We start from the raw sequence: 57,519 nt of genomic DNA, 5'->3' as shown, positions 1-57,519 counted from the left end.
GCCAGGGTCCGTGTCACAACCTCCCGGCGCGTGCCGATCATCGCGGCGAGCTCATGGTGCGGCCGCGGCGGCGAGACGATCAGGCCCGAGTCCTCCCGAGGCCGCGCCAGTCGCAAGAGCAGCGCGATCAACCGCGGCCGGGTCGCCAGAACGCTGAGCTCGAAGATCCTCTTGTCCTTCTCGCGCACCAGCGCGGCGAGGGTCTTCATCAGGTGCAGGGTCGCGTCCCTCGTCGAGAGCGCGAACTCCAGGAATGGGCCCGCCGCGATCACGCAGAGCTGGGTCTTGGTAACGGCCACGATCCCGGCGGAGCGCTTCGCGCCATCGATCGCCGCGATCTCGCCGAACAGGGCGCCGGGACCGATCTCGTTCAGGATGATCTCATGCCCGCCGATGCTGCGCGTGGCGACCCGCAGCGTCCCCTGGACGACGAAATAGACGTCCGGCGCATCGTCGCCAGCCTCGATCACCGTCTGGCCGGCCTCGCAACTGCGCCAGCGCGCCTGCGCCGAGAGCGGCGCCACGGCCTGCGGCGTGAACGGTCGGAAAAACGGCAGGCTCAGAAGGTCGGGCATAGCCATCGGACTCGATGACGGAGTCTGTCGGCACCCCTGCCCGGACGCAACCCGGACTGTGCCGTTTGGCACCACGCGACCGGTGCGGGACGGCCATCGTCGGCGCACCGCAAGCATGGCCGAGGCCTCTTGATGGTCCGAAATGGCATCGCCGCCGCGTCAGTCAGGATCCGAGGGACCTCGTCCACGGAGACCCCCGCCTTCGCAGCGGCCGGCGCAGCACCGTGCGGCGAGGTTCCACCGGCAGATCGACCGATGGCTCGCTCGCCTCGTGACGGCGCGCCTGCCCTCGGAGCATCAGCCCACGCCGGCCTCCATCACGTGATTCCGCCCACCGCCCGAGCAGGAGGATGACCATGCGTAGGACCCTGATTGCCACCGCACTCCTCGCCGGCCTCTCCGGGCCCGCCGTGGCCGACGAATACGCCACCTATCTCTCGCTGTTCGTGACGCCTGCCGGCGCATCGAGCGCGACCGGCTGCCAAACGACGGCACTGCTGAATCTGCCCGCGAGCTGGCAGGCGGGTGACGCCGTCGTCGTCCTTCTGACCACCGAGCCGGAGTACAGCCAGCAGCGCGACTCCCTGATCGCGGAGATCCTCGCCGAGCAGGCCGGCGTGCTGGAGGTCCCGTCCGCCTCGCCTGCCGCATGCCACCAGGGCGGTGCCGATGCCCTTGGGTCCGCGGCCCAGGCCGCATCTCTCGATCTCCTGTACGGCGGGCTTCTCGCTGCCCGGCAGCAAGGCGCCGGCGGGCTCGTCGTCGCCATCGGCCACGGGCGAGAGGGCCGGTTGGCGCTGGCGGCGGCGGACGAAGCGGAGGCCTCTGCCAGGCTCGGCTCCCATGGCCCCCGCTTTGCCGCCGCCCTCGCGCTCGGCGACGAAAGACCGAGGCTCCGCCTCGGCGCCGCGGTGGCTGCGCCGGAGCGAGCCGAAGCGCGGCTCGGCCTCCTGTGCGACGCACTTGGCCGCAGCAACACGGCGGACGGGCTGGCCTGCGCCACGGAGCTCAGAACGGGCCTGGCGTCGGTCCGAGTGGCACTGCAACGTTGACCACAGGGGGCCACAATCGGGACCGATCCGGGCCGCGGTTGCCGGCCGGGTCATTCCCCCCGGCGGCCGAGCGCCCTGGAGGCCGCGGCGAGCTCGGGGCGGGCTTCATCCGCCCCTGAGGCGACGGCCAGCAGGAGCCGGTAGCGGGCCGCCGCCACCTCAGGCCGCCCGTTCGCCTCGGCCGCCGCCGCCGCGCCGGCCAGCGACCTGAAGCGGTTCGGGTTGACGCGAAGGACCGCCTCGAAGGCGGCCTCGGCCTCGGCATTCCGCCCCAGGGCGAGCAGGGCCTCACCGAGCAGTTCGCGTGCCGGAGCGAGCGGACCGGGCTCGACGACGCTCTTCAACAACGCGTCCTCTACCTCCGCCGCAGCCTGCAGGTCGCGGAGGCCGGTCGCGGCGTCGCCGGTCGTGATGGCCGCCAGGGCCGCCACCGCGGCACGCTGGACGCCGACCTCTGCCGCCCAGGCCGCCTGCCCTGACCTCCGCAGGCCGGCTTCGAGCGCGGCCAGGGCCGTGATCTCGGCCTCGGCGCGCTGGCCGCTGCGAACCAAACCGATCCCGCGGGCGAAGTGGGTGATGGCGAGGACTTGCGGGAAACCGCTCTCCACCGGCGCCAACGCCGCGGCGCCCGCCCAGTCGCCGGTCTCCAACGCCAGGCGCGCCGGCATCGCCGCCACGGCGAAAGGGCCCGCGAGATGGTCGGAATTCCGGTTCGCCGCGGCCTCCGCCGCCTCGTTCCAGGCGGCGCGCGCCGCACCGCCACGGCCCGATTGCAGCAAGGCATAGACGAGGTAGTCGCGCGCATGCAGCTCGTCGTTCGCCTCGCCGGCCGCGCGGGCGAGGGCCGCGGAACGCTGGTTCGCCGCAATCGAGGAGGGCCAGTCGCCCAGCCTGGTGAAGATGTGCGACGGCATGTGCACCGCATGCGGCGAGGCCGCGGCGACCGTCGCGTAGCGCCTGGCCGCCGGCAACCCACGGCCCGCCAGCGCGGGCGTATCATAGGCGTGGATGAGGTAGTGCATCGCGCCCGGATGCTCGGGCTGACGTGCCCAGATCGGCTCGAGGATCGCAGCCGCCTGGCGCTGGGCGGCGTCCACGGGGTCGTCCGACGGCGCCGCCATCAGCAATGCGAGCGCGTAGAAGATCTGCGCCTCGTCGTTGTCGGGCGCCGCGGCGGCGATCTGCTCCATCGCCCCGGCGAAGCCGCCGAGCCGGTCCGGCCAGCCGGGTGGCCCTGGCCGGACCAGCTGAGCCAGCGCGTCGATCCAGCCGTTCCAGGGCGGCGGCGGAGGGGGTCCTTCACGCAGCAGCGCGGCCGCGCGCGCGACCTCCTCCGGCGACGGCACGCCGAAGAGGTTGTCGAGGGTCGCCAGCGCCATGCCCCAGCGGGCCATCGCACACGACGAATCGGCGGCGAGCGCCGCGGCGAAGTGCTCGCGCGCCGCCGCGTGGTCGAAGGAATGCTGGCGCACCAATCCCTGGTCGAAGGCCGCCTGCGCCGCAGCGCTGCATTGAACCGCCATATGCGCGCGGCCGAGCGCGGCGCCGTGGTCGCCATGCTGGCCAGCCGCCAGGGCGGGCGCCAGCAGAATGCCGGCTGCGACAACCGCCTGCCACGGCGCGCTCGTCTTCCTGGTCATGACGGCTCCCTCACGCGCCCCTATAGTGGCCAAAGTCCCGGATTGCCCGCCGCTGCGATGGCGGATCGATTGTCCAAGCGCCTTGATGCGATCTCACGAGATTATGATAATCCCATTCTGGCGCATGATGGCTGTCAAATGAACGAGCGGCGCAGCGCGACGATCCTGGCCGCGGATGTCGCGGGCTACACCGCGATGATGCAGTCCGACGAGGAGCGCGCCTTCGAGCGCGTCTCGGCGCTCATCGAACACATCTCCCGCACGATCTCCGGCCTGGGCGGCCGCGTCGTCAGCATTGCCGGCGACGGCCTGATCTCGTGCTTCGAGACCGCTCCGGCGGCGCTGCGGGCGGCCCGGCAGTTCCAGGACGACCTCGCCGCGGCCGGTGCGGCCGAGCCGGAAGACCAGCGGCTGCTGTGCCGGGTCGGGATCAATTCCGGCGACGTGGTGATGCGGGGGGAGAAGGTCTTCGGCAGCGTGGTGAACGTCGCCGCCCGGCTGCAGAACATCGCGCAGCCTGGCGGCATCATCGTCTCCGGCCCCGTGCACGAGGCGGTCCGCGGCGCCGTGGACTGCGGCTTCGAGGATCTCGGCGCGCTGGACGTGCGGGGGGTCGCGGAACGGGTGCGCTGCTTCCGCGTGCTGACCGCCGAGGTCGCCGGCCAGCGTGCCTTCCCGCCGCTGCCGGACAAGCCGTCGATCGCCGTGCTGCCGTTTGCCAACATGAGCACGGACCCCGACCAGGAATTCCTCGCGGATGGCGTGGCGGAGGACATCATCAACACGCTGTCGCGGATCCGTTCCCTCTTCGTGATCGCGCGCGGGTCGTCCTTCACCTATCGCAACCGCGACGTGCCGGTCAGTCAGATCGGACGGGAGCTCGGCGTGCGCTATGCGCTCGATGGCACCGTGCGGAGGGCCGGCGACCGGATCCGCATCGCCAGCCACCTGGTGGAGGCCGACACGGGCATCCAGATCTGGGCCGGCCAGTTCGAGGGCGAGGTTGCCGACATCTTCGCGCTGCAGGACCGTGTCACCGAGGGCGTGGCCGCGGTGATCGAGCCGCGCGTGCTGTTCGCCGAGGTCGAACGCGTCGCGCGGCGGCCGCCCGAGAGCATCCAGGCCTACGACCTGTTCCTGCGCGCCACCGGCCATTTCTACCGCATGACGCGCGACGACATCGAGAAGGCGAAGGAACTGACCGACCGCGCGCTGCGCCTCGACCCGGACAGCGCGCGCAACCTGGCCCTTGGGGGGCGTTGCCGCCTGCACCGCAAGGTGCAGGGCTGGGTTCCACCGAATCATCCCTCGATCGCCGAAGGCGCGCGGATGGGCCGTCGCGCGGCGGAACTCGCGATGGACGATTCCGAAGTGCTGTGGATGGCCGGGATCGTGGTCGCCCTGGCGGGCGGCGACGTGACGGGCGGCATCGCGCTCATCGACCGGGCATTGCAGATCAATCCGAACTCGGCCGACGCGCTGACCTACAGCGGCATGGCGCGGGCCTATCTCGGGGAGAGCGACGTCGCGCTCGCGCATCTCGAGCGCGCGCATCGTCTCAGTCCGCTCGATGCCCAGACCTACAACAAGTTCCTCGCCGCCGCCTTCGCCAGCTTCACGGCCGCCCGCTACGAGGATAGCCTCGGATGGACGGACCGCACGCTGAAGGAGAAGGCCGACTACGTCCCGGCCTGGCGCATGCGCGCCGCATGCTTTGGCCTGCTCGGCCGCCTCGACGAAGGGCGGGAGGCGGTGCTGCGCCTGCTGGCCTTCAGCCCGCAGGAAACGCAGGCGAGCATCCGCGCCTACTACAGCGTGTCGATCAAGAAGCCGGCGGCCGTCGATGCCCTTGTCGAGGGGCTCCGGCGGGCCGGGATGCCGTCGGGCGAAGAGGCCGACCCCGGCACCGGCTGACCGGTACTAGTCGAGCCCACCCGGCGCGGCGAGGCGATCGGCGAGCCGATAGGCCATGGCGGCGACCGTCAGGCTCGGCGCGTTCACCGGCGCGCTCACATGCGTCGACGGGCCGAGGATCGACAGGTTCGGATGCTCATGCGTGCGCAGATCAGGGCCGACCACCGAACTTGCCGGGTCGCGGCCCATGCGCGTCGTGCCGGCGATGATCGCATTCGACAGGTAGGGCGCGTTCCAGGTGACGTAGGTCGAGCCCATCGCATCCAGGATGCGCTGGTTCACCTTCAGCGCCTCCTCCAGGCCGCGGCGCGTGTAGTCGTCGAGCGCGAATGTGACCCGCGGCCGCGGGATGCCGGCGACGTCGCGCAGCACGGGGTCGAGTTCGACGCGGTTCTCGCGTCGCGCCAGCGTCTCGGCCGAGGCATTGAGCCGCAGGTGCCGCGAGACGCGCTGGTTGAGGGCTTCGACCAGCGCGCTGCCCTTCAGCCCCTGCGCGATGAGGTCCCGCGCGACGCGGGTCGCATCGCTGTTGCCCGACCATCCGCTGTTCATGAAGGATGTGCCGACCGCCGCGCGGTCCTTGCGGAAGGGTCCGTCGCGCAGCTGTTCGATGCCGCTGGTCTGCTGCGGGCCTCGATACGGCAGGACGGCCTCGCGCGTCAGTCCCTGGCAATCCTGGTTCGCCTGCGTCAACAGCCAACGCCCGACATTGTCGCTGCCGTTCGCCACGCCGTTGGGTGCCTGGGCCTGGCGGCTCGCGAGCAGCAGGCGGGGCGTCTCGATCGCATGGCAGCAGAGCACGTAGTGGCGCGCGGTCACACGCAGCGTCGAGCCATCCGGGCGCTTCGCCGCCAGGGCCGAAACCCGGCGCGCGGCGTCCAGTTCGATGAAGTCGACGCGCGCGCGCTCGATCAGCCGCGCGCCCGCGCCCTCCGCCTTCGCCACATGCACGGAGGCATCGTATTTCGCGCCGATCGGGCAGATCGGCACGCAGGTGTTGTTGCCGCAGCAGGCCGGGCGCCCGTCGAAGGGCACCGCGTTGCGGGCATGCGAGAAGAGCCCGGCCGTCAGCCCGAGTTGCGCCAACGCGGGCGCGAGCGCGAGATCGAGCGCGCTCGGCGGAATCGGCGGCTGGGGAAACGGTCCGCGCCTCGGCGCCCCCCAGGTGAAGCGCGGATCCCCGGACACGCCCCATTCGCGCTCGGCGCGCTCGTAATAGGGCTCGAGTTCCGCGTAGGCGATCGGCCAGTCCTCGCCCACCCCGTAGAGGGAACGCATGCGCAGGTCGTTCGGCCGCAGGCGGTCGGCGAAGCCCGTCCAGTGCCACGAGGTGCCGCCGACGAGCCTCAGATAGGCGCCGATGAACGGCATCTCCCCGCCCTGCACGTAGAAGTCCGCGTAGCGATCGTCCTCCGGAAAGGGTGCGAAGGGGTCGGGTGGGTAGGCGGATTGCGGCCCCTTGACCGGGTTGTCGAAGAAGGTCCGCGTCAGCTCGGCGCGGCTGCGCCGTTGCCCGGCCTCCAGCACGATCACCCGCAGGCCCTTGGCCGCCAGGCCGTGCGCCGCGTGGGCTCCGGCGACGCCGGACCCGACGATGGCGACGTCACAGGTTTCGTTCGCGTCGGCGGTCATGTGCGGGCCCAGTCGCCGAAGCCGCCGCTGCACAGCCCTGGGGCCTTGGCAAAGCGAAGCACCTGCCACGCGAGCGCCCAGGGGTAATGGCCGACCTGCGCACGCGGATTGGTGGCGTCGGTCTCACCTGTGTAGAGGATCACGAGCAGCCGCTGCGCCAGCGGCTCCAGAGTGTCCGGCAGAGCGGCGCCGCGGCGCCAAGCCGCCACAGCGGCGATGAGATCACCGACCGGCGCCGCTCCGAACTCCGCCACCAGCATGCGCTGCGCCATGTCCAGCACGAAGGGCGGCAGGTCGCGGCTGCCGGCGAGCGCAACGGCCGCTTCCTCGAAACCACCCAGCGGCGTCGCGCCGAGCGGCGCCGCGACCAGCAAGGGGGCGACCGCTGTTCCGCAGAGGAGGTCGCGCCGCCTCATTGCGCCCGTCGCGCGGTGAGGAACAGCAGGCCCCGGACACGCCCCGCATCCGGATCCACGTGCTGCATCGCCACGAGCAGGGTCGCGATCGGCGTCCAGACCGGCGGATACTTGTAGCGGGCGACATCGAGGATCAGGACGCTGTCGGATTCGGCGTCATAGGCCGCGACCGGGGAGATGTGCCCGTCGCCTTCCTGCCCGAGCGGGATGCGCGAATAGTTCACGATCACGCGGCTCGCCGGATCGGCCAGGGCGGCCGAGATCCTGGCGCGTAGCGCAGCGGCGTCGACTGTGTCCGCATAAACGGCCTCGGCCGCCGCGCCGAGGTTGCGCGCGAAATCGGCGAGTTGTTCGAGCGTCAGTCCGCCGGCCTGCACGGCGGCGTAGCTCTTCACCGCGAGGTTCGCCGGCGTGAACAGAGAATCCTGGGTCATCCGCCGGTGCGGAAAGAAGGCCGCGGGCGAAGGCTCGTGCAGGCCGAGCGCGTTCAGCGCGGTCGCCAGGGAGGCCGGCCCGCAGAAGGTCAGGAAGACCTCCGTCTCGAGGTTCGCCAGCAGACCGAGTGCCTGAGGCCCGCCGATGGCGCGGTGAAAGCGCGCCGCGCCATCGGGCGTGTCGAGCGCCACCAGCTGGGCGCGCAGGTGCCACGGAAACAGAAGCCCGCAGAGCAGGAGCGCAAGGGCGAGCCGGCGCGTCATCGCAGCGACCTCAGTGAGGAGAAGAAGGCGGCGAGGTCCTCGATCGTGCGGTCGTCGAGCGGCTCCGCGACACCCGTCATCACGCCGGCGGCTTCGCCCGTTCGCTGCCCGGCGCGGTAGGCGCGCAATGCCGATGCCAGGTAGGCCGCGTTCTGCCCGCCGATGATGGGATACTCCGGTGTCTCCGGCCGGCCGAAGGGGCCGTGGCATGACAGGCAGACCGCCGCCGCATCCGGGACGGCCGGCGCCTGCGCTCCCGCGTGGCGGTCGCCGAGGATGATGATGGCCAACAGCGCGGCGCATAACCGCTTCACTGGAACTGCGCCGCGCTTCGCCATGTCGGAACCGAATCTTCCGCCGATCGATGGCTGGACTCTAGGGGAGCGCCGCGCATCGCACCAGTTGCGCATCGCACGGTTCCCGGGATGGCGTCGCAGGCTCATCGCAGGGCAAACTCCATGGCGCGGGTGTTGTCGACCAGCTTGTCCGACACCTGCAGCATGATCAGGCGATGCAGGGCGAAGGCGAGCGCCGGGTCCTCGACCTCGAGGCGCGCGAGCTCCGCACGGCCGATGCGGACAGCCTCGCAGGATGTGACCGCGATCACCGACGCGGTGCGGCTGCCGCCGCGGACGAGCGCGATCTCCCCGACAAGCGTCCCGGGCGTGAGCGTGCGCAGGTGGATCGGCGTCGCGCTGCCTTCGTGCAGCACGGTCGACACCCGCCCGCTCTCGAGAAAGATCATGTGGTCAGCCGGCTGACCCTGGCGCATCAGGACCGTACCGGGCGCGAAGACGACCCGGGTGACGAAGGGCTCGAGCCGCCGCCCGGCGTCGGGCATGTCGGCGGCTGCGGCCAGATGCGCCGCGAAACTCGCCCGCTCCTCGTGCACGGACTTGCCCTGTTCCGCGAGGACGAGTTCCTCCGCCTGCTCCAGCCCTTGATCAGCGCTCGAAACGCGCGCGCAGGCGTGGAATACGTCGCGGGCCGCGAAGCGATCCATCACCACCTCGGGGACGGCGCTGAGCGCAATGACGACCCCGCGCTGCCGCGCATCGCGTTCCAGCCGGCCGAAGACGTCGATCGCGGAACTGTCGATGCCGAGAACGTGCTGGAAGTCGAGGATCAGGAAGCGGACGCCGTCGGCCGCCGCGGCGGCGAAGGCGCGCTGGACCGTCTCGGCATTGAGGAAGAACATGTAGCCCTGCAGGCGCAGCAGCAGGATCCGTCGTCCCTGCGTCTCGAGCACATGCGCCATCGCGGCCGACCGCGTCACGCTGCTGCGCATCTCGTGGCCGCGCACCGTGCTGCGGATCACCGGGACGCGGCGATAGGTCCAGGCGAAGATGAGCAGTGACAGGCCGAGACCGATGCCGATTCCGCCGAGGATTCCCACGACCACGATGGACGTCGCCACGCATAGAAGGATCACGACTTCATGGCGCGGCAGGACCCTGGCCTCGCGCCAACTGTGCAGGACCATCCATTCGAAGCCGACCGCGATCAGCAAGGCGGCGAGAACCGGCCGCGGCATCAGCTCCAGCGCATCCGCGCCGACCAGCAGGACGGTCAGCGCGACGGCGGCGGGCACCGCGGTGACCCAGCGGGCGACCAGGCCGGACCGTGCGAGCAGGGTGGTCGGGGCGAGCGCATGCCCTGACGGCAAGCCACCCAGCGCCCCTCCCGCGACGTTCGCGAATCCGGCGACCTGCATCTCGCGGTCGACGTCCATGGCGCGGCCGGTCAGGGCCTCGATGCCGGTCACCATCAGCGCGAGGGTGGTGGCGCTCAGAAGCGCCGAAGAAGCCGCATAGGGCAGCAGGCTCGTGGCGAGATCCCCGTCGAACAGATCGAACGACAGCGCCGGCGGGAGCGAGAGGATGCGCCCCGACGGAAACGGGCCGAGCAGCCAACCCGCCTGCTGGCCGTCCGCCACGCTCCGGCCAAGGGCCGCCCAGGACGCATGGAAGACGAGGATGGCAGCGGCAAGGACGGCCGGCATGACGGCGCCGTGCCGGATCCATCGCGGCAGGACGACCAGGAGCGATGCGACGCCACAGGCGACGCCCGCCTGCAGGAGGTGCTCCGGCAATGCCAGGGCGTCGAGGGATTCCAGGCGCGGCGCGATCCCGGTTGCCAGGGTGATCCCGCCCGCCGTGAACGCCACGCCGAGGCCGGCGTAGAAGCCGACCGCAACCGGGTGCGGCAGGAGCCGGACAAGGGAGCCGAGACGCGCAAACCCGACCGCGGCAAGGGCCACGCCGGTCGTCGCCGTCATGATGCCGGAGGCCAGCACCGCAGCACCTTCGCGAGCCAGCCCGGCCGGTACGCCCTTCGCCTCCAGCGCAGCATCCACGGCTTGCACCGCAGCCGCGTGCAGGACCGCCGCGCTTCCCAGGGCGGCGAAGGCGATGCCGGACCGGGCGCTGGCCAGCGCGCCGACCAGGGTCACCGTCAGGACTCCGAGCAGCGCCCCGGAGATCCCGAGTTGCAGCCCGGCAGTCGAGAACCCGGCGTACAGGAGGCCGGCATAGGCGATGGCGCTCGTGACGCTCCAGACGGACACGATGAGGGCGCCGGCGATCCCTTTGCCAACGGCGGTGGCGCGCGCTGTTCCTTCCGGTTCGGCGTCAGGCCTACCAAGCATCCTACGCCCCCCAGGCGTCCCCTCGCTTGAAAGCGTAAGCTTTGCTTGACGCGCGTTGCAACTGCACCTCAGGCACCGCAAAGGCCGTCAACCTGGAGTTCCCCGGTCCCGCCCTGGAACCCGCGGGCGGGCCGTGCGCGGCGAACGCCTCCAGCGTGGGCCGGCCTACGCAGGCGCGTGAGCCCCGAGGACTGGCCGGCGCTCTAAGCCCCGGCGGACCCCGCCATCGCATCCGTTCAGCACCGGGCGACGACGGTTGGTCGGTGCCGAACGGGCACGAGACTGCCCGCACACATCCGGCGCATGCGGCCGCCGGCCGCACCTTCACGCGGCAGGTTCTCGTGGCATAAGGCGGCGTCACAGTTACGAGCCTTCCGCGCCCCATGATCCGCCTCGACAACGTCAGCAAGCAGAACGGACGACAGATCCTCTTCGTGGAAGCCTCGGCGGCACTCCAGAAGGGGGAGAAGATCGGCCTGGTCGGCCCCAACGGTGCGGGCAAGACGACGCTCTTTCGACTGATCACCGGACAGGAAGCCGCGGATGAGGGCCAGATCCTCGTGGATCGGGGCGTCACCATCGGCTTCTTCAGCCAGGATGTCGGCGAGATGGCCGGGCGCTCCGCCGTGGCCGAGGTGCTGGACGGCGCCGGCCCCGTCAGCGCCGTGGCGGCGGAGTTGGCGGCGCTCGAGACCGCCCTGGCGGACCCGGACCGCGCCGACGAGATGGACAGCATGATCGAGCGCTTCGGCGAAGTGCAGTCCCGCTTCGAGGAACTCGGTGGCTACGCGCTGGATGGCCGTGCCCGCGAAGTGCTGGCCGGCCTGGGCTTCAGCCAGGAGATGATGGACGGCGACGTCGGCGCACTGTCCGGTGGCTGGAAGATGCGCGTGGCGCTCGCCCGCATCCTCCTCATGCGGCCCGACGTCATGCTGCTCGACGAGCCGAGCAACCACCTGGACCTCGAGAGCCTCATCTGGCTCGAGCAGTTCCTGGCGGGCTACGAGGGCGCGCTGCTCATGACCTCGCACGACCGCGAATTCATGAACCGCGTGGTCCGGAAGATCATCGAGATCGATGGCGGTGCCCTGACCACCTACTCCGGCGACTACGCTTTCTATGAGCAGCAGCGGGCGCTGAACGAAAAGCAGCAGCAGGCGCAGTTCGAGCGGCAGCAGGCCATGTTGGCGAAGGAGATCAGCTTCATCGAGCGGTTCAAGGCGCGGGCCTCCCACGCGGCCCAGGTCCAGAGCCGCGTGAAGAAGCTCGACAAGATCGAGCGCGTCGAGCCCCCGAAGCGGCGGCAGACCGTCTCCTTCGACTTCCCCGCGGCGCCGCGCTCCGGCGAGGACGTGGTGAACCTCCGCCAGGTCCACAAGCGCTATGGCACGCGCACGATCTATGCCGGGCTGGACTTCATGGTGCGACGGCGAGAGCGCTGGTGCGTGCTCGGCGTCAACGGCGCCGGGAAGTCCACCTTGCTGAAGCTGGTCGCCGGAGCCGCGCAGCCGGACGAGGGAACGGTGTCCGTGGGGGGCAGCGTCCAGATGGGCTACTTCGCGCAGCACGCGATGGAATTGCTGGACGGAGACCTCACCGTGCTGCAGGCGCTGGAGAGCGCCTTCCCGCAGGCCGGGCAGGGATCGCTGCGCACGCTGGCGGGCTGCTTCGGCTTCTCCGGCGATGATGTCGAGAAGCGCTGCCGCGTGCTGTCCGGCGGGGAGAAGGCGCGGCTGGTGATGGCGCGGATGCTCTACGATCCGCCGAACTTCCTCGTGCTCGACGAACCCACGAACCACCTGGACATGGCGACGAAGGAGATGCTGGTCGCGGCGCTGGCGCAGTACGAGGGCACGATGCTCTTCGTCTCGCACGACAGGCACTTCCTGGCGGCCCTGTCCAATCGCGTCCTGGAACTGACGCCGGACGGCGTGCACCGATATGACGGTGGCTACACCGAATACGTCGCGCGAACGGGTCAGGAGGCACCAGGTCTCCACGCCTGACAGCGTTGCGCGCGACGAAACCGCGCCCTCCGCGCGCAGCGCCGGCGTCTGATCGGCCGCTTGCCGGCGCACCCGGACGCCGCGTGGCCGACGTGTCAGCGTCGGCGGGGCGGCCTTCGGCGTGTCCGCCCTGCCCGCCGGTTCGACAGAAGGGGCATTCGGGAGAAGGCCCCTAACTCCGCCCGTTACCCGAGCCGCGCCAGCGCCCGCACCGCCACCGTCGCGGCCGCCAGGTCCCGGGCTGCCGCCGCCTCCCGCGCCAACGCTGCAGCCTCCGTCGCGTCCGGCAGTCCGCCGGCAAGCCGCCGCGCCGCCAGCCGTGCCTGCGCGCTGCCCAGATCGTCGAACAGGGCTGCGCGGGCCCGCGGCCCGAAGGCGCCGGGCGCCGGCGCTGCCGCGATCCCGGCGCGAAGCGCGTCGATGGCGAAGGCCTCGCCGACCGCGTTCCAGGCATCGGCTGCCGCAGCCGCGCCGACGCCTGTCGCCCCGGCGAGGCGCACCACGGCCGGCGCCGCCGCCAGGCGCGGCGCCGCAGCGGCAAGCACTGCCGCCGTTTCCGGAAGCCCTGGCAGGGGCGTGACGTCGTCGGCCGCCGCAGCCGCGAGCGCCGCGATGCCCGGCCGCAACTCCGCCAGCGCCGCCTCCAGCGGCTGCGCCGGGGCGCCGAGCAGGTCATGCGCCGCCGCCTCCTGCAGGCGCCGCAACGCCAGCAGCGCGGGCAGTCGCGTGTCGGCCGGTGCCGCAGCATCATCGATGACGTCGCACGCTGCTTCCAGCCCGAAGGCCTCGCTGGCCAGCAGCGCCGCCCGGCAGGCCGCGACGGGATCCGCCCCGGTCGTCAGCCGCCCGATCGCCGCGCAGCCGAGCCGGTTCGCGACGGCATTGGTGACGATCGTCGCGACGAGTTCCCGCCGCAGCCGGTGCCGCTCGATGTAGCGCCCGTAGCGCTCCTGCAGCGGCCGCGGGAAATACGCGACCAGCGCAGGCAGCAGCGCCGGGTCGTCCGGCAGGTCGGAATCCCCCAGCGCATCGGTCAGCCACAGCTTGGCGAAGGGCAGCAGCGCCGCGATCTCGGGCCGCGTCAGCGCATCGCCCGCGGCGATGCGCCGCGCCATCACGGCCACATCCGGCAGACCGGCGACGGCGCGGTCCAGCAGCCCCGCCGCCTCGAGCCGTTCCATCAGCGTGCCCTGCGCGGCGAGGTCGTCCGCCCCGCCCATCGATTCCAGCGTGACCGCCAGCGATTGCTGGTCGTTGTCGCGCAGCACCAGGCCCGCGACCTCGTCCGTCATCTCGCGCAGCAGCTCGTCGCGCGCGCGGCGGGTCAGCACGCCCTCGCCTTCGGCATCGGCGAGCAGGATCTTGATGTTCACCTCGTGGTCCGAGGTCGAGACGCCGGCCGAATTGTCCAGCGCATCGGTGTTGATCCGGATGCCCTGGCGCGCCGCCTCGATGCGCCCGGCCTGGGTGACGCCGAGATTGGCGCCCTCCCCCACCACCTTCACGCGCAACTCGCGGCCATCGACGCGGATGCTGTCGTTGGCGCGATCGCCGGCATCGGCCTGGGTCTCGTTCGTCGCCTTCACATAGGTGCCGATGCCGCCGAAATAGAGCAAGTCCGCCGGCATGCGCAGGATCGCCTGCATGATCGCCGCCGGCTCGACGCGTTCGGCCTCGATGCCGAGCATCGCGCGGGCCTGTGGCGACAGCGGCAGCGACTTGGCGTTGCGCGGGAAGACGCCGCCGCCCTCGCTGATCAGCCGCGCCTCATAGTCGGCCCAGGAGGAGCGCGGCAGGCGGAACAGCCGCTCGCGCTCGGTGTAGGAGACCTCGGGGTCCGGATCGGGATCGAGAAAGATGTGGCGATGGTCGAAGGCCGCGCGCAGCCTGGTCTTGCGCGAGACCAGCAGCCCGTTGCCGAAGACGTCGCCCGACATGTCGCCGACGCCGACCATGTCGAAGGGCGCGTCCTGCACCGACCTGCCGAGCACTTCCTGGAAATGCCGGTCGATCATCACCCAGGCACCGCGCGCGGTGATGCCCATGCCCTTGTGGTCGTAGCCGGCCGACCCGCCCGAGGCGAAGGCATCGCCCAGCCAGAAGCCATACTCCGCCGACAGCCCGTTGGCGATGTCGGAGAAGGTCGCGGTGCCCTTGTCGGCGGCCGCGACGATGTAGGGATCGTCGCCGTCGCGCCGCACGATGCCCGGCGGCGTGATCACCTCGACGCCGCTGTAGTTGTCCGCGAGGTCGAGCATGCCACGCACCAGCAGCCGGTAGCAGGCGATGCCCTCGGCCTGGAACGCCTCGCGATCGGCCATGGCGGGCGGCTGCTTCAGCACGAAGCCGCCTTTCGCCCCGGTCGGCACGATGATGACGTTCTTCAGCACCTGGGCCTTCATCAGGCCGAGGATCTCGGTGCGGAAATCCTCCCGCCGGTCGGACCACCGGATGCCGCCGCGCGCGACCGGACCGCCGCGCAGGTGGCAGCCTTCCATGCGCGGCGAATGGACGAAGATCTCCCGCCAGGGGCGCGGGGCCGGCATCTCGCCCGCCCGCGCGCTGTCCAGCTTGAAGGCGAGATATTCCTTCCCCTGGAAGTAGTTGGTCCGGAGCATGGCATCGAGCAGCGTGCGCAGCCGCGACAGGATGCGGTCCTCGTCGGGGTTGGCCACCGCGTCGAGCAACGCCGTCCAGCGCGCGAGCAACCCCTCCTCCGTCCGCGACCCACCCGGTTCGAAGCGCGCCCGGAAGATCGCGACGAGCAGCGCCGCGGCTTCGGGATGCGCCGCGAGCGCCGCTTCCACGCTCGCCTGCGCGAAGGGGAAGCCGACCTGCTTCAGCCAGCGGAACATCGCCCGCAGCAGCCAGGATTCGCGCCACGAAATGCCCGCACGCAGCACCAGGCGGTTGAAGCCGTCCGCTTCCGCCCGCCCGTCCAGCAGCGCGCCCAGCGCCTCGAGCACCGCCTCGAAGCGGTCCTCGGGTGCCTCCACCCCGGCCTCGAGCCGATAGACGTGCAGCACCACCTCCGGCCCGCCGGCCGGGCGCAGGTGATGCGGCTGTTCCTCGATGGCCCGCAGGTCGAGGCTCTCGAACAGCGGCAGCGCATCCGCGAGCGCGAGCGGCCCGCCCGGATTGGCCAGGCGCAGCGTGAGCACCCGCGGTCCGTCTCCCGGTGCGCGCACCAGCTCCGCCCGCGCGCCGCCGGCGGCGATGGAGCGTTCGGCCAGGCCGATGTCCGCCACGGCCTGGGCGGCCGTCGCGGATTCCAGATAGGCGGGGGCGAAGGCGTCGCGCCAGCGCGCCAGGGTCGCCGGCGCCTCGGCCTCGCCTTGCGCGGCCGCCAGCGCCTCGGCCAGCCGGTCGCCGAAGCCGCGCGCCGCCTGCGCCACCGCGGCCTCGAGCACCGGCACGTCCACCACGGGCACCTGCCCCGGACGCGTCGCGATGATGTAGTGCACGCGCGCCAGCGGCGCGTCGCCGAGCGCGATGTAGAAGGCCGAGAGACGACCGCCATAGGCGCGCGCGATCATCTGGCCGATGCGCTCGCGCAGCTTGGTGTCGAAGGTGTCGCGCGGCAGCCAGGCGATGGCCGAGACGAAGCGCTCGAAGGGATCGTGGCGTACCGCGAGCGCGGCACGCGGGCGGATGCTGAGGTCGAGCGCCCGCCGCGCGCCGGCGAGGATCGCCGCCTCCGGCGCCTGGAACAGCTCGTCGCGCGGCCAGGTGTCGAGGATGTTGCGCATCGCCCGGCCGTCATGGCTGCCCGGCTCGACGCCCGCCATTTCGAGGATGCGCTCGCACTTCATCCGCAGCAGCGGGATGGAGCGCGGATTGCGGTTGTAGGCCGCGGCGGCGAACAGGCCGAGGAAGATCCGCCCGCCGACGACACGCCCTTCCGCGTCGAAAATGCGTGTCGCGATGGCATCGGCGTGCTGCGGCCGATGCACCGTCGCCCGCATGTTCGCCTTGGCGACGGTCAGGGGCGTCGGGTCGGACAGCGCGGCGCGGACCGCCGGCGGCAGGGCCGACAGGTCGCGCAGCACGTCGAAGACCGGCACCGCAGGGTTGGACAGCAGGCCCAGATTCTCGGCCTCGTCGATCGCGATCGAGCCATCCGGCCGCACTTCCAGCCGGCGGTGGCCGAGCAGGACGAAATTGTCCTCGCTCAGCCACTGCACGAAGGCGGCGGCTTCCTCGGCCTCGGGGCCGCCGGGCGCGGCCACCTCGGCCGCGGCCCCGCGCAGTCGCGCCAGCATCGCCGGGAAGGCGGAGGTCGCGACGCGCACGTCCCGCAACGCGTTGGACAGCGCGGTCTCGAGCGTCTCCAGCGTATCGCCCGCGCCGGCCGGCATGCCGGACAGCACCGGACCCGCGGCGCCGAGCGTCACGCGCATCATGCTCTCCCGCGTCGGGGCGGCCGGGTCGAGCGTCTCGAGCCGCCCCGCCCCATCGCGCCGCACCCCGAGCACGGGGTGCAGCAGCGAGGTCACCGCGCGGCCGTGCAGCGCGAGCGCGGCGAGCACCGAATCGACCAGGAAGGGCATGTCGTCCGTGACGATCTCGGCGACCGGACGCGGCCCGGTACGCGGGCCGGGCGGCAGCACCCGGACCTTGGCCGTGCGGGGGGCGCGCTCGGCCGCGAAGGAGAACAGGCTGGCCGCGGCGGCCGCGATGGCCTCGGGCGGCTCGGTCGCGAGTTCGGCGGTGGGCACCCCGGCATGGAGCAGGCGCAGCAGCACGGCGGCGTCGCCCGGCAGGTTCGGGGCGAGCCGGGCCAGGGCTTCCTCCGCCACCCGCAGGATTTCCCCGCGCGCCGTGTCTGGCAGGGCGGCCGTATCGTCCGGCATGTTGGGTCTCCGTGTTCCTCCGGGTGGCGCAGGGTGCGCCGGGCGGGGCGGGTCCGTCCACCATTCCCCTGCCGCGCGGCGCGGCGAGAGGCTAGAAAGGCGGCATGAGCATCACCTTCGAAACCCTGCTCGCGCCCATCACGCCCGAGCAGTTCATGGCCGAGTACTACGACCGCCAGCCGCTCCATATCCCGGGCGCGGCGGACAAGTTCGCGCAGGTGCTCGACTGGGCGGCGATCAATCGCCTGCTCGACATGACGCATATCTGGACCGAGACGAGCTTCCGCCTCGTGATGGACAGCGTGCCGGTGCCGCCCGCCCAGTACAGCGTGAAGGCGACCTCGCGCGATGGCGCACAGGTGCTCCAGCCCGTCGCGGCGAAGGTGCTGGACTGGGTCAGGCGCGGCGCCTCGGTGGTGATGAACGACGTGGACAGCCTGACGCCCGGCCTCGCGGCCGTCTCCGCGGCGCTGGAAGGCGCGGGGCTGGGGAAGGCGCAGGGCAACGTCTACATCTCCTGGCAGTCGCACAAGGCCTTCCACGCCCATTACGACACCCACGACGTCTGGGCGGTGCAGGTGGAAGGGGAGAAGGCCTGGAACATCTGGGAAGGGCGCGCCGAGTGGCCGATCGCCCACCCGCTGTTCCGCGGCCAGAAGCAGGAGCATCACGAGCAGGCCAAGGGCGCGCTGCGCCAGCGCCTGGTGATCAAGAAGGGCGACATCCTCTACCTGCCGCGCGGCTGGTACCATGACGCGCTGGCCGAGGCGCCGAACTCCGTCCACGTCGCCTACGGTGTGCACGCCCCGCTCGGCCTCGACTTCGCGAACATCCTCGCCGAGCGCGCGCTGCACGACCCCGAATTCCGCAAGCCGCTGCCGCGCCAGGACGGCAGCCCGGCGGCGAAGTACGCGCTGACCCAGCGCGCTGCGTTGCTCGGCCAGAAGCTGGCGGAATTCGCACGCGAACCGAGGGTGATGGAGATCCTCGAGGGCTATGTGCGCGACTACCGTTTCCAGCGGGGCGGCTACGACCTGCTCGCCGCCCGCGGCGAGACGACACCGGCCCCGACAGCGGCGCCGAGCGCCCCCGCTCCGGCCGCGCCCGCCGGCCCGTCCCTGCGCGTGGTCGGGGAGGCCCGCCCCGTGCGGCGCGGCAACGAGTTCGGCCTGAAGACCGGGACCGGCGTCATCGCGATGTCCTACGGCGAGGTCGAGGCTTCGGCCTGGATCCTCGCCCGGCCCAGCGTGTCGGAGGCCGAGCTGCGCGCCGCCTATCCCGCGCTCGACGCGGCGGCGCTGATCGGTCGGCTGCGGGATGCGGGGGTGCTCGCCGCATGATCCACCTCGCGGCGCTGCTGCCGCTGCTGCTGTTCGCCCTTCCGGCCACGGCGCAGGTCCGTCCCTTCTCCTGCGTCGGCGCCGAGCAGGTGGAGGACGACGTCTTCTCCGTGCCCTTCGCGCGGGGTTCGGCGCGGGTCACCGACGCGGCGCGGACCGCCCTCGCCTCGGCCGAGGAAGCGCTGCGCGCCAACCCGGATCGCGTCGCCTGCGTGCTGGGCCATTCGGGGCAGGAAGGCGGGGCGAGCACCTCGATCCGCTTGGCCGCCGAGCGCGCCCGCGCGGTCGCCGAGGCCTTGTCCACCCGCGGCATCGAGCGCGACCGCCTGCGCGCCGAGGCCCGCAGCGCCCAGTTCAGCCCCCGTGTCCGCGCCGCCGAACCGCCGGCCCGCACCGTCACGATCGTGGTCCTGCCTGCCCCCTGAGGCACAGCATCTACTGTGGCGCTTTTCCGCCACAGTGTTGCATCCATGTCCTTGCGCCGCGGTGCACAAGGCCCGCATCCTGGGGTCGCCGTTTCCCCCGAAAGGCCCCCGATGCGCCTTCCCCCCATGGCGTTGGCCCTCTTGCTCGCCCTCCTGCCGCTCGCCGCGCTGGGACAGGGTGCGCCGCGCCAGGCCGCGCCGCAGCCGCCGCCCGCGCGCGAGCGCGAAGCCACCGTCGCCAACCAGTCCGGCCTGACGCTGCGGGAGCTCTATGCGGCCCCGCCGGGCGCCACCGATTTCGGCCCCGACCTGCTCGGCGCGGATACCGTGCCCGATCGCGGCAGTTTCCGCGCCCGCATCGCCGGGACGGCCTGCGACCTCGAATTCCGCGCTGTCTTCCAGGACGGGTCGGAGGAACGCCGCCGGCAGAACATCTGCCAGAATCGCCGCGTCCAGTTCGGCGACCCGGCCATCCCGCTGCGCGAAGGCGTCGTCCGCAACGAGACGGACACCATCATCCTGCAACTGTTCGCCGCGCCTTCGGGCACGAGCGGTCGCGGGCCGGACCGACTCGGGGAGAACGTCGTCGATGCCGGGCGCGAGTTCCGCTTCCGCCTGGGGCGCACGCGCGATTGCGTCTTTGACGTCGTCGCCGTGTTCGAGGATGGCGAGGAGGACATCCGCCGTGGCGTGAACCTGTGCCGCGAACCGCGCCTCGTCTTCGGCGACCCCAACGCGCCGCGGCGCGAGGCGCGAATCGACAACACGTCCGACCGCACAATGCGCGAGTTCTACGCCTCGACCCGGGCGCCAGCCGCCTGGGGGCCGGACCGCCTCGGCGCGGACCTGCTGCCGGCCGGATCCGGCTTCACCTTGCGCGTGCGCGGCGAGGGCTGCCTGTGGGATCTCCGCGCCGTCTACGAGGATTCCGCCGAGGAGGTGAAGCCGGGCGTCGACCTCTGCACGACCCGTCAGGTCGCCTTCGACGGATCCGGCGCCCCGCGACCGCCCGAACGCCGCGTCACCCTGGTGAACCGCCACGCCGCCATGGTGCAGGAGGTCTACATCTCCGGCACCTCGGAAGAGGATTGGGGCCCGGACCGGCTCGGCGACGAGGTGCTGCCGCGCGGCGCGCGACGCGAGGTCTCCGCACGGTTGCGCGACTGCGAGGCCGATCTGCGCGTCGTCTTCGAGGAGCGCCGCGCCGCCGAGGAACGCGCCCAGATCAACCTCTGCGAGGTCGGCACGATCGTGCTGCGCCCGGGCTGGACTCTGGCCGAGCGTCTCGATGAGGGCGAGGTGCCCGATCCCGGTCCACGGCCGGGCAGCGTGCGGCTGCGCAACGGCGGCGCGGTGCCGATCGCCGAACTCTACGCCGATGCGCCTGGCGCGGCGCGCGGGCCGGACCGGCTCGGCCGCACCGTGCTCGGCGTGGGCGAGACGGTCGACTTCGCCCCGCCCGAGGGCATTCCCTGCCGTGCCGACCTCACCGCGGTCTTCCGCGACGGGCGGGAGGTGACCTTGCCCGCGACCGATCTCTGCGCCGGGGTCGAGGTGGTGGTGCAGTGAAGCGCATCCTCCTCGCTGCGCTGCTGCTCGGGGCGACGCCGGCCGTGGCGCAGGGCATCCCCGAGTCCATGCGGGGCACCTGGTCGGTGGGCGACTGCGCGACGCCGGAGGCGCTGCTGCACGTGACGGCGCGCAGCGTCGCCCGACTTCCCACCGAGGGACCGGCACGGCTGGTGCGCTTCCGCAGCGTGCAGGCCCAGGATGGCTGGACGCTCGGCACCGGCGGTGGCGGCGAGGCGCCGCGCGTCATGCTGCGGCCCGCCGGCGACGCCATCGAGACCGTCGAGCCCGACCCGAAAACCCGCGACGACCGCCTGCCGGGCAACGCGCCGGTCACGCGCTGGACACGCTGCCCTGCGCCGCCACCCGTCCTCGCGCTGCTGCATGGGGAAGGCATCGCCTTCCTGGGCGCGATGGAACGCATCGAGGCCGCCTGCCAGGGCGGCACCGCGCCGGCCTGCCTGCAGGCCGTGGTCCAGGCGGGGGACGTATCGGGCGACGGGCTGCTCGGCACGGCGGAAATCGCGCGGCTGCTGCGCGGGGCCGCCTGGGCGCTCGCCGCGCAGGATGGCGGCGAGGCCGAGACCTTCGCCGCCGCGAGCGCCATCGGCGCCGTCGCGGCCGTCGCCGCGGCCCGGCTGCTGGTCGAGAGCCTCGACTATGATGGCGATGGCCGGCTTTCGGCGGCCGAGCTGGGGCAGGATCGCGCGGCATTCCCACCAGGCAACGGTGCGGCCGCGGGCCAGCCCGTGGCCGTCGAGGCCCTGGCCGAAGGTGCCGGCCTGCTGCGCGTGCTGCTGGAGCGGCTGGTGACGCAGTAGCCCTCCAATGCGCGTGACGGTTTAATTTTTCCGTCTATATTCGCGCATTGTGCGAGGCCTGCTGACCCTCCTGTTGCTGTTGCCGCTCGCCGCCTGCGGCAATGCCACGGGCGCCGACCTGCTGCGGGCCGCGGTCTGGCCGATCCCGCTGCCGGATTCGCTGTTCACGCCCTCTGACCCCCTGCCGCAGGCCGAATGGGACGCGGCCGAAGCGCCGACGGAGGACGGCGAGACGGCGCTCGCGCTCGCCCTCGGCAGCCGCCGGGGCCTCGCGCGTCTGACCCAGGCCGAAGGGGAACGCCGCATGTGGCGGACCCAGGGCGGCGTGGTGGTCGCGACCGAGGGGCCGCGCGTGGTCGCCACCGCGGGGCTGCGCCAGGTCCTCGCCGCGACGCGCTTCGACGGCACCACCGATCCGCTGTCCCGCCTGTCGGAGGTCGGGGACGCCAGCGTCCGCAGCGCGCGGGTGATCGACGTCATGCGGTCCGCCAGCGACCCCGCGCGGATGCGCTTCGGCCTGCGGCTCGATTGCCTGCTTCGCGCCGCGCCCTCCCCCGCCGAGGACACGCTGCTGTTCGAGGAAACCTGCCGCGGCGCCGCGCGCTTCACCAACCGATTCTGGGCGGATGCTCGGTCCTATGCCGTCTTCCGCTCCGAGCAATGGATCGGTGACGACCTGCCGCCCCTGGTGGTCGAAGTGGTCGGCGCGGCACCGCCCGCCGAGGTCATCACCCTGCCCAGGTGAGCCCGGCCCGCCGCATGCGGTGCACCACATAGGCGCACCAGCCCAGCTGCACCGCCAGCGCCGGCAGCACCACCAGCGGCTTGCTGCCGACCGGCAGTTCCAGGAAGGCCCAGGCCAGCAGCCCGTGGAACAGCACGAAGCCCCAATGCACGGCGGCGACCGCCCGCACGCCAAGGCCCGAGCGCTGCGCCATCTGGTACAGATGCGTCCGATGCGCCGCCGCCACCCGTTCCCCCATCGCCGCGCGGCGGATCAGCGTGAAGGCCGCGTCGAACAGCAGCCCGAACAGCAGCAGCGGCACGATCAGGAAGGAGATCTGCGCCGCGTCGAAACGCGCCGCCGCCACCGCGAGCACCGCCATCACGAAGCCGAGGAACTGGCTGCCCACATCCCCCATGAAGATCCGCGCCGGATGCAGGTTGAAGGGCAGGAACCCCGCCAGCCCCGCCGCGAGGAACAGGGAGGCTGCGTAGACGAACCACCCGCCCTCCTGCCCCGCGATGACGCAGAGGATCACGGATGCCAGGAACACCGACCCGCCGACCAGCCCGTCCAGCCCGTCCATGAAGTTGATCGCGTTGGTGCAGCCGACGATCCAGAACAGCGTCAGCCCGACGCCGACCCAGCCCAGCGGCACCTCGCCCCAGACGGGCAGCGCCACGCGCTCGAGCACCAGGCCCGAGCCGATCGCCACCAGCGCGGCGATCGCCTGCGCCGCGAGCTTCACCGAAAAGCGCAGGTCCGCGACGTCGTCCCACAGCGACACGCCGGCGATCGCCACCGCCGCCGCGATCACACCGATGAACTGCGGCGGTGGCAGCCGTGCGAAGTCCGCCGCGACATACAACACCGCCATCCCCACCACGAAGGCGAGCACGACCCCCACCCCGCCGCCACGCGGCGTCGGACGCACATGGCTCGACCGCGCATTGGGATGGTCGAGGATCGGCCAGGCGATCATCGCCCGCACGGCCGCCGCGGAGAGCAGCGCCAGCGCGGCCGCGAAGGCCAGGTGCCGGATGACGGCTTCGAGCAGCATGGGCGGGGGCTATGCCCCGCGCCGGGCGGGGCGTCCAGACGGGGAGGACGCTGCCCTCCCCGGACCCCACCCGCCAAAGGCCTAAAGGCCCTTGGAACCCTCAACATGGCCGGGAGAGGGGAGGGGCGCGAGGCGGCCGCCGAGCCCGGCGCGCGCACGGTGCCCCTCCCCTCTCCCGGCCATCTGCTGGTGTCCAGAGGCCCTTCGGCCTCTGCGGGCACCCAGTGACGTTGCGAAGCAACGCCGCTGGGAACCCGTGGTGGGGGGAGGTCCGGAGGGGTGCGAAGCCCCTCTCCGCCCGGCACCCTCACCGCGTGAACCACCCCGCCCCGCGCTGCAACGAGTCCTCCCGCCCGTCCCGCGTCAGGTCCCAGAGCTGGTTGTCCACCTGCAGTCGCTGTCCGCCGTCGCGCTGCGTCGGGCGGATGACCGCGCCGAAGGAGGACCGGCTCTGCACCCCGAAGATGTCGAGCGGGATGCGGAAGAAGATCCCCTTGTCGAAGGACCCCTCGCCGAAGCGGGAGAAGGACACGTCCGTCAGCGTCGCGAAGGCGCCGACCTCGATGCCGGAATCGAATCGGCGCGCGATCTCGACCGTGCCGCCCCAGTCTCCGGCCAGGTACCGCCCGCCGCGCAGCGTCGTGGTCAGGTTCCACCAGGGCAGGTCGGCATAGACCGAGACCTGCCCGGTCGTGACCCGGTAGTCCTGCAGCCCGAAGCGCTGGTCGTAATCGCGCTGCCCGACATGGGCGATGTCGAGCCCGAGCCCCCAGGGCCGGTCATGCGGCCGCCACAGCACCTCGCCCGAGATGCCGGCGAACATCGGCTCGAGGTAGCCGGCGCTGGCGCGCGCGAAGACGTCGGGCGCGAACGTCCACAGCCCCTCGGCATAAAGCGTCGGGACCGCGAGGGTGCGTCCTTCCTCCGCATACAATGCGTAGTCGGACCGCACATGCGGCAGCACGCTGTCGGACGGCAGCGCGCTGTTGAGATTCTGCGCCACCACCTGCGCCACGCTGCCCGCGATCGAGACGCCGGCGCCGAGCTCGACCCGCGCGCTCGCCGCCAGCGCCACCTGCCACAGCACGGTGCGCGACGGATCGCCCAGGATCACCCGCGCCCGTGGCTCGAACCCCCAGTCGATGAAGAGGCCGGTCGCACGGGCGGCATTCGCGAAGGGATCGCCGGGGGCCATCAGCATCGCGGTGGCGAAGACCTCCTCCGCGCTGCCATGGCCGCGCGCGGCGGCTTCCATCGCCGATCGCAGCACCATCAGCCGCGCGATCTCGAGCCCGTCGCGCGACCAGGCGATGACCACGCGCTCGACCTCGGGCGGCAACACCGGCTGCACCGCGCGCACCACGCGCCCCGCGACCTGCGCCAGCGTCCGGAACCGCCCGCCGGAGACAGCGATGCGCGCCTCCTGCCCTTCGATCGCGAAGGCGGTCCCGCGCAGCCCTGCCTCCTCGAGTGCTGCGAAGATGCGCGGCGCCAGCGCGCGCGATTCAGCCGAACCGCCCTCGGCCGGGCGCGGCGCCATCGCTGGCGGCGCGGGCAGCGGCGCGCGCGGCGGATCGGCCGCATCCATGCGGATCGACGCCCGCAGCAGAACATCCGTCCCGTTCACGTAGTGCACGCCAAGATCGAGCCAGTCGTTGGCCCATTGCAGCCCCGCATTCACTCGCGTGCGCGTCTCCCCGCGCAGGTTCGTCGTGTTGCCGGGATAGCCGCCGCGCTCGTCCCGCAGCCGGTCGCCGCTGACCTCGACCTTCGCGCGCAGCCCCTCGAACACGCCCCAGGGCGTCGGGATCGGCGGGACGCTCCACTCCACGCCGCCGAAGAAGGCGATGTCCTCGCCGTGGAAATAGGTCCCCCAGCGCGGCGTGCCGCCCTGCCCCACATTGCGCGTGCGGTTCGCGAAGCCCGACCAGAGATCCGTCAGCGGATTGGGCGCATCCGCCTCCGTCCCGATCCGCCCCCAGCCGATGCCCAGCGAAAGGTCGAAATCCCAGAAGCGCTTCGACGCGACCAGGTATTCCCCGCCATAGATCCCCGTCCCCGCGATGTCCTGGATCCCGACGGCGAGCGCCGGCCGCCAGTCATTCTCCTCCCAGAGCCGGATCTTGATGTCGAAGGACCGGTCGGAACTCATGCCCTGCCCGGTGGTGCCGTTCAGCCGCTCCCCCACCCGGAAGGTCGTCTCGAGCCACGGCAAGGCCTGGAACCCCAGGAAATAGAACTGCCGCTGGTGCCGCAGCGACGTCCCGGCCTCCATCGTCCCATCCGGCCGGAACCGCGCATTGCGCATCTCGATCAACCCGACCCCGCCCCAGTCCGACCCCGTCCCCTCCACGACCTGGGCGGCGACTCGCGCGGGAGCGAACAGGAGCAGGAGGAGGGCGAAGGTAGCGATGGCGGCGCGGGGAGGGCGCTGCCCTCCCCGGACCCCTCCCGCCAAAGGCCTAAGGGCCCTTGGAACCCAATACTTGGCCGGCTGGGGGGAGGGGCACGGAACGCGCTTCGGACCCGGCGGACGCGCCGTGCCCCTCCCCCCAACCGGCCAATTGACGGTGTCCAGAGGCCTTTCGGCCTCTGGCGGGGGGTGCAGGAGGGCGGCGCCCCCCTGCGGCCGACCTTCGCCTGCCAGCGCCTCCACCGGCTACCGGTTCGCCTCGCGGGCGATCACCGCCAGGGCGGCGGCGGAGACGGAAACCTGGCCAAGGACCTGGGTCAGGTCGCGCACGAAGCCCCAGGTTTCGTAGGGGCTTGGGTCCTGGGGGACGACGACGAGGCTGCCGGGCGGGACGGGCGGGCCGCCTTGCTGCCAGGCGGACAGGCCGGCGGCGGTGGATTGCCCGTTGGGCAGCACGATGAAGGCGCGGGAGGGGTCGGCGAAGCGTTGCGTGCCGCCGGCGGCGCGGACGTAGTCGCTGGCGCGCCAGCCGGAGCGGAACTGCAGCGAGCCGGGGTTGAGGACCGAGCCGACGACGGTGATCTCGCTCGGCCGCTTGGGCATGGCGATGACGTCGCCGGGCTCGAGGAGGACGTCGAGTTCGGGACGCGCGGCGAGGATGACGGGGTTGGCCTCGACGACCATGCGGCCGGCGGCGCGGGCTTCGCGGAGGGAATTGGCGAGCTCGCGCCCGGCGGTGATGGCCGAGCCGACGTCGATGGTCGATCCGCGCGTGCCGGCGACCGCTTGCCCGGCGGCGACCTGGATCAGGCTGGTCTCGAGCTCGCGCGCGGTGCGGGCGAAGCCTTCCTGCTGGCGCTGGCGGACGGAATCGCGCGTGAAGACGGCGCCGTAGGGGTAGGCCTGGGGCGTCAGGCCGCCGGCGCGGGCGATGACCTCGGACAGGCGCTCGCCGCGGCGGATGTCGTAGGTGCCGGGGCGCAGGAACTCACCGACCAGGATGACGGGCCCGGTGTCGCGGTCGCCGAAGGCGCGCGGGATCCGCACGGTGTCGCGTGGGGACAGGCGCACCGCGGCGAAGTTCCGGCTGCTGAGGTCAAGCCGCGTGCGGGCGAGCGGGATGGCCCCGCCCTGGTCAGGCGGCTCGCGCGCGAATTCCACGACGCGCAGGTCGGCTGCATCCGACAGCCCGCCGGCCGAGGCGATCAGCAGGTCGAGCCCGGTGTCGTCCACGATCGGCATCGGGCCAGGCGCGCGGACCTCGCCCGTCAGCACGACGGTCTGGTCGAGCAGGTAGGAGGCGAGGTCCGGGTAGTCGGCCATCACCTGCGGGCAGGTGGTCGGCCCGATCTCGGGGAAGCCGGCGCCCTTCACATGGGCGAAGCGCTGGGGCGACGCGCGGGACGCGAGCGCGAGCGTCGTCAGCGCCGCGCAGTCGGGCGGCGGCGGGGCGCCGGGCTGCGGGATGGCGGCAGCGGGCGCCTCGCCCCGCAGCGCGCGCTGCACGGCGGGCGAGGCGAGCCAGGCGATGTCCGCGCGGCCGAAGACGATGACCTCGTCCCCTTCGTGCAGCGCCAAGTTGGCGCGACCTTCGAGCACGCGGCCGAGGTCGAAGGGGATGAACCCCCGGCTGCCGGTCTGCCGGTCGGCGCGCCACACGACGCCGAGGCGGACGTAGGGATCGTTGCGCAACAGCCGCCGGTCGGAGATCAGACCGCGCAGCGTCTGGCTCTGCCGCCCGCCCGCCGCAGCGCGCGTCACCGGGATCGAGACATGCCCGGCGAGCCGCACCTGGTTCGCCACCACGTCGGCGCCGGGCTGCACCAGCACGGCATCGCCGCGCCGCACGGTCTGCGCGGGCGAGAGTTCGGCGTAGGACCGCCGCCCCGCGCCGTCGTTCTGCTGCACCATCAGCCGGTTGCCGCCCTGGCGGATGGTGCCGCCGGCGAGCGCCAGCATGGCCGCGAGCGGCGCGCCGGACTGGCCCGCCGGCAGTTCGTAGATCGCCGGCCGCGCGACGTCGCCCGCCACCGCGACGGTGCCGCCGACGGGCGGGACGATGATGCGGTCGCCCTCGCGCAGCGAGAGGTCCGCATCGCCCGGCGCATCGGCGATGACGCTGTAGAGATCGACGACGCGCCGCCCGCGCGGCCCTTCGATGCGGATGGCGCGCAGCGACCCCGTCTTGCGCACGCCACCGGCGGCCGAGAGCGCGTCGAGCACGGTCGACAGCGCGTTGAGCGGCTGGAAGCCGGGCCGCATGACCTCGCCGGCGACGAAGATGTTCATCTGCCGGACCTGGCCGATGGAGAGGAACACCTCCGACCCCGCCAGGTCCCGCGCGGCGAGGCCTTCCAGATGCGCGCGCAGGTCCTTGAGGCTGCGCCCGGCGGCGGGCACCGGCGCGATGTCGGGCAGCATCAGCATCCCGTCGCGGCCGATCCGCAGCGTCAGCGTCTGCCGCGCGCGGCCGCGGAAGGCGAGGATCACCTCGTCGTCGGGACCGAGCACATAGTCCTCGGGCAGCGCGCCGAACCCCGGCGGCGGCGCGGGGCCGGCACGGAAGGTCTCGTAGCCGAACTGGCGCAGCACCGGCGGGTCGAGCCGCGCGGCGAAGAAGGCCTCGGCGGCCGAGAGCGGTTCCTCGGGCGCGGCGGGCGCGGCGAAGGCAGGCAATGGCGCGGCCTGGACGGGGGCGCGTGGTGCGCTGCCCGGCAGGCCGGAGGGAGGGCCGCGCGTCGCACCCGCGTCGAGCAGCCGTTGCAGCACGTCCTGCTGGACGCCCGGCGGCAGGCTGGGCAGCGGCGCCCCACTCGGCAGGACCGAGGGCAGCGTCGGGGGTGCCAACAGCGGCGACGGCCCCGGCCCCGTCTGCGCCAGGCCGAGCGTCGCGCCGAGCGCCACCGCAAGCGCAACCGCCAGGCCCAGCCAGGTTCGGGAGCAGCGGGGCAGATTCGGCATGGGTGGCGACGGCGCTCCGGCAGAACTCGAGAGTGATTTATAAGGACTCTATACAACTTATTGGCGATTGCGAGTATCGTCGGCCGTCATTCACGGAGGCAGAACTGACGCGCGGCGCGACCCTGGGGTTTCCCGTTCGGCCGGCTGGCCGGCTGGCCCTGCTGGCCGACGCCGCTTGGCGGCTGGGGCCGCGGGCCTGCGGGCGGATGGCCTGGCACCGGCTGCGCCTGCACGCGGGTCTGGCGCGCGCGGCGCTGCCGGACGCGGACGTTCCGGACGGACCGCTGCTCGCGCCCGGCGCGGCACCGGGCGCCCCAGCGGCCGAGGACTGGTACGGCCCCTTCGATCCGGGCGTCCATGCGCTGGACCTCGACCTGTTCGGCCCCGGGGACATCCGGCCGGTCTGGGAACGGAACCGGCTGCTGGCGGTGCCGCTGCTCGCGATGGACGGCCGTGCGGCGGAGGCCGAGGCGCTGCTCGCCGCCTGGCGCGACGCCAACCCGCCCTTTCGCGGCCCGGCCTGGGCCTGCGGGCAGGAAGCGGCGCTCAGGGGGATGCACCTCGCCCTGGCGCTCGCGCTGGCAGGCGCGGACCGCGCGCCGACGGCGGCGATGCGCGCGCTGCTCGATGCCCATGCGCGGCGGATCCTGGCGACGCGCGCCTATGCGGCCGCGCAGGACAACAACCACGCGGTCAGCGAGCCGGCGGGACTGTTCGTGCTCGGCCTGGTGCTGGGCGATGCGGCGATGGCGCGGGAGGGCGCGGCAGACCTGGCGCGCGCCGTGGACCGGCTGGTCGCGCCGGATGGCGCCTTCGCGCAAGCATCGCCGGGCTATCAACGGTTGCTGCTCGACACGCTGGCGGTCGCCGAGTGGTTCCGCCGCCGCCACGGCGCCGCAGCCTTCGCCTTCGCCGATCGCGCGCGCGCCGCGACGCACTGGCTGCATCGGATCGCCTCGCCGGGCGGCGCGCTGCCGCGCTGCGGGCCGACCGACGATTCGGCCTTCGCAGATTTCTCGCGCGCCGGCCCGCAGGATGCGCGCGCATCCATCGAGCGCGCCGCGCGGCTGTTCTGCGACGCCGGCGCCGGGCGGCCCGAGGATCCCGGCTGCGCCGCGCTCGGCCTGCCCTGCCCCGCCTCTCGCCTGCCCGACACGGGCGCCTGGCGCAGCGAGGGCTGGGTGGGCGCGCGCGCCGGCGACCTCGCGCTGCTGCTGCGCACGGGCGCGCCGCTGCGATTCCGCCCCGGCCATGCCGACCTGCTGCATCTCGACCTGCGCCACGGCGAAGAAGCCCTGCTGCGCGACGGCGGCACCGGTGCTTACAACCCGCCGCCGGGCTGCGGCTGGTGGGCGGAAGCATTCGCCGGATCCGCCGGCCACAACACCGTCGAGTTCGACGGCGAGGCGCAGATGCCGCGCCTGTCGCGCTTCCTGATGGGCCGCTGGCCGCGCTGCGAGGCTCTGCCCGACGGCGCCGCGCTGACCGACGCGCGCGGCCGCCGCCACGAACGCCGCTTCCGCCTCGGCGCGCGGCGGCTGGACGTGGAGGACCACCTCTCCGGCCCCTTCCGCAGCGTCGTGCTGCGCTGGCGCCTGGCGCCGCGCGACTGGCGCACGACCGGCCTCGGCGCGGCGTGCGACGACGTCGCGCTGACGCTCGCCGCCGATGCGCCGGCCCGAATCCGCCTGACCCAGGGCTGGGAAAGCCCCGCCTACGGCGTGGTGCGCCCCGCTCCGGTTCTGGAACTCGCGGCCGAGGCGCCGGTCAGCCGCATCACGACATGCCTCGAGGTCGCGCCATGACGCTTCCCGCCCTGCTCCGCGCGCTGTGGGAGATGCGGCGTGGCCTCGCCCTCGCGCTCGCCATCGTCTGGGGCGCGGGTGCGACGATCGTGCTGACCGCGCCGCAATCCTACGTCGCGCGCGCCGTGGTCGCGCCGGCGGAGACCACCTCATTCGCGGTGTCGTCGCTGCTCTCGCCGAGCCCCTTCGCGCCCGGCGGGCTGCTCGACACGCGGCCGACCGGGAACTTCGCGATCTACCTCGGCGCGCTGCGCTCGGCCGAGGCAGCGGCGATGCTGGCGCGCGACACGCCGATCCTCTCCTCCCTCGCCGCGATCCGCGCGCGCAGCCTGCTCGCGCCGCTGCGCATCGCGCTCGGCGCCGACCGGCCGACCGATGCGGACGACGTGCTCGACTGGCTCGGCCGCAACCTCGCGACGACGCAGAGCCTTGTCTCCGTCACCTGGACGATCGAGCTGCCGAGCCAGGAGGCCGCCCTGGCCCTCGACATGCTGCGTCGCCTGCATGCCTTCGCGGAGGCCAAGGTGCGCGCCGACCTCGCCGACCAGGCGGCGCGGCGCGTCGCGGCGCTCGAGCAGCGGCTGGCGCGCGAGAGCGACCTCTTCGTCCGAAACAGCCTCTATGAATTGCTGGCGCAGCAGCAGCGCGCCGGGCTGGTCGTTTCGGCGGACGAGGCGGTCGCCGCGCGGCTGGTCTCCGCGCCGGTCGTGGAAGCGCGGCCGTCGCAGCCGAACCGTCCGCTGCTGCTGGCGCTGCTCGGCGTCGCGGGGCCGGTGGCGGTGCTGCTGGGCGGCGCGGCGCTGGCGCTGCTGCGCTCGGCACCGTCCCTGCCGCGGCCGCGGCACGAACCACAGATCGCGCCACCGACGCCGGCCGAATGACGATGCTCTCCGCACTCGTCGGCGGGCTGGCCGCGACGCTGCACTTCGCGGGCGCGCTGAAGTCGACGCCCGCGCTCGCGTCGCTGCCCTTCGATCTCACGCTGGCCGCGGGGCTCGGACTGCTGGCGGTGCTGCCGTTGCTGGTGGCCGCGCGCGACTGGCGGGCCGACCGCGCCATCGCGCTGCCCCTCGCCGCCGTCGGCGCGCTGTGGCTCTGGATGGTGGTCGCGGGCAGCTGGAGCCCGGCGCGGCTGGTGCTGTCGGCAAAGCTGCAGGAGACAGTGCTGGTGGGCCCGGCGATGCTTGCCGCGGGCATCGCCGTCGCGGCCGATGCCGGCGCGCTGCGCGCGGCGGCGCGGACCAGCCTCATGATCGGCATTTTCACCGCGGGATCCGTGGCGTTCGGCATCGCGACGGACCAGGTCGTGCTTGGCGGGCAGGTGGGCGCCAATCCGGACCTGGTGCGGGTGCAGTACCAGATCGCGGGGCTCGCCATCGCCTCGGCCGCCGGTCTCGCCGCGGTGCGGGCGGCGGAGGTGCGGCGCGTCATGCCGGTGCTGGCCTGGGCGGCGCTGGTCGCGGGCCTCGGCGCGGCGGCGCTGCTGCCGGGCGGGCGGACGGCACTGGCGGGGCTCGCGCTGGCCGTCGCGATCGCGCCGACCGTCGCGCTGTGGCGGCAGGGGCGGCGCGCGCTGGCGCTGACTTGGCCGCTTGGGGCCATCGGCGCGGCGCTGGCGGCGCTGGCGATCATCCTCGCCGATCCCTCGCTCTCGGCCGGGCTGCGAACGGTGGAACGCTTCACGGAAGGCGATTTCGAGACCTCCGGCCGATCCTGGCTGTGGTCGGTCGCGGCAGAGGAGGGTGGCGCGGCGCTGCCCTTCGGCCTCGGCACCGGCGGCTTCGCCATCGCCACCGGCAACGGCGACTGGCGCGGCGCGCACCCCCACAACCACGCCATCGAGGCACTGGCCGAGGGCGGCCTGCCCGGGTTGCTGCTCTGGCTCGGCGCCTTCGGCGGCGGGGCGGTGGCGGCGATGCGGCTCGGCCTGCGGGAGGACGGCTGGCGCGTGGCCCGCATCGCCGCGCTGGTGCTGCCGGTGGCGCTGACGGTGATGGTCTCGACCGACCTCGGCAACCGCATGGCCTGGTTCGCGCTGGGCCTCGCACTCGGCCTCGGCGTGACGGCGGAACCCCGGCATGTATGCGCGCTGCGGCAAGCGGATCGCTGACGTCGTCGGCGCGGCGCTGCTGCTGGCGGCGCTCGCGCCGGTGATGGCGGTTGTCGCGGTCATGGTGCGGATCGCCCTCGGCGCGCCGGTGCTGTTCCGGCAGGACCGCGCGGGGCTCGGCGGCGCGCCCTTCACCCTGCTGAAATTCCGCACCATGCGCGACGGCCCGGGCGAGGACGCGGCGCGGCTGACGCCAATGGGGCGCCTGCTGCGCCGCTTCGCGCTCGACGAGTTGCCGCAGCTGGTGAACGTGCTGCGCGGGGAGATGAGCCTGGTCGGCCCGCGGCCGCTGCCGATCGCGTATCTCGACCGCTACACGCCGCGAGAGGCGCTGCGGCTGTCGGTGCGTCCCGGGCTCGCGGGGCTCGCGCAGGCGGCGGGGCGCAATGCCGTAGGCTGGGCGGAACGCCTCGAACTCGATGCCCGCTATGCGACGACGCCGCCATACCTGCTTCGCGATGCGGCCATCCTGCGGCGCTGCGCGATTCTCGCGCTCACGGGCCGCGGCGCCTCGGCGCCCGGGCACGCCACCATGCCGGAACTGACAACGGATCGAATATAACTCTTGGTTGATTTGAGTTACTATAATTAAATCCTGAGTGTGACGGTCCTGCTGCCTCCCCGACATGGACTCACCCTGCCCGACGCGACCGCGGAGGGCTGGGCCAGCCGGCGCATCCCCCTCTCCCCGCCGCATCTGACGGGGCGGGAACTGACCTTCCTCGCGGCGGTGCTCGACAGCGGCTGGGTCGCCCCCGCCGGCCCGGCCATCCAGGACTTCGAGGCCGCGGTCGGCGCAGCGACCGGCTTCCCGCATGTCCTCGCCACCGCCTCGGGCACCGCGGCGCTGCACCTTGCCTATCGCGTGCTCGACATCGCGCCGGGGGACGAGATCTGGACACCCGGCTTCACCTTCGTCGCGACCATCGCCCCCGCGGTACAGATGGGCGCGGTGCCGCGCTTCCTCGATGTCGATCCGGGGTCCTGGACGCTCGACCCCGACCTGCTGCGGCGGGAATTGCGTGCGGCGGCACGGCGCGGGCGGCTGCCGCGCGCGGTGGTGGCGGTCGACATCTACGGCCAGGCGGCGGACCTCGATGCCATCGTCGCGGCCTGCGACCGGTGGAGCGTGCCGGTGGTCAGCGACAGCGCGGAAGGCCTCGGCGCGACGCTGCACGGCCGGCCGGCGGGGCGCGGCGCACGCATCGCGACCTATTCCTTCAACGGCAACAAGATCGTCACCGCGGGCGGCGGCGGGGCGCTCGCCTCGGACGATCCGGTGCTGGTCGCGCGCGCGCGGCACCTGGCGAGCCAGGCCAAGGACCACGCGCCGCACTACCAGCATTCTACCACCGGGCATGCCTACGGCATGTCCTCGATCCTCGCCGCGGTGGGGCTGGCGCAGGTCGCGGTGCTGGCCGAGCGCGTCGCCGCGCGGCGGGCGGTCTTCGCGCGCTATGTCGCGGGCCTCGCCGACCTGCCGGGCATCGGCTTCATGCCCGAGGCGGACTGGGCCCGCGCGACGCGCTGGCTCAGCGCCATCCGCATCGATCCCGCGCGCTTCGGTGCGGACCGGGAATCGGTGCGTCTCGCGCTGGAGGCGATCGGCGCCGAGAGCCGCCCGGTCTGGAAGCCCCTGCCCGACCAGCCGGTCTTCCGCGACGCGCCATCGGCCGGCGGCGCCGTCGCGCGCACGCTATTCGACGAGGGCCTCTGCCTGCCCTCCGGCACCGGCATGACCGCCGCCGAGCAGGACCGCGTCATCGCCGCCATCCGGGGCGTCTGCCGCGGCTGAGCATGCGCATCCTCTACCTGCACCAGCATCACTCCGGACCCGGCGGCAGTACGGCGACGCGCAGCCACGCCTTCGCCGAGGCGCTCGCCGCCGCGGGCCACGACGTCACCATCGCCTGCGGCCGCTACGCGGGTGCGGCGACCGGCCTCGACGGACCCTTCCGGCGCGGGCGGCGCGAGGGCCGCGTCGGCCGCCACCACGTCGTGGAATTCGACATCCCCTGCGGCAATGCGATGGGCCTCGCGGCGCGCAGCGCGGCCTTCCTCCGCTTCGCCGCGGCCGCCGCACCGCTCGCTGCCGCGGGCGGGACCGATCTCGTCTTCGCCTCCTCGACGCCGCTCACCGTCGCGCTGCCGGCGCTGGCCGCGCGGGCGCTGCGCGGCACGCCCTTCGTCTTCGAGATCCGCGACCCCTGGCCAGAATTGCCGCGCGCCATGGGCGGCGTGCCGGCGTCGGCGCTGTGGGCCATGGACCGCCTCGCCACCGCCGCCTGCCGCCGCGCCGCGGCCGTGGTCGCGCTGTCGGACGGCATGGCGAAGACGGCGATCGCGCGCGGCGCCGATCCCGCCCGCGTGCATGTCGTGCCGAATGGCTGCGACCTCGCGCTGTTCGGCCCGCATGTCGCGCCCTGGCGCCCGGCCGAGGCCGCACCCTGGGAATGCCTCGCGCTCTATGCCGGCGCGCATGGGCGGGCGAACGGGCTTGGCGTGCTGCTCGACGCCGCGGCGATGCTGCAGGCGCGCGGGGAACGCAACATCCGCATCCTCCTGGTCGGCGAGGGTTCCGAGAAACCCGCGCTGATGGCCCGCGCCGCCACGTTCGGCCTGACCAACGTCACCTTCCTCGATCCGATGCCGCGCGCAGCGCTCGGGGCGTTGCACGCGGGCTGCCAGGTCGCGCTGCACCTGCTGGCTGGCGTGCCGGCCTTCGCGGAATGGACCTCGCCCAACAAGATCATGGACGGGCTCGCCGCCGGCCTGCCGGTGGTGACCAACCAGCCCGGCCGCGCCGCCCGCATCGTCGAGGAAGGGCCGTCCGGCATCGCCGTGCCGCCGAACGATCCCGGCGCGCTGGCCGCCGCGCTGATGCGGCTCGCGCATGATCCGTCGCTGCGCGCGCGGCGCGGGGCCGCCGGTCGCCGGCAGGCGGTGCAGCGCTGGGACCGGCGGCTGCTCGCCGCGCGCTTCGTCTCGATCCTGGAGGGCGCCGTCGCCGCGCCACGCGGGCTGATCCAGGTGGCGGGCCGGCCATGAGCCTGCCGGTCGTCCATCTGGTCGTCGCCGCGCGGCCGAACCTGCCCAAGATCGCCGCGCTCTGGCACGCGCTCGCCGAGGCGCCGCCGATCTGCACGCCGCTCCTGCTGCACACGGGCCAGCACCACGACGCGGCCATGTTCGGGGACCTGCTCCAGGATCTCGGCCTGCCGGCACCGGCCATCGCCCTCGGTGTCAGCGGCGGCAGCCATGCCGAGCTGACCGGGCGCACGATGATCGCCTGCGAGGCCGCGTGGCGGCAGGCGCGCCCCGGCCTGGTCGTCGTCGCGGGGGACGTAGACGGCGCGCTCGCCGCCGGGCTCGCAGCACGGAAGCTGCGCATCCCCGTCGCGCATCTCGAAGCAGGATTGCGCTCCGGCGATCCGGACATGCCGGAGGAGATCAACCGCCGCGCGCTCGATGCCATCAGCGACATCCACTGGGCGCCGGACGACGCCTCCGCCGCGCGCCTGCGCCGCGAGGGTCACGCCCGCGTCCGCGCCGTCGGCAACGCCATGGTGGACAGCCTGCTGCGCCACCTGCCCGCGGCGATGCGGCGCCCGCTGCCGCAGGGCCTGGCGCCAGGCAACTACGGCATCGTCACGCTCCACCGGCCGGCCAATGTGGATGACCCGGCCGCGCTCGCCGCGCTGCTCGCCGCGCTGGAGGCGGCCGCGCGGCGCCTGCCGCTCGCCTGGCCGCTGCATCCGCGCACGCGGCAGCGGATGGAGGCCTTCGGCCTCGCGCCGCCGCCCGGCGTCACCATGCTGCCGCCGCTGCGCTACCTCGACTTCCTCGCCCTGCTCTCCCGCGCGCGGCTGGTCGCCACCGACAGCGGCGGCGTGCAGGAGGAAGCGGCGGCGGCGGGCGTGCCGTGCCTGACGCTGCGCGACACCACAGAACGGCCGGTGACGATCGAGGCGGGCGGCAACCGCCTGGTCACCGCGGCGGAACTGCCGGCAGCGGTGGCCGATCCGCCGCGGCGCTCGGCGCCGATCCCGTTGTGGGATGGCAAGGCGGGGGCGAGGATGCGGGCGCATCTCGCGGAGGTCTTCGCGAATGCAGGTCGTTGAGAAGGGCGGGGGAGGAGAACCTCCCCCGTTCCCCCTCCCTTCCTTGGATTTTCGGGCGCCTGCCGCGGCGGCCAGCACCCAGGTATCCAAGGAAGGAGGGGGGATTCGGGGGGAGTTCACTCCCCCTGTGCTTCTCCTGTCCGCCGCCCACCCCCCGGCCGACACCCGCGTGGTCCGCAAGGAAGGCGCGGCGCTGGCCGCCGCCGGTCATCGCGTGATCCATCTCTGCCCTGGCGGCGATGCGGCGGACCACGTCGACGGCGTCACGATCCGCACGCACCGCCACCGCCGCATCCGTGGGCTGCTCGCCCTCGCGCGCGATGCGGCGGCGCTGCGGCCCGCCGTGATCCATGCCTCCGAGCCCGACGCCTGGCTCGCCGCGCTGATCGCGGCACGGCGCTGCGGAGCGCGGGTCGTGCTCGACGTGCATGAACACTACCCCTCGCGGCTCGATGCCAGGCTGCCCGCGCCGCTGCGGCCGGTCGCGCGCGGGGCGATCGCCCTCGCCTGCCGGCTGATGGGCCGCGCGGCGGCTGCGGTGGTCGTGGCGAAGGACGGGCTCGACGATGCCTTCGCGGGGGCCCGGATCGTCCGTGTGCGGAACTACGCGCCCGCCCCGGCGATGCCACCACGGACGCACGCCAAGGGCCCGCTGGTGCTGGGCCATCTCGGCGCCATCGGCCGGTCGCGTGGCTGGCCGCAGATGCTCGACGCCCTGGCGCGCTGCCCGCCCACGACCCGGCTGCTGCTGGTCGGCCGCTTCACCGACGGGACCGAAGGGGACTTCCACGACCGCGCCGCCGCGCTCGGCCTGTCCGGACGCGTCGAGGTGACGGGCTGGCTGCCCCAGGGCCAGGCCATCGACCGCTTGCGCGCCTGCGACGTCGCGCTGGTCCTGTTCCAGCGTGGGGAGGAGAACCACCGCCTGGCCCTGCCCCACAAGCTGTTCGACGCCATGGCTGCCGGCGTGCCCGTGATCGCCCCGGACTTCGCCGAGGAGGTCGCCACCATCCTGCGCGCTGCCGGCTGCGGAATGCTGGTCGATACCGGCGACCCCGCCGCCATCGCCGGCGCCGTCGCGGCGCTGGCCGACCCGGTCCGCCGCGCGGCCCTGGGCGAGGCCGGCTGGCAGGCCGCCCGCGGCCCCTATGCCTGGGAAGGCGAAGCCGCCCGGCTGGTGGCCCTCTACCGCGACCTCGGCGCTGGCCCCGGCGGCGCCGTGGGCCTATAGCGCGGGCATGGCCCGAGGCCCCTCGCACCGAATCCTGCTGAACCTGGCGCTCGACAGCCTGCTTGCCTGCGCGGCCCTGCCGGCGGCGGTCTGGCTCGCCGCGCCCGGCGCCTGGCCGCCCGGTTCCTGGTGGACCGGGGCGCTGCCCGGAGCGGTGTTGGCCCTGGCCGCGGCCGGGGCCCCGTTGCGCCTGCCGCTGCAATACTGGCGCTTCGCCGGGCTGCGGGACCTGCTGGCGGTCGGCGGCGCGGCGATCGGCGCGGCGGCGCTGTTCGCCGCGGGGCTCTGGGTCGCGGGGACCTGGCAGCCGCCCAATCCCGCCTTCCCGGTGATCCATGCCGCGACGATGGCCGTGCTGTTGGTCGGCGGACGGGTTGCGAGTCTGCTCCAGGCCGCCCGTCATGCACGGGACGCGGCACCGGACGCCCAGAACGTGCTGCTGGTCGGCGCGGCCGAGGGCACCGACCTGTTTCTCCGCGCCCTCGCCCATGACCGCCGGGCGCCCTACCGCGTGATGGGCATCCTGTCGCTCCGCGCGCGGCAGGCCGGGCGGCGTATGCAGGGCACGCCGATCCTCGGCACGGTCGAGGATATCGAGGCGGTGCTCGACACCATGCGCGCCGAGGGGCGGCTGCCTTCCGTCATCGTGCTCGCTTCCGGCTTGTCCGGTCCGGCGCTGGAAAACGTGCTGGACGCCGCGGACCGCCAGGGCGTGCCGGTGCGCCGCGCCCCGGCGCCGACGCGCCTCGCCCCCGCGGGGGGCGAGGAGGCGCGGCGCGTCGAACTGCGCCCCGTCTCGATCGAGGACCTGCTCGACCGCCCGCAGGTGCCGCTCGACCGGGAAGGCATGGCGCGGCTGGTCCAGGGGCGGCGCGTGCTGGTCACCGGTGCCGGCGGGACCATAGGCGGGGAGCTGGCGCGGCAGGTCGCGGCCCTCGGCCCGGCGAGCCTCACGCTGCTCGATCACGGCGAATACGTGCTCTACGAGATCGACCTAGAGCTGCGGGAGAAGCACCCAGAGGTCGTGCGCCGCGCGGTGCTGGCCGATGTGCGCGACGAGGCGCGCATCCGCCGCCTGTTCGAAGAGATCAAGCCGGAGCTCGTCTTCCACGCCGCCGCGCTGAAGCACGTCCCGATGGTCGAGAACGACCCGTTGGAAGGCCTGCTCACCAACGCGCTCGGCACGCGCATCGTCGCCGACGCGGCGCGCGCGGTCGGCACCACCGCGATGGTGTTCATCTCGACCGACAAGGCGGTGAACCCGACCTCGGTGATGGGCGCATCGAAGCGCCTGGCGGAGATGTACTGCCAGGCCTTCGACCGCGAAGCGCGGCACGGCCAGGGCACGATGCGCTGCATCACCGTGCGCTTCGGCAATGTGCTGGGCTCGACCGGTTCGGTGGTGCCGCTGTTCCGCCGGCAGCTGGAGCGCGGCGGGCCGCTCACGGTCACGCACCCCGACATGCGCCGCTACTTCATGACGGTGCGCGAGGCGGTCGGGCTGGTGCTGCAGGCCTCCGTGGTCGGCACCACGGATCCCGAGAACATGCCGCCCGAGCTCGCCGATGGCGGCATCTTCGTCCTCGACATGGGCGAGCCGGTGAAGATCGTCGACCTCGCACGGCGCATGATTCGCCTCGCGGGCCTGCGGCCGGAGGAGGATGTCGAGATCCGCTTCACCGGCCTGCGTCCCGGCGAGAAGCTGTTCGAGGAACTCTTCCACGGCAAGGAAGCGCCGCGCCCGACCGAGTATCCTGGCCTGCTGGTCGCGACGCCGCGCACGGCCGACGCCGCCCTGGTCGGCCGGGCCATCGACGAGATCGCCGGCGCGGCGCGCAGCGGCAATCCGCGCGCGGCGTTGCAGCAGCTCGGGCGGCTGGTGCCCGAATTCGACCACGCACCCGAAGGCACGGCGGCGAGCCGGTAGTGGCCCGCATCGCGATCGGCAGCATCGTCCCCTCCTCCAACCGGGTGGTGGAACGGACGACGGCGTCGATCCTGCGCCACCTGCCCGGGGTCGATTCCTGCATCGCCCGCATCCCCTATGCGCCCGACGGCAGCGGCCAGCCGGCGGGGGCCTATGACGCAGCGTCCTATGCCGAGGCGGCCCGGCTGCTCGGCCATGCCGGGGTCACGGCAGTCGCCTGGAACGGCACGCGCGGGGCGGCGCTGGGCCTGGCAAAGGACCGCGCGCTGGTCGTGCTGATGGCGGGGACGGCCGGCTGCCCGGCGACCACCACGGCGCTGTTTACGGCCGAGGTGCTGGAGCGGCTCGGCGCCCGGCGGATTGCGATCCTCGCACCCGGCGCGACGATGGAAGCGGATGCCCACGCCGTCGGCTTCGCGGCGGCGGGCTTCGCCACGGTCGCGACGCGGGGGCTGGGGTGCCGCGACAACCTCGCCGCCGCCGCGGTCGCCCCTTCGACCATGGCCGCGGTGGTCCGTGCCCTGGCCATCGAGGCCGCCCCCGACGCCATCCTGGTCTGGAGCACCAACCTGCCCGGCTTCGACGCCATGGCGCCACTCGAAGCCGAACTCGGCATTCCCGTCCTGGACAGCGCCGCAACCGGGCTGGCCGGGCTGCTCGCCATGGCCGGGGTCGCGACGGCGCCGCTCGCCCCGCTCGGCCGGATCTTCGCCGCCCCCTGAAACGCTTCAGCGCCCCCCTCGCCGCTCCGGGCCACGCTGCGTCATCGCATCCGCATCCCGGGGGCAGGCCATGATTCGCCGTTGCATCGCCGTTCTCGCCGTCCTGCTGCTGGCCCTGCCGGCCGTGGCAGGGGCGAATCCGCTGGCGGGCACCTGGCGCCTGGCCGCGGACGGCCAGACGGTCGAGATCGAGCTCTCCGCCGATGGCCGCTTTGCGCGCCGCGACATCGGCCCCGATGGCCGCGCGACGACCGTCACCGGGCACTGGACGCTGGCCGACCAGGCCCCCTGGCTCCGGCTGGTGATCGAGGACTGGTCGCCCCGGCAGGCCTGCGGCCTGACCGGATGCGCCGAAATCCGGATGCTGCCGGGCGAGACCTATCGGTACGCCCTTCGCGGCGGCGACACGCTTCTCCTTGAGGACACCGGTGGCCGCCTGGCCTTCCGGCGCGCGGGATAGCAGCGATGGGCATGTCCATTTCCCAGATCGAAGCCTCGCTCGATCTCGCGGCCGATCTCGACCAATGCCGCGCCGGCTTCGGCGCGCTCCTGGCGCGCGCCGACCTGCCGGCCAGTGCGGCGAGCGAGATCCGCCGCCGGCACGCCGAGCCGCATCGCGCCTATCACGACGCCGCGCATGTCGGCTTGCTGTGGCTGCGCCACCTGCTGCATGGCGGCGATCCGGGCGACCGCGACTTCGCCCTCGCCATCCTGTTCCACGATGCCGTCTACGATCCGCGCGCGAAGGACAACGAGGCGCAGTCCGCGGCCCTGCTCGCGGCCATGGTCCCCGGCGACACCGCCTGGGCACAGCAGGCCATCCTCGCGACGGGCGACCACATGGCCTATGCGGGGGCCGATTGCCGGGTCCTGCGGCTGCTCGACCTCGATCTGAGTCCGCTTGCCGAACGTCCCGCAGCCTTCGCGCGCAACGCCGCGTTCCTGCGCCGCGAATACGCGGCGGTGCCCGAGCCGGTCTGGCGTGCCGGGCGGCGTCGCGTGCTGGAAGGCTTCGCCGCGGCACCCGCGATCTTCCGCACGCGCCTGGGCGCGGCCTACGAGGTGCCGGCGCGGGAGAACCTCGCCGCGGAGATCACCTCGCTCGCCGCGGCGGCATGACGCGAAAGGCGCCGGCCGTCACCAGGCCGAGCACCAGCCCTTCGACCGCCCCGCCGATGGCGGCGCCCACCACCAGCGATACCGACCCTGCCGCACCGAGGCCGAAGATCCAGCGCAGACTCGCGACCAGCGTGCCGAGCATGACGCCGAGCGTGACCACCAGCGGCCAGGTGCCACGCCGGTCCGTCACGCTGCGCAGCACCCGCGCCTGCCCGATGCCGAACAGCACGCCGCCCAGGACGCCGCCCAGGACGCCGTGCAACGCCGCACCCACCACGACATAGCCGGCGATCGGCATCGCGCCGCCATGACGCGCCAAGGCCCCGATGGCGAGGCCTGAAACCACCGCCACCGCAAAACCCGCCCCGGCCGAGACACCGATCCAGGCGGCCGCAGGCAGGTCCGGATAGGCCCGCCGCAGCGCCCAGGCCTGCGCCGCGCCGAGCACGCCGCCCGCGATGGCGCCGCCCACGGCCCGAACCACCACCAGCAAGGCGCCGAAGCGCCCGGCTTCCGTCGCCAGGACCGAGGGCCGCACCGACAACCCCCACAGCGTCGCCAGCGGCGCGCCGATCGCGAGCCCCGCCATGCAGGCGAGGACCCAACGTCCGGCGAAGTCCTTGGGCGGCGCCCAGGTCTCCATCACCCCTCCTCAGGCAGCGTCACCGAGAGCCAGCCGCGCCCGTCCATGCGCGCGACATCGCCCTTCAGCAGCAGCACGGTGGTGGTGTCGCTCTCGACGATCGCCGGGCCCGCGACGTCCTGCCCCGCGGCTAGCGCGGCGAAGTCGAAGACGGGCAGGTCGGCTTCGGCGCCACCCAGGCGCGCGCGGCGCCGCGCGAAGGGCGCGGCGGGCTCGGCGCGACCCGCGCCCTCGGGCACCGGCATGGGCGGCAGCCGGCCGATCACCGCGAGACGGGCATTGACCAGCACCACCTCCTCCCCGCGCAGCGCGTAGGTGAAGAGGGATTCGTGGCGTTCGTGCAAGGCCTCGGCGACGCGCCCCGCGAGGCCGGGTGCGTCCCAGGCCAGGTGCTCGAGCGGCACGGCGATCTCGAAGACCTGTTCGCCGTAGCGCATGTCCGCGGCGCGCTTGGTCTCCACCTCGCCACCGAACCAGGTAGCGACGCGGGCACGGCCCTCCTGCTCGAGGCCCGCCCAGATCGTGCGCAGCGCGGCATCGTCCGGCACCCCGCCGGTGCCGAGCTCGCTGCGCGCCATCTCGTAGCGCAGGTCGGTGTGCAGCATGCCCCAGGCCGACAGCCCGGCCGCGAAGACCGGCACCGCGACCTTGCGCATGCCGAGCTCGCGCGCCACGGCAGAGGCATGCAGCCCCGCCGCGCCGCCGAAGGCGAGCAGGGTGAAGTCGCGCGGGTCGACGCCGCGGCGCACCGTCGCGACGCGGATGCCGTCCGCCATGCGGACATTCGCCAGGCGATGCACGCCCTCGGCCGTCGCGAGCGCATCGATGCCGAGCGCGGCGCCCAGCCGTTCGAAGGCGCGCAGCGCGCCATCGCGGTCGAGCTTCCGCGCGCCGCCGAGGAAGTTGCCGGGGTCGAGGTAGCCGAGCACCAGGTTGGCGTCGGTCACCGCGGGTTCGGTCCCGCCCTGGCCATAGGCGACCGGGCCCGGCACCGCGCCGGCGCTGCGCGGGCCGACCTGCAGCGTGCCGCCGGCGCCGACATGGCCGATCGACCCGCCGCCAGCGCCGAGCGTCACGATGTCGAGGCTCTCGAGCGCGATGCGCTCGCCGGCCACGGTGCGGCCGCGGCCCAGCGCAGCCTCGCCGTCCTGGACCAGCGCGATGTCGGTGGAGGTGCCGCCGACGTCGAAGGTGATGAGATCCTGCCCGAGGCCGCGTTCGGCCAACGCCACGCCCGCCGCGACGCCGCCCGCCGGGCCGGACAGCGCCGTGCCGGCCGCAAGGCGCGCCGCTTCCTCGACCGGCGCGACGCCGCCATGGGAAAGGATGACGAAGACGTTCCCGTCATAGCCCGCATCCGACAGTCGCCCGCGCAGCCGCGCCAGGTAGCGCGAGACGATCGGGCCGACATAGGCGTTCACGCAGGCGGTCGAGAAACGCTCGAATTCCTTGATCTGCGGCAGGACCTCGGCCGAGGTCGTGACGAAGATGCCGGGCATCGCGGCGCGCACCGCCTCGGCCGCCGCGCGTTCATGCGCGTCGTCCCGCCAGGAATGCAGGAAGCAGACCGCGACCGCCTCGACCTTCTCGGCCTTCAGCGTGGCGATGGCGGCGTCGAGCGAAGCCTTGTCCAGTGCGGTTTCCACGCGCCCGTCCGGGCGGATGCGTTCGCGCACCGGCAGGCGCAGGCGGCGCGGCACCAGCGCGGGCGCGGCCGGCAGGCGCAGATCGTAGCGGTCGGGCTTGAGGCCCTCGCGCATCTCGATGACATCGCGGTGGCCCTCCGTGGTGAGCATCGCGACCTTGGCGCCCTTGCGCTCCAGCAGCGCATTCGTCGCGACGGTGGTGCCGTGGACGATGCGCTCGGTGCGCGCGAGGAGATCCTTCAGGGACAGGCCGAGGCGATCCGCCAGAACGCCGAGGCCGTTCACGACGCCCTCGCTCTGGTCCGCGGGCGTGCTCGATGCCTTGGCGAGAGTCGTCACGCCATCCGAAGCGACGCAGACCACGTCGGTGAAGGTGCCGCCGACGTCGACGCCGATGCGGTAGGTGGCGCTCATGGCTGCGCTCCGGAGAAAAGGAAGGTCGGGGGAGGGGAACCTCCCCCGATCCCCCTCCCTTCTCTGGAAACTGGGGAACTGACTGCCGCGGCCAGCGCCGAGGTGACAGAAGAAGGAGGGGGGCTCGGGGGGAGTTCACTCCCCCCGACCTTCATCGCCCGCATCACAGCAGCCCTTCCTCGGCATCGCGGGCGCGCGCCGCCGGATCGCGCTTCTCCGGCGGGCCCCACCCGCCGCCGCCACCCGCGCGCACATGCAGCGTGTCGCCCGGCGCGAGCGGAATGCCGACTTCCTTCGTCTTCAGATCACGCGACGTCCCATCCGCGCGGTTCAGCGTGTAGTGGTGCGGCGCCGCGTCCTGGCCACCGAGCATCCCCGCCGCGCCATACCGCACGCCGTCGCCCGCGGTGTTCGCCACCGAAGGGCCATCGGTCTCGAGCCGCATGACGAGCTCGCCGCCGAGGCCGCCGCGATAGGTGCCGTCGCCGGCGCTGCCGGGACGGAATTCGTGCTTGGCGAAGAACAGCGGGAAGCGCGCCTCGGCCATCTCCACGCTGCCGAACTTCAGGCCGCCGGCGGAATGCCATTCGCCCGCGGTGGACCAGCCGTCGCCGCGCGAGGATCCACCGCCGCCAGGCCGCGCATGGAACAGGTGCCAGACGAAGGACCGGCCCGGCCGCCGTGCGTCGCTGCCCTTGATCGCGACGCGGAAGCGCCGGCCCCAGCCGCCCATGGCGCGCTCGGGACAGGCATTGGCCAGCGCCTTGACCACTGCCTCCACGATCTCGTTCGAGCAGTGGGAGGTGCACATGGTCACGGGCGCGCCCTCGCGCGGCAGGACGATGGTGCCTTCCTTGGCGATGATCTCGATCGGGCGGAAGCAGCCGTCGTTCTTCGCGACCTCGGGGTCGAGCAGGAAGGCGATCGCCATGCGCACCGCGCTCGCGGTGTTGGGCCAGGAGGAATTGAGGAAGGAGGGCACCTGCGGCGCGGAATCCGACAGGTCCACCGTGATGGAATCGCCCTTCTTCGTGACGGTCGCGCGGATCGCGATATCCTCGTGCCCGAAGCCGTCGTCGTCGAGGAAGGCCTCGCCCTTCCATTCGCCATCCTTCCAGGACGCGATGATGCGCCGGGCATGCGCCTCGGACAGCGCGAGGATGGCGGCGACCGCGGCCTCGGTCTCCGCCGCGCCATGCTTGTCGAGCACGGCGAGCAGCCGCTTCTCGCCCAGGTGCGCCGCGCCGATCATCGCCATCAGGTCGCCGCGCACCTCGCGCGGCAGACGGGTGTTGGTGACGATCATCCGCACCAGGTCCGGTCGCGCCATCCGCCCCTGGCCGAGCAGGATCGGCGGCAGGCGCAGGCCTTCCTGGAAGATCTCGGTCGCCGCAGGGTTGTAGGCGCCGTGGGTGCCGCCGCCGATGTCCGTGTGATGCGCGCGCACCACCGAGAAGAACATCAGTCGCCCGTCGGCGAAGACCGGCACCACGATGGTCAGGTCCGGCAGGTGCGATCCGCCATGATAGGGATCGTTCAGCAGGTAGATGTCGCCCTCGGCGATCCCAGCGCCGAAGGCCTCGACCACCGCCTGCACGGCGAAGGGCATGGCGCCGACATGGACCGGGATGTGGTCCGCCTGGGCGAGCAGCCGCGCGCCCGCGTCGCACAGCGCGATCGAGAAGTCGCGCGAGGAGTTCAGGATCTGGGAATAGGCGGTGCGCAGCATCGCCTCCCCCATCTCCTCGACAATGGCGCGGAAGCGATTGTCGAGGACCGAGAGCGTCACGGGATCGGGCGTCGTCATGGGACGGCACGCTCCGGCGCGGCGCGCGCGGCGTCAAGGCTTCGCAGCGGCGGGATGCCGGGCCATGATCCCGCGCAAGTTCCAAGGGAAGGAAGCGCCATGACCGTCACCGTCGAGAACCCGGACCTGCGCATCGTCACGGACGGGCTGCGCTTCCCCGAAGGCCCGGTCTGCATGCCGGACGGTTCCGTGGCTCTGGTGGAGATCGAGGCACGGCGCATCACCCGCGTCGCAGAGAACGGCACGAAATCCACCATCGCCACCGTGACGGGCGCGCCGAACGGTCTGGCGCTGGGGCCGAAGGGGGTGCTCTACGTCTGCAACAATGGCGGCTTCTCCTGGCATGATGAGCCCGGGATGCTGCGCCCCACCGGCCAGTCGCCCGATTATTCCGGCGGCCGCATCGAGACGGTGGACCCCGCCACCGGCAAGGTCGAGACTCTGTATCGCGCCGTCGACGGGCGGCCGCTGCGCGGGCCGAACGACCTGATGTTCGACGGCCAGGGCGGCTTCTGGTTCAGCGACCTCGGCAAGGTGCGCGCGCGGGACCGCGACCATGGCGGCGCCTATTGGGGCGCGGCGGACGGATCCCGCGTGGTCGAGGCCGCCTTCCCCGTCTTCGGCGGCGCCAACGGCATCGGCATCAGCCCCGACGGCAAGACGCTGTATGTCGCGGAGACCGAGACCGGGCGGCTCTGGGCCTGGGATATCGAGGGGCCGGGCAAGGTGCGGAAGGAACCCTGGCCGTCGTCGAATGGCGGGCGGGTGCTGTGCCAGTTCCCGGGCTACCGGCGGCTCGACAGCCTGGCCATCGCGGCATCGGGCAACATCGTCGTCGCGACGCTGGTGAGCGGCGAGATCACCACCGTCTCGCCCGCCGGCGAGATCGTCCACGTCGTGAAGATGCCCGAGCGCATGCCGACCAACATCTGCTTCGGCGGCGCCGACATGCGGACCGCGTACATCACCCTGTCCACCAGCGGGAAGCTGGTCGCGATGCCGTGGCATGAGCCGGGATTCCGCCTGCCGCACGGTTGACAGGCGCCAGCGCGCAGCGGAACCTTTGCGCAATTAAGCAAATCCCCGTGGGAGTATCGTCCATGTCCGGTCCGCAGATCGCGCGCCGCGCCTTGATGGGCACGGCGCTGGCCGCGCCTTTCATCCGCCCCGCCGCCGCGCAGGGCGGCGATCCCTACGTGATCGGCACGCTGTTTCCGATGAGCGGCCCGAACGGCGAGTACGGGACGTTGTTCACCAGCGGTGCGGCGCTCGCCATCGAGCACGCCGCGCAAGATCGCATGCTGCGCCGTCCGATGCGCATCCAGGCCGAGGACACCCAGGCCCTGCCGCAGCAGGGCGTCATCGGCATGACCAAGCTCGTGAACGTGGACAAGGCGCATTACGTCCTGGTCGGCTTCACCGCCGTGTCCAAGGCGGTCGCGCCTGTCGGGGACCGGGCGAAGACCATCATGGTCAATGGCGGCGCCGTCGGCCCGGACCTGGCCGGCCTGTCGCCCTATTTCTGGAACGTCATCCCCCTCGCGCATCTCGAGACGCAGGCCTTCCTGCCCTTCCTGATGCAGCGGAACCTGAAGCGCATCGCCCTCGTCTATGTGGACGATCCGCTGGGCGATGCGATCCTGGGCCTGCTGCGGACCGAGTTGCCGAAGACCGGCGGCGAGCTGGCCGGCACCTTCTCGGTGCCCCGCACGGCGCAGCAGTTCGGCCCCGTCGCGGCGCGCGTGCGCCAGGTGCGGGCGGATGCGGTCTATGTCGCCTCCTTCGGCGCGCAGCAGGCGCAGATCATCAAGGGGCTGCGCGACAACGGCATCCGCCAGCCGATCGTCGGCTATTCGGCGCTGTCGATCGCGTCCGTCACCGCGCTGCCCGAAGCCGAGGGCGTGATCTTCACCAGCCAGAAGTTCGACTACACCGGCGGATCCGAGATCACCCGCCGCTTCGCGACCGACTTCAAGGCGAAGCACGGCAGCGAACCCGGCGCCTACAACGCCAACTACTACAACGCGGTGCGGCTCTTCGCCCTGCTGGCGAAGGACCTCGAGGCCCAGAACACCGAGGTGAACGGGGACAGCCTGCGCGCCACGCTGCTGCGCGTGCGGGAATTCGACCTGGTCGGCGGCAAGGGCCGCTTCGACGACCAGGGCAACATGTCGGCGGACATCCAGGTCAACGAGATCCGCGGCGGGCGCGTCGTCCCGATCGCCTGAGACCCCGCGTGCTCTTCCTGCAACTCCTGCTGCAGGGCATCCAGACGGGTGCCCTGTATGCGCTGACCGCCGCCGGCTTCGCGCTGATCTTCGGTGCGACCCGCATCTTCCACTTCGCGCACGGGACCTCCTTCACCCTTGCCGGCTACGCCTTCCTGTTCTGCTGGAACGGGGGGCTGCCGGGATGGATCGGCACGCTCGCGGGCATCGCGGTCGCGATGCTGTTCGGCCTCGCCATGGAACGGCTGGTCTACCGGCCGATCCAGCGGCACGAGGGGTCCTTCTTCACGGTCTTCGTCGCTGCCTTCGGCGTCGCCGTCGTGGTGCAGAACCTGGTCGGCATGGTCGCCGGGCGCGGCTTCGCATCGGTGGATACGCGGCTGTCGCTCGCGACCGAGGTGCTGCCGGACGTCTTCCTCGCGCCGATCTTCTGGATCGCGATCGCGGTGGCGGTCGTGCTGTTCGCCGCGCTGTCGGCCTTCCTCACGCGCACCCATGCGGGCGTCGCGCTGCGGGCGCTGGCGCAGAACCCGGACCTGCTGCGGGCCTACGGACTGTCCTCGAACCGGCTGTCGATGCTGGCCTTCGCAGTGGGTTCCGCCATGGCGGCGCCGGCGGCGATCCTGACGGCGATGACGACCGGGCTGAACGAGGCGATCGGCCACCACGTCATGCTGATCTCCATGGCCGCGACCATCGTCGGCGGCGTGGGGTCGCTGCGCGGCGCGGCGCTTGCGGGGCTGATGCTGGGCGTGGCCGAATCCGTCGCCCTGCAGTTCGTCGACACGCAATGGGCCGAGGCGGTGTCGTTCCTCGTGCTGTTCGCCTTCATCATCTTCCGCCCGAGCGGCTTCTTCGGGGTGGCCCAGACGCGATGATCGCCTATGCCGCAAACCTCGCGACGATCGTCGCGATCTTCGGGATCCTCGCCGCCACGCTGAACTTCGTGGTGGGCTTCGCGGGGATCTTCTCGGTCGCCCACGCCGTGTTCTTCGGCCTCGGTGCCTATGCGGGGGCGCAGGTGGCGCTGCACATCGTCCCCGATGCACTCCTCGCCTGCGTCGTCGCGGCGGTGGTGGCGGGCGGGCTGTCGCTGTGCCTGGCGCTGCCGGCGCTGCGGGTGAGAGGGGAATACTTCGTCGCGGCCTCGCTGGGGCTGCAGATGATGGCGACCACGCTGTTCTCGGAAGCCAAGGCCTTCACCGGCGGCATCGGCGGGCTGGTCGCCATCCCGCGCCCGACGCTGTTCGGCATGGAGGTCTCGGTGCTGCCGCTCGCGCTCGTCGCGCTGGCGCTGATCCTGTTTGCGACCGCGCTGCTCCAGCGCGGCGCCTTCGGGCGCACGCTGCAGGCCCTGCGCGACGCCGAAAGCGCGGCCGAGGCGCTGGGCAAGAACGTCGCGGCGGCGAAGACACTCGCCATGCTGTTCGCCTGTGCCGGGGCCGGCATCGCGGGCGCGCTGTTCGCGCTGCACCTGTCCTTCGTGAACGTCGAATCCTTCACCATGGACCAATCGGTGCTGGTGATGGCGATGGTCATCATCGGCGGCACGGGCACGCTGTGGGGTCCGGTCATCGGCGCGATCATCCTGCTCTCGCTGCCGGCGGGCCTCGCCTTCGTGCCCTTCATCCCGGCGACCGAGGTCGGGGCCGTGCAACAGATCATCTACGGCCTCGCCATGACGCTGCTGATGATCTTCCGCCCGGCCGGACTGGTCGGCGACCTCTCGAAGGGGAGGGCCACGGCATGACGGACGAGGTCCTCCGCACCGAGAACCTGGCGCGCGCCTTCGGTGGGCTGCAGGCGGTGGCCGGCGTGTCGCTCTCGCTCTATGCTGGAAAGGTCACGGCACTGGTCGGGCCGAACGGCGCCGGCAAGACGACGACCTTCAACCTCATCACCGGCAACCTGCGCGCCGATTCCGGCGCGGCGCAGATCCGCGGCAAGCCGATCATGGGGCTGAAGCCCTGGCAGGTCGCGCGGCTCGGCGTCGCGCGCTCCTTCCAGGACCTGCGTCTGTTCACGCATATGACCGTGCGCGAGAACGTGCTCGCCGCGACCGAGACCGCCTCGTGGTTCTGGCAGCCCGGCGGCGGCGCGGCGCGACGTGCGCGGGAAGACCGGGCAGCGCGCGCCCTGGAGGCGACCGGCCTCGCCGCGCTCGCCCATGCCCGCGCGGTCGACCTCGCCTATGCGGAACGCAAGTTCCTCTCCATGGCGCGCATCCTCGCCGCCGAGGCCGATATCTGGCTGCTCGACGAACCCGCCTCGGGCCTCGATTTGGCCTCGCGCCTGCGCTTCGGGGAATTGCTGCGCGGCGCGACCGCGCGGGGCGTCGCGATCTGCCTGATCGAGCACAACCTCGACGTGGTGACGGAACTCTCCGACCGCATCGCCTTCCTCGACCAGGGGAAGGTGCTGGCGGAAGGCGACCCGCAGACCATCCTCCGCGACCCGGCGCTCGCCGCCATCTATTTCGGCGACCGCCCGCAGGAGGCCGCATGAGCCAGGACGCCATCGAGGCGCAGGGCCTCGCCGCCGGCTATGGCGGGCGCGAGGTGCTGCAGGATGTCGCGCTGACGCTGAAGGCCGGCGAGATCCTCTGCCTCATCGGCCACAACGGCGCGGGCAAGTCGACGCTGCTGCGCGTGCTGTTCGGGCTGCACCGCCCTTCGGCCGGCAGCATCCGCATCTTCGGGCAGACGCCGGGGACCTATACGCCAGCCGCGCTCGGCGCCGTCGGCGTCGCGCTGGTGCCGGAAGGCCGCGGCGTCTTCCCCGACCTGACGGTGGAGGAGATCTTCGGCCTCGCCCTGTGGTCGGCCGGCGTGGCGAAGGCCGAGCAGCGCGAGCGCATCGAGGAAGTCCTCGAGGTCCTGCCGCGCATCAAGGAGTTCCGCACGCGGCGTGCCGGCACGCTCTCGGGTGGGCAGCAGCAGATGGTCTCGATCGGGCGGGCGCTGCTGACGCGCCCGAAGGTGCTGCTGCTGGACGAACCCTCGATCGGCCTGGCGCCGAAGCTGTTCCAGGACCTGATCCGCCCGATCGCCGCGCTACGCGAGACCCGCGGCATGTCGATCCTGCTGGTCGAGCAGAATGTGCGCGAGGCCTTCGCCGTCTCGGACCGCGTGCTGGTGATGCGCTCCGGCGCCTTCATCTACGAGGGCACGCCCGCGGACCTCGACGACCACGCGAAGCTGATGGAGCTGTTCTAGAGCCGTTTCCGTTCGCCATGGCTCACGGCAACATCTCTATATTTTTGTTTTCGCGAGCATCTTCACCCGATCAGGTGATTCCACCTGATCGGGATCTGCTCTAGCGGTTGTGCCCCGACACCTCCGCCCCCGCATCCGGTGCGAGCCGTGCATGCAGGGGGATGGAGGCGAGCACCACGACCGCCGCGACGACGAAGCCCCAGGAGAAATCGGCGGCGACCAGCGCCGAGCGCCCGGACAGCGCCAGGCAGGTCTCGAGCGTCGTCGTCGCCAGCACCACGCCGAGCGCCGGCGTCAATTGCTGGAGCGTGCCGTAGAGCGCGGTCGCGCGCGACATGCGCTCGGCCGGGACATCCGCGAAGGCCAGGGTATTGAGCGCGGTGAACTGCAGGCTGCGCGCCAGGCCGCCGGCCGCGAGCAGCGCGAAGATCGCAGCGGCCGGCCAGGCCGGCGTGACCAGCGCCAGCGCGGCGATGCCGAAGGATGCGACGACGCCATTGATCACCAGCGCCCCGCGGAAGCCGGTGCGCCGCAGCAGCGGCCGCACCAGCGGCTTCATCGCGAAGGCGCCGAGTGCCGTCGCGAAGGACACGAAGCCGCTCTGCGAGGCGCTCATGCCGAAGCCGATCTGCAGCATCACCGGGATCAGGAATGGCACCGCGCCCGCGCCGGTGCGGAACAGGCTGCCAGCGACGGCCGGGTCGCGGAAGGTCGCGATGCGGAACAGCGAGAGGTCGAGCGCGGGCTGCGGCACGCGCTGGCAGTGCCGCACCGCGAGCCATCCGGCGAGGATCCCGGCCGCCAGCGCGAGCACCGACACCCATCCCGGCACCACGTGACGGCCCACCGTCTCGATGCCGAACATCACCAGCGCCAGCGCCGTGCCAGTCAGCGCGAGGCCCACCACGTCCGGCGGCCCGGGCCGCGTCGGCGGCACATGCGGGATCTTCCACGCCACCAGCGCGAAGCCGATCAGCCCGATCGGCACGTTGATCCAGAACACCGCGCGCCAGGACCACAGGTCCGTCAGCACGCCGCCGAGCGGCGGGCCCGTCACCGGCCCCAGCAGCGCCGGCATGGTCAGCCAGGCCATGGCCGAGAGCATGTCCTTCTTCGCCACGCCGCGGAGCAGCAGAAGCCGCCCGACCGGCACCATCATTGCGCCACCCAGGCCCTGCAGCACGCGGAACGCGACGAGTTCGCCCAGGCCCTGCGCCCGACCGCACAGGACGGAGGACGCGACGAAGGTCAGGATCGCGAACATGAAGACGCGCTTCGCCCCGAAGCGGTCGGCGATCCAGGCGGAGAAGGGGATGAAGACGGTCAGCGCCACCAGGTAGGAGGTGATGGCGGCGCCAAGGCGATAGGGATCCTCGTGCAGGTCCCGCGCCATGGCCGGCAGCGCGGTGGCCAGCACCGCGCTGTCGAGGTTCTGCATGAACAGGGCCGAGGCGACGATCAGCGCAATGCCGCGATGGTCGCGCGCCTCGCTCACGGCGTCAGGATCACCCGGCCGGCGCTGCGGCGCGCGCGGACCTCGGCCATCGCCTCGCGGAAGCCTTCGAGCGGGAAGGCGGCGTGCACCTCGGGCCTCAACGCGCCGGCCTTCCACCAGGCCATGAGCTGCGCCCAGAGCTCGTGCGCCCGCGGCGCATGGGCCCGACGATTGTCGCCCGGCGACCAGCCGACATAGGTGCCCCAGTTCACCCCCGCGACCGCGATGTTCTTCAGCAGCAGCAGGTTCGCCGCCACGGTCGGGATGCCGCCGCCCGCGAAGCCCACAACGACCAGCGTGCCGCCATCGCCGAGGCAGCGCAGCGAATCGTCGAAGGCATCGCCGCCGATGGTGTCGAGGACGCATCCGACGCCCGCGCCGCCCGTCGCCGCGCGCACCGCCTCTCGGAACGATTGCGCACTGTCGAGCACGACATCGGCGCCGCGCGCGCGCAGCAGGTCGTGCTTCGCCGCGCCCGCGCGCGCGATGACACGGCAGCCCATGGCCTTGGCGATCTCGACCCCGGCGAGCCCGACGCCGCCGGCCGCGCCATGCACCAGCACCCAGTCGCCGGCCGCGATGCGTCCGCGCCACAGCAGGCCCGATCCCGCCGTGGGGTAGGAGATCGGGAAGGCCACCGCCGGTTCCATCGGCAGCCCGTCCGGGATCGGCACGACATGGATGTCGTCGGCGACCGCTTCCTCGGCATAGCCGCCCCAGTCGAGCACGGCGAAGACGCGCGTGCCGGGCGGCGGGGCCTCGGCGTCCGGCGCGGCCTCGATGACGGTGCCCACCACCTCGGTGCCGGGGATGAAGGGCAGCGGCGGCTTGCGCTGGTACTTGCCCGCGACCACGAGCTGCGTCGCGAAGGAGACGCCGACGGCCGCGACCCGGATGCGCACGCCGCGCGGGCGCATCGGCGGCGGCGGGACGTCCCGGATCTCGAGTTCGTCGAAGTCGCGCCAGGTCTCGCAGAGGATCGCGCGCATCAGTCGAGCCTGATGTTCGCGGTGCGGACGATCGCGCCGAATTTCTCGTACTCGCTGCGGCAGAAGGCGGCGAAGTCGGCCGGCGTGTCGGCCACCGGATCGGCGCCGAGCGTCGCGAGCCGCGCCCGCACGTCGCTGTCCTGCACCGCGACGGCGACGGCGCGCTGCATCCGCTCCGCGATCGCCATCGGCATGCGCGGCGGCGCCCAGATGCCGTACCATGTGGAGATCACCAGGCCCGGGAAGCCCGCCTCGGCGGTGGTCGGCAGGTCGGGATAGGCGGCGATGCGCGCCGGCGTCGTGACCGCGAGCGGCCGCAGCAGCCCCTGGCGCACAGCGCCCGCGCCGGCCGGCACGCTGTCGAACATCACCTGGATGTTGCCCGCAATCAGGTCCTGGATCGCCGGCCCGGCGCCGCGATAGGGGACGTGCGTCATGTCGACGCCCGCGATCTGCTTGAACATCTCGCCCGCGAGGTGCTGGGCGGCGCCATTGCCCGAGGACCCGTAGGACAGCCGGCCCGGATTGGCCTTCGCATGGTCCGCGAGATCCCGCAGCGACCGCACCGGCAGGCCGGGATTCACCAGCGCGACGAGCGGCACCATCGCCATGTTCGTCACCGGCGTGAAGTCGTTGAGCGCGTCGAAGGGCAGGTTGCGGTTCAGGTGCGGGATGATGACGTGGATCGACGCGTTCATCAGGAAGATCTGGCCATCCGGCGTGGCGCGCGCGACCTCGGCTGCGCCGATCGTGCCGGACGCGCCGGGCTTGTTCTCGGGCACCAGCGGCTGGCCGAGCTCCTGCTGCGCCCGCTGCGCGATCACGCGGCCGACCAGGTCGGTCGGCCCGCCGGGCGGATAGGGGATGATGCAGCGTACCGGCCGCGTCGGCCAATCCTGCGCCAGCGCGGGCGCGGCGAGCAACGTCCCGAGTGCGGCGCGTCGCGTGATCTTCATCCGGTCCCCTTCCCTTCGGCGGCCTTCGCGTCAGGATAGGCCCGGAACGCGCAGGAGGAAACGCGATGGACGAGGCGATGCGCCCCTACAAGGGCATCCGCGTGCTGGACGCAGGGCAGGGTATCGCCGGGCCGTATTGCGGGATGATGCTCGCGGCCTGCGGCGCGGACGTGATCAAGCTCGAACCGGCGGAAGGCGACTGGTCGCGGGGGCTCGGCACCGCGAGGGACGGCGTCTCGGTGATGACGGTCTGCTTCAACCGCGGCAAGCGCAGCGTCGTGCTCGACCTGAAGTCCGAGGACGGCAAGCGGGCCGCGGCGAAGCTGGCATCGCAGGCCGATGTGCTGATCGAGGCCTTCCGCCCCGGCGTCGCCGCGCGCATCGGCCTCGGTCCCGACAATGCGAAGGCGGACGCGGTGTGCCTGTCGATCTCGGGCTTCGGCCAGACCGGCCCTTATGCGGAACGCCCCTGCACCGATTCGGTGGCGCAGGCCTTCACCGGCTTCGTCGCGCTGAATCCAGGCGCGGACGGGGCGCCGCACAAGGCGGGCTGCTTCCTCGCGGACATGGCGACGGGGATCTATGCCTTCTCGGCCGTGCAGGCGGCGCTTGCGGCGCGCGCGCAGGACGCGACGCCGCGCCGGCGCGTCATCGACATGTCGCTGATGGCCGCGACGACCAACCTCATGACGCATCAGATCGCCGAATGGGGCTATCAGGGGAAGTCGGCGGCGCCGCCCAACGTGCCGGCCGGCGCCTACCAGGCCTCGGACGGCGTCTGGGTGATGGTGACGCTGGTGCGGGAATCCGAATGGCGCGGCATCTGCGACGCGCTCGGCATCCCGGAGATCGCCCAGGATCCGCGCTTCCAGGACTTCAAGCTCCGTTACGAGAACCGCGAGGCGCTCTATGCCATCATGCGCGCGACCTTCGCCACGCGCCCGTCCGAGGACTGGATCGCGCGGCTGCAGGGCGCGCGCCTGCTCGCGGACCGGGTGAATTCCCCGCTCGACTGGCTGGCGAACGAGCATGTCGTCGCCTATGGCGCGGCGTCCCGCGTGAAGCAGCCGCAACTGGGCGAGGTGCCGCTGCCGATGCTCCCGGGCCTCGGCCATTGGCACGCACCGGCGCCGGCGCTCGGCGAGCACACGGCACAGGTCCTGGCCGAGATCGCGTAAGGCCGTCGCGGCAACGCCGCGCGGTGAAACCCTTCACCGCGCGGTGACCCGGGTCGTCGCCCGGTCGCCAACGCTGCGCTAGGACGGCGGTCCGCTGCATCACCGCACCAGGACTCGTCGTGACCAAGATTCCTCTCGCCGTTCTGGGCCTGGCGGCCCTGCTCGCCGTTCCTGCGAAGGCCGCTGGCGTCGATTGCACGCGCCCCGCCGATGACTGGCAGCGCACGATCTGTGCCGATCCGACGCTGACGGCGCTCGAGGCCGAGGTCGCAGCGACCTTCGCCGGCATGCAGGGCATTCCCTGGCGGCGCGGCCTGCGCGAGCGACACGAGACCGCCATTGCCGTGCTGCGCCGCGATGCGGCCCAGGATCCGGAAGCGATCCGCCGCGGCCTGCAGGCGCGCCTGGCCGCGTTGCGGGAAGAGAACGCCTGGTTCTCCACCCATGGGCTCGAGGAAGCGCCGGAGCGCCGGTTGCGGACCACCTGCCTCGCGCTGCCGACACTCGAGGACGCCGCCGCGCAACGGCGCCCCTGCCGCGTGGCGGAGTTCCGCATCCTCGGCACGGTCGATGGGCGGCGCTTCGCCCATGCGCTCTATGAGTATACGCCCGATCCGACCGGCGAACTGCCGCACGAGACCGCCATCCTCGTATTCTCCGCGGGCCAGCCGGGCGAATGGACCGTGGAGATCGCCGAGCGGCTGACCCATGCGAGTTGCATGCGCCCCGTGATCGCCCGTCATGGGGAGGAGACGCTGCTGTTCCTCCCCTGCGAGGAGACCGGCACGGCCGGCAGCCAGATCCCACAGCTCTATCGCCGCGCGGGCCCGCCGTCCTTCCGTCGCTGGGAGGACATGGATCCGAGGGCCTGGCAGAGCGGGCTGGAGCGCCACCTGCCGCCAGCCATGGACGTCTTTTCGGAGCCGCGGTTTGACCCCGAGCGGCTGACCGCCGCCTTCCGCCTGATCCGGCACACCGACCCGCCCTGCTGCCCGACCGGGGGCATTGCCGAGGCGCGCCTCGCGCTCGAGGGCGGCCGGCTGGTGCTGCGCGGCGTCGTCATCCGGCCGGCGCGCTAGAGCATGATCGCATCTTTTTGAGTCGTGGGGGATTCCGGCACGGGCGTCTGATGTGATTCAAGCTGCTGGCTGGGCAGGAGGCCAGCAG

At 72.7% G+C, this 57,519-nt stretch carries 45 protein-coding genes (1 of these 45 only partly in view); 28 read left to right on the top strand and 17 right to left on the bottom strand.

What is annotated here, in order from left to right; genetic code table 11:
• A protein-coding gene (locus tag GWK16_RS21575) for a Crp/Fnr family transcriptional regulator (RefSeq protein WP_170056048.1) crosses the window boundary here: on the bottom strand, positions 1 to 692 show its 5' portion. 115 nt of this gene lie to the left of the window's left edge; 692 of the gene's 807 nt are visible here — the first part of the coding sequence; it begins with the start codon at positions 690 to 692; its stop codon lies off the left edge, out of view.
• A 239-nt stretch (positions 693 to 931) separates the two neighbouring features.
• Here GWK16_RS21575 and GWK16_RS21570 point away from each other — a divergent pair, with 239 nt between their 5' ends.
• Complete coding sequence (locus GWK16_RS21570) at positions 932 to 1,627, top strand: hypothetical protein (RefSeq protein WP_170056047.1); 696 nt, start codon at positions 932 to 934, stop codon at positions 1,625 to 1,627.
• Positions 1,628 to 1,677: 50 nt separating this feature from the next.
• Here GWK16_RS21570 and GWK16_RS21565 read toward each other — a convergent pair whose 3' ends face one another.
• A complete protein-coding gene (locus GWK16_RS21565; RefSeq protein ID WP_170056046.1) occupies positions 1,678 to 3,267 on the bottom strand; it encodes a hypothetical protein in 1,590 nt (529 codons plus the stop codon).
• Between the two features lie 138 nt (positions 3,268 to 3,405).
• On the opposite strand from GWK16_RS21565, the gene GWK16_RS21560 reads away from it, so the two are divergent.
• A complete protein-coding gene (locus tag GWK16_RS21560; protein WP_170056045.1) occupies positions 3,406 to 5,181 on the top strand; it encodes an adenylate/guanylate cyclase domain-containing protein in 1,776 nt (591 codons plus the stop codon).
• A 6-nt stretch (positions 5,182 to 5,187) separates the two neighbouring features.
• Here the strand turns inward: GWK16_RS21560 and GWK16_RS21555 are convergent, their stop codons facing one another.
• The 5 genes from GWK16_RS21555 to GWK16_RS21535 form a co-directional block, all read right to left on the bottom strand.
• The gene (locus GWK16_RS21555) at positions 5,188 to 6,813 is read right to left on the bottom strand and encodes a GMC oxidoreductase (protein ID WP_170056044.1); all 1,626 of its coding nucleotides are present in this window, start codon (positions 6,811 to 6,813) and stop codon (positions 5,188 to 5,190) included.
• Positions 6,810 to 7,187: a hypothetical protein gene (locus GWK16_RS21550; RefSeq protein ID WP_170056043.1), complete on the bottom strand. Its 378-nt coding sequence runs from the start codon at positions 7,185 to 7,187 to the stop codon at positions 6,810 to 6,812. Before GWK16_RS21550 ends, GWK16_RS21555 begins: the two co-directional genes overlap by 4 nt.
• A 38-nt stretch (positions 7,188 to 7,225) precedes the next feature.
• Positions 7,226 to 7,927, bottom strand: coding sequence for a phytochelatin synthase family protein (locus GWK16_RS21545; protein WP_170056042.1), 702 nt, complete (start codon positions 7,925 to 7,927; stop codon positions 7,226 to 7,228).
• Positions 7,924 to 8,217 (bottom strand): c-type cytochrome, encoded by a 294-nt coding sequence (locus GWK16_RS21540; RefSeq protein WP_170056041.1) that lies wholly within the window; start codon positions 8,215 to 8,217, stop codon positions 7,924 to 7,926. The genes GWK16_RS21545 and GWK16_RS21540 overlap by 4 nt, the downstream gene beginning before the upstream one ends.
• A 149-nt stretch (positions 8,218 to 8,366) precedes the next feature.
• Positions 8,367 to 10,574 (bottom strand): SLC26A/SulP transporter family protein, encoded by a 2,208-nt coding sequence (locus GWK16_RS21535; RefSeq protein ID WP_248291545.1) that lies wholly within the window; start codon positions 10,572 to 10,574, stop codon positions 8,367 to 8,369.
• Positions 10,575 to 10,957: 383 nt separating this feature from the next.
• Here GWK16_RS21535 and GWK16_RS21530 point away from each other — a divergent pair, with 383 nt between their 5' ends.
• A complete protein-coding gene (locus GWK16_RS21530) occupies positions 10,958 to 12,580 on the top strand; it encodes an ABC-F family ATP-binding cassette domain-containing protein (RefSeq protein ID WP_170056039.1) in 1,623 nt (540 codons plus the stop codon).
• 185 nt (positions 12,581 to 12,765) lie between these two features.
• On the opposite strand, the gene GWK16_RS21525 is transcribed toward GWK16_RS21530, so the two are convergent.
• On the bottom strand, positions 12,766 to 17,433 hold the full coding sequence (locus GWK16_RS21525; RefSeq protein WP_170056038.1) for an NAD-glutamate dehydrogenase: 4,668 nt from the start codon (positions 17,431 to 17,433) through the stop codon (positions 12,766 to 12,768).
• A 104-nt stretch (positions 17,434 to 17,537) separates the two neighbouring features.
• Between GWK16_RS21525 and GWK16_RS21520 the strand changes: the two genes are divergently transcribed.
• From GWK16_RS21520 to GWK16_RS21500, 5 genes are all read left to right on the top strand, one after another.
• Positions 17,538 to 18,773, top strand: coding sequence for a cupin domain-containing protein (locus GWK16_RS21520; RefSeq protein ID WP_170056037.1), 1,236 nt, complete (start codon positions 17,538 to 17,540; stop codon positions 18,771 to 18,773).
• Complete coding sequence (locus GWK16_RS21515; protein ID WP_170056036.1) at positions 18,770 to 19,198, top strand: OmpA family protein; 429 nt, start codon at positions 18,770 to 18,772, stop codon at positions 19,196 to 19,198. The genes GWK16_RS21520 and GWK16_RS21515 overlap by 4 nt, the downstream gene beginning before the upstream one ends.
• A gap of 111 nt (positions 19,199 to 19,309) precedes the next feature.
• The gene (locus GWK16_RS21510) at positions 19,310 to 20,767 is read left to right on the top strand and encodes a hypothetical protein (protein WP_170056035.1); all 1,458 of its coding nucleotides are present in this window, start codon (positions 19,310 to 19,312) and stop codon (positions 20,765 to 20,767) included.
• Positions 20,764 to 21,588 carry an EF-hand domain-containing protein gene (locus GWK16_RS21505; RefSeq protein WP_170056034.1) on the top strand — a complete coding sequence of 275 codons (825 nt, stop codon included), beginning with the start codon at positions 20,764 to 20,766 and terminating at the stop codon, positions 21,586 to 21,588. Before GWK16_RS21510 ends, GWK16_RS21505 begins: the two co-directional genes overlap by 4 nt.
• Before the next feature lie 73 nt (positions 21,589 to 21,661).
• Complete coding sequence (locus GWK16_RS21500) at positions 21,662 to 22,333, top strand: YjbF family lipoprotein (RefSeq protein WP_170056033.1); 672 nt, start codon at positions 21,662 to 21,664, stop codon at positions 22,331 to 22,333.
• Here GWK16_RS21500 and GWK16_RS21495 read toward each other — a convergent pair.
• From GWK16_RS21495 to GWK16_RS21485, 3 genes are all read right to left on the bottom strand, one after another.
• Positions 22,317 to 23,372, bottom strand: coding sequence for a glycosyltransferase family 4 protein (locus GWK16_RS21495; RefSeq protein ID WP_170056032.1), 1,056 nt, complete (start codon positions 23,370 to 23,372; stop codon positions 22,317 to 22,319). The genes GWK16_RS21500 and GWK16_RS21495 overlap by 17 nt on opposite strands.
• Before the next feature lie 307 nt (positions 23,373 to 23,679).
• Positions 23,680 to 25,830, bottom strand: coding sequence for a YjbH domain-containing protein (locus tag GWK16_RS21490; protein WP_170056031.1), 2,151 nt, complete (start codon positions 25,828 to 25,830; stop codon positions 23,680 to 23,682).
• Between the two features lie 201 nt (positions 25,831 to 26,031).
• The gene (locus tag GWK16_RS21485) at positions 26,032 to 28,746 is read right to left on the bottom strand and encodes an SLBB domain-containing protein (RefSeq protein ID WP_170056030.1); all 2,715 of its coding nucleotides are present in this window, start codon (positions 28,744 to 28,746) and stop codon (positions 26,032 to 26,034) included.
• A 206-nt stretch (positions 28,747 to 28,952) separates the two neighbouring features.
• On the opposite strand from GWK16_RS21485, the gene GWK16_RS21480 reads away from it, so the two are divergent.
• The 12 genes from GWK16_RS21480 (at position 28,953) to GWK16_RS21425 (ending at position 41,781) form a co-directional block, all read left to right on the top strand.
• A complete protein-coding gene (locus GWK16_RS21480; protein WP_170056029.1) occupies positions 28,953 to 30,551 on the top strand; it encodes a heparinase II/III family protein in 1,599 nt (532 codons plus the stop codon).
• Positions 30,548 to 31,432 (top strand): hypothetical protein, encoded by an 885-nt coding sequence (locus GWK16_RS21475; protein WP_170056028.1) that lies wholly within the window; start codon positions 30,548 to 30,550, stop codon positions 31,430 to 31,432. Before GWK16_RS21480 ends, GWK16_RS21475 begins: the two co-directional genes overlap by 4 nt.
• On the top strand, positions 31,429 to 32,661 hold the full coding sequence (locus GWK16_RS21470; protein ID WP_170056027.1) for an O-antigen ligase family protein: 1,233 nt from the start codon (positions 31,429 to 31,431) through the stop codon (positions 32,659 to 32,661). The genes GWK16_RS21475 and GWK16_RS21470 overlap by 4 nt, the downstream gene beginning before the upstream one ends.
• Positions 32,630 to 33,223 (top strand): sugar transferase, encoded by a 594-nt coding sequence (locus GWK16_RS21465; protein WP_170056026.1) that lies wholly within the window; start codon positions 32,630 to 32,632, stop codon positions 33,221 to 33,223. Before GWK16_RS21470 ends, GWK16_RS21465 begins: the two co-directional genes overlap by 32 nt.
• A 39-nt stretch (positions 33,224 to 33,262) precedes the next feature.
• The gene (locus tag GWK16_RS21460) at positions 33,263 to 34,456 is read left to right on the top strand and encodes a DegT/DnrJ/EryC1/StrS family aminotransferase (RefSeq protein ID WP_338144534.1); all 1,194 of its coding nucleotides are present in this window, start codon (positions 33,263 to 33,265) and stop codon (positions 34,454 to 34,456) included.
• Positions 34,457 to 34,458: 2 nt separating this feature from the next.
• Positions 34,459 to 35,709 (top strand): glycosyltransferase family 4 protein, encoded by a 1,251-nt coding sequence (locus tag GWK16_RS21455; protein WP_170056025.1) that lies wholly within the window; start codon positions 34,459 to 34,461, stop codon positions 35,707 to 35,709.
• Complete coding sequence (wecB, locus tag GWK16_RS21450) at positions 35,706 to 36,782, top strand: non-hydrolyzing UDP-N-acetylglucosamine 2-epimerase (RefSeq protein ID WP_170056024.1); 1,077 nt, start codon at positions 35,706 to 35,708, stop codon at positions 36,780 to 36,782. Before GWK16_RS21455 ends, wecB begins: the two co-directional genes overlap by 4 nt.
• A 127-nt stretch (positions 36,783 to 36,909) precedes the next feature.
• A complete protein-coding gene (locus GWK16_RS21445) occupies positions 36,910 to 38,013 on the top strand; it encodes a glycosyltransferase (RefSeq protein WP_170056023.1) in 1,104 nt (367 codons plus the stop codon).
• Between the two features lie 7 nt (positions 38,014 to 38,020).
• Complete coding sequence (locus GWK16_RS21440; protein ID WP_170056022.1) at positions 38,021 to 39,940, top strand: polysaccharide biosynthesis protein; 1,920 nt, start codon at positions 38,021 to 38,023, stop codon at positions 39,938 to 39,940.
• On the top strand, positions 39,940 to 40,662 hold the full coding sequence (locus GWK16_RS21435; protein ID WP_170056021.1) for an aspartate racemase/maleate isomerase family protein: 723 nt from the start codon (positions 39,940 to 39,942) through the stop codon (positions 40,660 to 40,662). The genes GWK16_RS21440 and GWK16_RS21435 overlap by 1 nt, the downstream gene beginning before the upstream one ends.
• 70 nt (positions 40,663 to 40,732) lie before the next feature.
• On the top strand, positions 40,733 to 41,122 hold the full coding sequence (locus tag GWK16_RS21430) for a hypothetical protein (protein WP_170056020.1): 390 nt from the start codon (positions 40,733 to 40,735) through the stop codon (positions 41,120 to 41,122).
• Between the two features lie 11 nt (positions 41,123 to 41,133).
• The gene (locus GWK16_RS21425) at positions 41,134 to 41,781 is read left to right on the top strand and encodes an HD domain-containing protein (RefSeq protein WP_170056019.1); all 648 of its coding nucleotides are present in this window, start codon (positions 41,134 to 41,136) and stop codon (positions 41,779 to 41,781) included.
• Here GWK16_RS21425 and GWK16_RS21420 read toward each other — a convergent pair.
• From GWK16_RS21420 to GWK16_RS21410, 3 genes are all read right to left on the bottom strand, one after another.
• Positions 41,756 to 42,424 (bottom strand): hypothetical protein, encoded by a 669-nt coding sequence (locus GWK16_RS21420; protein WP_170056018.1) that lies wholly within the window; start codon positions 42,422 to 42,424, stop codon positions 41,756 to 41,758. The genes GWK16_RS21425 and GWK16_RS21420 overlap by 26 nt on opposite strands.
• The gene (locus tag GWK16_RS21415) at positions 42,424 to 44,484 is read right to left on the bottom strand and encodes a hydantoinase/oxoprolinase family protein (RefSeq protein ID WP_170056017.1); all 2,061 of its coding nucleotides are present in this window, start codon (positions 44,482 to 44,484) and stop codon (positions 42,424 to 42,426) included. The genes GWK16_RS21420 and GWK16_RS21415 overlap by 1 nt, the downstream gene beginning before the upstream one ends.
• 163 nt (positions 44,485 to 44,647) lie before the next feature.
• Positions 44,648 to 46,291 (bottom strand): hydantoinase B/oxoprolinase family protein, encoded by a 1,644-nt coding sequence (locus GWK16_RS21410; RefSeq protein WP_170056016.1) that lies wholly within the window; start codon positions 46,289 to 46,291, stop codon positions 44,648 to 44,650.
• A gap of 99 nt (positions 46,292 to 46,390) precedes the next feature.
• Here GWK16_RS21410 and GWK16_RS21405 point away from each other — a divergent pair, with 99 nt between their 5' ends.
• From GWK16_RS21405 to GWK16_RS21380, 6 genes are all read left to right on the top strand, one after another.
• The gene (locus GWK16_RS21405; RefSeq protein ID WP_170056015.1) at positions 46,391 to 47,329 is read left to right on the top strand and encodes an SMP-30/gluconolactonase/LRE family protein; all 939 of its coding nucleotides are present in this window, start codon (positions 46,391 to 46,393) and stop codon (positions 47,327 to 47,329) included.
• A 62-nt stretch (positions 47,330 to 47,391) separates the two neighbouring features.
• Positions 47,392 to 48,519, top strand: coding sequence for an ABC transporter substrate-binding protein (locus GWK16_RS21400; RefSeq protein ID WP_170056014.1), 1,128 nt, complete (start codon positions 47,392 to 47,394; stop codon positions 48,517 to 48,519).
• Positions 48,520 to 48,527: 8 nt separating this feature from the next.
• A complete protein-coding gene (locus GWK16_RS21395) occupies positions 48,528 to 49,397 on the top strand; it encodes an ABC transporter permease subunit (RefSeq protein WP_170056013.1) in 870 nt (289 codons plus the stop codon).
• A complete protein-coding gene (locus tag GWK16_RS21390) occupies positions 49,394 to 50,269 on the top strand; it encodes a branched-chain amino acid ABC transporter permease (RefSeq protein ID WP_170056012.1) in 876 nt (291 codons plus the stop codon). Before GWK16_RS21395 ends, GWK16_RS21390 begins: the two co-directional genes overlap by 4 nt.
• Complete coding sequence (locus GWK16_RS21385; RefSeq protein WP_170056011.1) at positions 50,266 to 51,024, top strand: ABC transporter ATP-binding protein; 759 nt, start codon at positions 50,266 to 50,268, stop codon at positions 51,022 to 51,024. The genes GWK16_RS21390 and GWK16_RS21385 overlap by 4 nt, the downstream gene beginning before the upstream one ends.
• A complete protein-coding gene (locus tag GWK16_RS21380) occupies positions 51,021 to 51,734 on the top strand; it encodes an ABC transporter ATP-binding protein (RefSeq protein ID WP_170056010.1) in 714 nt (237 codons plus the stop codon). Before GWK16_RS21385 ends, GWK16_RS21380 begins: the two co-directional genes overlap by 4 nt.
• Positions 51,735 to 51,834: 100 nt before the next feature.
• On the opposite strand, the gene GWK16_RS21375 is transcribed toward GWK16_RS21380, so the two are convergent.
• Genes GWK16_RS21375 through GWK16_RS21365 form a run of 3 tightly spaced genes read right to left on the bottom strand, consistent with a single transcriptional unit; the run spans position 51,835 to position 55,174 of the window.
• Complete coding sequence (locus tag GWK16_RS21375; protein WP_338144533.1) at positions 51,835 to 53,229, bottom strand: MFS transporter; 1,395 nt, start codon at positions 53,227 to 53,229, stop codon at positions 51,835 to 51,837.
• Positions 53,226 to 54,218, bottom strand: coding sequence for an NADPH:quinone oxidoreductase family protein (locus GWK16_RS21370; RefSeq protein ID WP_170056009.1), 993 nt, complete (start codon positions 54,216 to 54,218; stop codon positions 53,226 to 53,228). The genes GWK16_RS21375 and GWK16_RS21370 overlap by 4 nt, the downstream gene beginning before the upstream one ends.
• Positions 54,218 to 55,174 carry a Bug family tripartite tricarboxylate transporter substrate binding protein gene (locus GWK16_RS21365; protein WP_170056008.1) on the bottom strand — a complete coding sequence of 319 codons (957 nt, stop codon included), beginning with the start codon at positions 55,172 to 55,174 and terminating at the stop codon, positions 54,218 to 54,220. The genes GWK16_RS21370 and GWK16_RS21365 overlap by 1 nt, the downstream gene beginning before the upstream one ends.
• Positions 55,175 to 55,239: 65 nt before the next feature.
• On the opposite strand from GWK16_RS21365, the gene GWK16_RS21360 reads away from it, so the two are divergent.
• Positions 55,240 to 56,352 (top strand): CaiB/BaiF CoA transferase family protein, encoded by a 1,113-nt coding sequence (locus tag GWK16_RS21360; protein WP_170056007.1) that lies wholly within the window; start codon positions 55,240 to 55,242, stop codon positions 56,350 to 56,352.
• A 119-nt stretch (positions 56,353 to 56,471) separates the two neighbouring features.
• On the top strand, positions 56,472 to 57,431 hold the full coding sequence (locus GWK16_RS21355) for a lysozyme inhibitor LprI family protein (protein WP_170056006.1): 960 nt from the start codon (positions 56,472 to 56,474) through the stop codon (positions 57,429 to 57,431).
• The last annotated feature ends 88 nt before the right edge of the window (positions 57,432 to 57,519 follow it).

This window comes from Neoroseomonas marina (assembly GCF_012927745.1).
In the GTDB taxonomy this organism is placed as follows: Bacteria; Pseudomonadota; Alphaproteobacteria; order Acetobacterales; family Acetobacteraceae; genus Neoroseomonas; species Neoroseomonas marina.
This window is presented reverse-complemented; position numbering and strand designations above follow the sequence as displayed.

Bases quoted from the DNA above. Each gene is read 5' to 3' on its own strand.
- GWK16_RS21570 (WP_170056047.1), top strand. From the start codon at position 932: ATGCGTAGGACCCTGATTGCCACCGCACTCCTCGCCGGCCTCTCCGGG.
- GWK16_RS21565 (WP_170056046.1), bottom strand. From the start codon at position 3,267: ATGACCAGGAAGACGAGCGCGCCGTGGCAGGCGGTTGTCGCAGCCGGC.
- GWK16_RS21560 (WP_170056045.1), top strand. From the start codon at position 3,406: ATGAACGAGCGGCGCAGCGCGACGATCCTGGCCGCGGATGTCGCGGGC.
- GWK16_RS21555 (WP_170056044.1), bottom strand. From the start codon at position 6,813: ATGACCGCCGACGCGAACGAAACCTGTGACGTCGCCATCGTCGGGTCC.
- GWK16_RS21545 (WP_170056042.1), bottom strand. From the start codon at position 7,927: ATGACGCGCCGGCTCGCCCTTGCGCTCCTGCTCTGCGGGCTTCTGTTT.
- GWK16_RS21535 (WP_248291545.1), bottom strand. From the start codon at position 10,574: ATGCTTGGTAGGCCTGACGCCGAACCGGAAGGAACAGCGCGCGCCACC.
- GWK16_RS21530 (WP_170056039.1), top strand. From the start codon at position 10,958: ATGATCCGCCTCGACAACGTCAGCAAGCAGAACGGACGACAGATCCTC.
- GWK16_RS21525 (WP_170056038.1), bottom strand. From the start codon at position 17,433: ATGCCGGACGATACGGCCGCCCTGCCAGACACGGCGCGCGGGGAAATC.
- GWK16_RS21520 (WP_170056037.1), top strand. From the start codon at position 17,538: ATGAGCATCACCTTCGAAACCCTGCTCGCGCCCATCACGCCCGAGCAG.
- GWK16_RS21515 (WP_170056036.1), top strand. From the start codon at position 18,770: ATGATCCACCTCGCGGCGCTGCTGCCGCTGCTGCTGTTCGCCCTTCCG.
- GWK16_RS21510 (WP_170056035.1), top strand. From the start codon at position 19,310: ATGCGCCTTCCCCCCATGGCGTTGGCCCTCTTGCTCGCCCTCCTGCCG.
- GWK16_RS21495 (WP_170056032.1), bottom strand. From the start codon at position 23,372: ATGCTGCTCGAAGCCGTCATCCGGCACCTGGCCTTCGCGGCCGCGCTG.
- GWK16_RS21485 (WP_170056030.1), bottom strand. From the start codon at position 28,746: ATGCCGAATCTGCCCCGCTGCTCCCGAACCTGGCTGGGCCTGGCGGTT.
- GWK16_RS21480 (WP_170056029.1), top strand. From the start codon at position 28,953: ATGGCCTGGCACCGGCTGCGCCTGCACGCGGGTCTGGCGCGCGCGGCG.
- GWK16_RS21475 (WP_170056028.1), top strand. From the start codon at position 30,548: ATGACGCTTCCCGCCCTGCTCCGCGCGCTGTGGGAGATGCGGCGTGGC.
- GWK16_RS21470 (WP_170056027.1), top strand. From the start codon at position 31,429: ATGACGATGCTCTCCGCACTCGTCGGCGGGCTGGCCGCGACGCTGCAC.
- GWK16_RS21465 (WP_170056026.1), top strand. From the start codon at position 32,630: ATGTATGCGCGCTGCGGCAAGCGGATCGCTGACGTCGTCGGCGCGGCG.
- GWK16_RS21455 (WP_170056025.1), top strand. From the start codon at position 34,459: ATGCGCATCCTCTACCTGCACCAGCATCACTCCGGACCCGGCGGCAGT.
- wecB (WP_170056024.1), top strand. From the start codon at position 35,706: ATGAGCCTGCCGGTCGTCCATCTGGTCGTCGCCGCGCGGCCGAACCTG.
- GWK16_RS21440 (WP_170056022.1), top strand. From the start codon at position 38,021: ATGGCCCGAGGCCCCTCGCACCGAATCCTGCTGAACCTGGCGCTCGAC.
- GWK16_RS21430 (WP_170056020.1), top strand. From the start codon at position 40,733: ATGATTCGCCGTTGCATCGCCGTTCTCGCCGTCCTGCTGCTGGCCCTG.
- GWK16_RS21425 (WP_170056019.1), top strand. From the start codon at position 41,134: ATGTCCATTTCCCAGATCGAAGCCTCGCTCGATCTCGCGGCCGATCTC.
- GWK16_RS21420 (WP_170056018.1), bottom strand. From the start codon at position 42,424: ATGGAGACCTGGGCGCCGCCCAAGGACTTCGCCGGACGTTGGGTCCTC.
- GWK16_RS21415 (WP_170056017.1), bottom strand. From the start codon at position 44,484: ATGAGCGCCACCTACCGCATCGGCGTCGACGTCGGCGGCACCTTCACC.
- GWK16_RS21410 (WP_170056016.1), bottom strand. From the start codon at position 46,291: ATGACGACGCCCGATCCCGTGACGCTCTCGGTCCTCGACAATCGCTTC.
- GWK16_RS21405 (WP_170056015.1), top strand. From the start codon at position 46,391: ATGACCGTCACCGTCGAGAACCCGGACCTGCGCATCGTCACGGACGGG.
- GWK16_RS21400 (WP_170056014.1), top strand. From the start codon at position 47,392: ATGTCCGGTCCGCAGATCGCGCGCCGCGCCTTGATGGGCACGGCGCTG.
- GWK16_RS21390 (WP_170056012.1), top strand. From the start codon at position 49,394: ATGATCGCCTATGCCGCAAACCTCGCGACGATCGTCGCGATCTTCGGG.
- GWK16_RS21385 (WP_170056011.1), top strand. From the start codon at position 50,266: ATGACGGACGAGGTCCTCCGCACCGAGAACCTGGCGCGCGCCTTCGGT.
- GWK16_RS21380 (WP_170056010.1), top strand. From the start codon at position 51,021: ATGAGCCAGGACGCCATCGAGGCGCAGGGCCTCGCCGCCGGCTATGGC.
- GWK16_RS21370 (WP_170056009.1), bottom strand. From the start codon at position 54,218: ATGCGCGCGATCCTCTGCGAGACCTGGCGCGACTTCGACGAACTCGAG.
- GWK16_RS21365 (WP_170056008.1), bottom strand. From the start codon at position 55,174: ATGAAGATCACGCGACGCGCCGCACTCGGGACGTTGCTCGCCGCGCCC.
- GWK16_RS21360 (WP_170056007.1), top strand. From the start codon at position 55,240: ATGGACGAGGCGATGCGCCCCTACAAGGGCATCCGCGTGCTGGACGCA.